The organism is Pseudarthrobacter sp. NIBRBAC000502770, assembly GCF_006517815.1.
GTDB lineage: Bacteria > Actinomycetota > Actinomycetes > Actinomycetales > Micrococcaceae > Arthrobacter > Arthrobacter niigatensis.
Genome location: NZ_CP041198.1, coordinates 3,067,246 through 3,123,311, shown reverse-complemented (window position 1 = coordinate 3,123,311; position 56,066 = coordinate 3,067,246). Strand labels below are relative to the sequence as shown.

At 66.2% G+C, this 56,066-nt stretch carries 50 protein-coding genes, 1 tRNA gene and 1 pseudogene (2 of these 52 only partly in view); 29 read left to right on the top strand and 23 right to left on the bottom strand.

Annotated features, from left to right (window positions below):
- The 3 genes in view from NIBR502770_RS14990 to NIBR502770_RS14980 are tightly spaced (at most 22 nt apart) and all read left to right on the top strand, a layout consistent with a single transcriptional unit that may run on beyond the window.
- Positions 1–1,295, top strand: partial view of an NCS1 family nucleobase:cation symporter-1 gene (locus tag NIBR502770_RS14990; RefSeq protein WP_141182463.1) — the 3' portion only. 274 nt of this gene lie to the left of the window's left edge; 1,295 of the gene's 1,569 nt are visible here — the last part of the coding sequence; its start codon lies beyond the left edge, outside the window; its stop codon occupies positions 1,293–1,295.
- Between the two features lie 22 nt (positions 1,296–1,317).
- Complete coding sequence (locus tag NIBR502770_RS14985) at positions 1,318–2,061, top strand: aspartate/glutamate racemase family protein (protein WP_141182462.1); 744 nt, start codon at positions 1,318–1,320, stop codon at positions 2,059–2,061.
- A gap of 14 nt (positions 2,062–2,075) precedes the next feature.
- A complete protein-coding gene (locus NIBR502770_RS14980) occupies positions 2,076–2,837 on the top strand; it encodes an SDR family oxidoreductase (RefSeq protein ID WP_141182461.1) in 762 nt (253 codons plus the stop codon).
- A gap of 18 nt (positions 2,838–2,855) precedes the next feature.
- On the opposite strand, the gene NIBR502770_RS14975 is transcribed toward NIBR502770_RS14980, so the two are convergent.
- The 3 genes from NIBR502770_RS14975 to NIBR502770_RS14965 are packed head-to-tail and all read right to left on the bottom strand — an operon-like array spanning position 2,856 to position 5,901.
- Positions 2,856–3,233 (bottom strand): sterol carrier family protein, encoded by a 378-nt coding sequence (locus NIBR502770_RS14975; protein ID WP_141182460.1) that lies wholly within the window; start codon positions 3,231–3,233, stop codon positions 2,856–2,858.
- A 40-nt stretch (positions 3,234–3,273) separates the two neighbouring features.
- Complete coding sequence (locus tag NIBR502770_RS14970; RefSeq protein ID WP_141182459.1) at positions 3,274–4,290, bottom strand: asparaginase; 1,017 nt, start codon at positions 4,288–4,290, stop codon at positions 3,274–3,276.
- Between the two features lie 24 nt (positions 4,291–4,314).
- Positions 4,315–5,901 carry a molybdopterin-dependent oxidoreductase gene (locus NIBR502770_RS14965; RefSeq protein ID WP_141182458.1) on the bottom strand — a complete coding sequence of 529 codons (1,587 nt, stop codon included), beginning with the start codon at positions 5,899–5,901 and terminating at the stop codon, positions 4,315–4,317.
- Between the two features lie 99 nt (positions 5,902–6,000).
- On the opposite strand from NIBR502770_RS14965, the gene purD reads away from it, so the two are divergent.
- The gene (gene purD, locus NIBR502770_RS14960) at positions 6,001–7,317 is read left to right on the top strand and encodes a phosphoribosylamine--glycine ligase (RefSeq protein WP_141183459.1); all 1,317 of its coding nucleotides are present in this window, start codon (positions 6,001–6,003) and stop codon (positions 7,315–7,317) included.
- Between the two features lies 1 nt (position 7,318).
- Positions 7,319–8,257: a phosphoribosylaminoimidazolesuccinocarboxamide synthase gene (locus NIBR502770_RS14955; protein WP_141182457.1), complete on the top strand. Its 939-nt coding sequence runs from the start codon at positions 7,319–7,321 to the stop codon at positions 8,255–8,257.
- A 53-nt stretch (positions 8,258–8,310) separates the two neighbouring features.
- Here NIBR502770_RS14955 and NIBR502770_RS14950 read toward each other — a convergent pair whose 3' ends face one another.
- The gene (locus NIBR502770_RS14950) at positions 8,311–9,576 is read right to left on the bottom strand and encodes a helix-turn-helix transcriptional regulator (protein ID WP_141159356.1); all 1,266 of its coding nucleotides are present in this window, start codon (positions 9,574–9,576) and stop codon (positions 8,311–8,313) included.
- A gap of 128 nt (positions 9,577–9,704) precedes the next feature.
- Between NIBR502770_RS14950 and NIBR502770_RS14945 the strand changes: the two genes are divergently transcribed.
- Positions 9,705–9,935, top strand: a complete 231-nt coding sequence (locus tag NIBR502770_RS14945; RefSeq protein WP_141159357.1) for a hypothetical protein — start codon at positions 9,705–9,707, stop codon at positions 9,933–9,935.
- 140 nt (positions 9,936–10,075) lie between these two features.
- Here the strand turns inward: NIBR502770_RS14945 and NIBR502770_RS14940 are convergent.
- From NIBR502770_RS14940 to NIBR502770_RS14920, 5 genes are all read right to left on the bottom strand, one after another.
- A tRNA-Pro gene (locus tag NIBR502770_RS14940) sits at positions 10,076–10,152 on the bottom strand.
- Positions 10,153–10,235: 83 nt separating this feature from the next.
- Entirely contained in the window at positions 10,236–12,062 is a 1,827-nt protein-coding gene (locus NIBR502770_RS14935; protein ID WP_141182456.1) for an ABC transporter ATP-binding protein, read from the bottom strand.
- Positions 12,059–13,867 (bottom strand): ABC transporter ATP-binding protein, encoded by a 1,809-nt coding sequence (locus NIBR502770_RS14930; RefSeq protein WP_141182455.1) that lies wholly within the window; start codon positions 13,865–13,867, stop codon positions 12,059–12,061. The genes NIBR502770_RS14935 and NIBR502770_RS14930 overlap by 4 nt, the downstream gene beginning before the upstream one ends.
- A 195-nt stretch (positions 13,868–14,062) precedes the next feature.
- Entirely contained in the window at positions 14,063–15,007 is a 945-nt protein-coding gene (locus tag NIBR502770_RS14925; RefSeq protein WP_141182454.1) for a metallophosphoesterase, read from the bottom strand.
- A gap of 6 nt (positions 15,008–15,013) precedes the next feature.
- Positions 15,014–17,347 carry a transglycosylase domain-containing protein gene (locus tag NIBR502770_RS14920; RefSeq protein ID WP_141182453.1) on the bottom strand — a complete coding sequence of 778 codons (2,334 nt, stop codon included), beginning with the start codon at positions 17,345–17,347 and terminating at the stop codon, positions 15,014–15,016.
- Positions 17,348–17,384: 37 nt separating this feature from the next.
- Here NIBR502770_RS14920 and NIBR502770_RS14915 point away from each other — a divergent pair, with 37 nt between their 5' ends.
- The 8 genes from NIBR502770_RS14915 to NIBR502770_RS14880 all read left to right on the top strand — a co-directional run bounded on the left by NIBR502770_RS14915 (position 17,385) and on the right by NIBR502770_RS14880 (position 25,113).
- The gene (locus tag NIBR502770_RS14915; RefSeq protein ID WP_009359196.1) at positions 17,385–17,540 is read left to right on the top strand and encodes a DUF4177 domain-containing protein; all 156 of its coding nucleotides are present in this window, start codon (positions 17,385–17,387) and stop codon (positions 17,538–17,540) included.
- A gap of 1 nt (position 17,541) precedes the next feature.
- A complete protein-coding gene (locus tag NIBR502770_RS14910; RefSeq protein ID WP_141182452.1) occupies positions 17,542–18,075 on the top strand; it encodes a RidA family protein in 534 nt (177 codons plus the stop codon).
- 15 nt (positions 18,076–18,090) lie between these two features.
- Positions 18,091–19,002: an NUDIX hydrolase gene (locus NIBR502770_RS14905; protein WP_141182451.1), complete on the top strand. Its 912-nt coding sequence runs from the start codon at positions 18,091–18,093 to the stop codon at positions 19,000–19,002.
- Positions 19,003–19,061: 59 nt separating this feature from the next.
- Positions 19,062–20,063 (top strand): LacI family DNA-binding transcriptional regulator, encoded by a 1,002-nt coding sequence (locus tag NIBR502770_RS14900; RefSeq protein WP_141182450.1) that lies wholly within the window; start codon positions 19,062–19,064, stop codon positions 20,061–20,063.
- A 216-nt stretch (positions 20,064–20,279) separates the two neighbouring features.
- Positions 20,280–21,614, top strand: a complete 1,335-nt coding sequence (locus NIBR502770_RS14895) for an extracellular solute-binding protein (RefSeq protein WP_141182449.1) — start codon at positions 20,280–20,282, stop codon at positions 21,612–21,614.
- Positions 21,615–21,711: 97 nt separating this feature from the next.
- The gene (locus NIBR502770_RS14890) at positions 21,712–22,620 is read left to right on the top strand and encodes a carbohydrate ABC transporter permease (protein ID WP_141183458.1); all 909 of its coding nucleotides are present in this window, start codon (positions 21,712–21,714) and stop codon (positions 22,618–22,620) included.
- Positions 22,621–22,622: 2 nt separating this feature from the next.
- Complete coding sequence (locus NIBR502770_RS14885) at positions 22,623–23,519, top strand: carbohydrate ABC transporter permease (protein ID WP_141182448.1); 897 nt, start codon at positions 22,623–22,625, stop codon at positions 23,517–23,519.
- Positions 23,520–23,574: 55 nt separating this feature from the next.
- Positions 23,575–25,113, top strand: a complete 1,539-nt coding sequence (locus NIBR502770_RS14880) for an alpha-N-arabinofuranosidase (protein WP_141182447.1) — start codon at positions 23,575–23,577, stop codon at positions 25,111–25,113.
- A gap of 53 nt (positions 25,114–25,166) precedes the next feature.
- Here the strand turns inward: NIBR502770_RS14880 and NIBR502770_RS14875 are convergent, their stop codons facing one another.
- Positions 25,167–25,844, bottom strand: coding sequence for a Crp/Fnr family transcriptional regulator (locus NIBR502770_RS14875; RefSeq protein ID WP_011775987.1), 678 nt, complete (start codon positions 25,842–25,844; stop codon positions 25,167–25,169).
- A gap of 196 nt (positions 25,845–26,040) precedes the next feature.
- On the opposite strand from NIBR502770_RS14875, the gene NIBR502770_RS14870 reads away from it, so the two are divergent.
- Entirely contained in the window at positions 26,041–27,225 is a 1,185-nt protein-coding gene (locus NIBR502770_RS14870; protein ID WP_141159368.1) for a MarP family serine protease, read from the top strand.
- A gap of 10 nt (positions 27,226–27,235) precedes the next feature.
- Here the strand turns inward: NIBR502770_RS14870 and aroQ are convergent, their stop codons facing one another.
- The 5 genes from aroQ to NIBR502770_RS14845 all read right to left on the bottom strand — a co-directional run bounded on the left by aroQ (position 27,236) and on the right by NIBR502770_RS14845 (position 33,422).
- The gene (gene aroQ / locus NIBR502770_RS14865; protein ID WP_141182446.1) at positions 27,236–27,700 is read right to left on the bottom strand and encodes a type II 3-dehydroquinate dehydratase; all 465 of its coding nucleotides are present in this window, start codon (positions 27,698–27,700) and stop codon (positions 27,236–27,238) included.
- A gap of 77 nt (positions 27,701–27,777) precedes the next feature.
- Positions 27,778–29,970, bottom strand: coding sequence for an alpha-galactosidase (locus tag NIBR502770_RS14860; protein ID WP_141182445.1), 2,193 nt, complete (start codon positions 29,968–29,970; stop codon positions 27,778–27,780).
- A gap of 151 nt (positions 29,971–30,121) precedes the next feature.
- A complete protein-coding gene (locus tag NIBR502770_RS14855) occupies positions 30,122–31,465 on the bottom strand; it encodes a sugar ABC transporter substrate-binding protein (RefSeq protein ID WP_141182444.1) in 1,344 nt (447 codons plus the stop codon).
- Between the two features lie 90 nt (positions 31,466–31,555).
- Entirely contained in the window at positions 31,556–32,479 is a 924-nt protein-coding gene (locus NIBR502770_RS14850) for a carbohydrate ABC transporter permease (RefSeq protein ID WP_141182443.1), read from the bottom strand.
- 10 nt (positions 32,480–32,489) lie between these two features.
- The gene (locus NIBR502770_RS14845; RefSeq protein WP_141159373.1) at positions 32,490–33,422 is read right to left on the bottom strand and encodes a carbohydrate ABC transporter permease; all 933 of its coding nucleotides are present in this window, start codon (positions 33,420–33,422) and stop codon (positions 32,490–32,492) included.
- A 182-nt stretch (positions 33,423–33,604) separates the two neighbouring features.
- On the opposite strand from NIBR502770_RS14845, the gene NIBR502770_RS14840 reads away from it, so the two are divergent.
- Together NIBR502770_RS14840 and NIBR502770_RS14835 are read left to right on the top strand one after the other, a co-directional pair.
- Positions 33,605–34,810 carry a Gfo/Idh/MocA family protein gene (locus NIBR502770_RS14840; RefSeq protein ID WP_141182442.1) on the top strand — a complete coding sequence of 402 codons (1,206 nt, stop codon included), beginning with the start codon at positions 33,605–33,607 and terminating at the stop codon, positions 34,808–34,810.
- 10 nt (positions 34,811–34,820) lie between these two features.
- A complete protein-coding gene (locus NIBR502770_RS14835) occupies positions 34,821–35,843 on the top strand; it encodes a LacI family DNA-binding transcriptional regulator (protein ID WP_141182441.1) in 1,023 nt (340 codons plus the stop codon).
- A 44-nt stretch (positions 35,844–35,887) separates the two neighbouring features.
- On the opposite strand, the gene NIBR502770_RS14830 is transcribed toward NIBR502770_RS14835, so the two are convergent.
- Positions 35,888–36,649 carry a DeoR/GlpR family DNA-binding transcription regulator gene (locus NIBR502770_RS14830; protein WP_141159376.1) on the bottom strand — a complete coding sequence of 254 codons (762 nt, stop codon included), beginning with the start codon at positions 36,647–36,649 and terminating at the stop codon, positions 35,888–35,890.
- A 94-nt stretch (positions 36,650–36,743) separates the two neighbouring features.
- Positions 36,744–38,762 carry an acetate--CoA ligase gene (gene acs / locus NIBR502770_RS14825; RefSeq protein ID WP_141182440.1) on the bottom strand — a complete coding sequence of 673 codons (2,019 nt, stop codon included), beginning with the start codon at positions 38,760–38,762 and terminating at the stop codon, positions 36,744–36,746.
- Between the two features lie 408 nt (positions 38,763–39,170).
- Between acs and NIBR502770_RS14820 the strand changes: the two genes are divergently transcribed.
- The 3 genes from NIBR502770_RS14820 to NIBR502770_RS14810 are packed head-to-tail and all read left to right on the top strand — an operon-like array spanning position 39,171 to position 42,099.
- Positions 39,171–40,586: a hypothetical protein gene (locus NIBR502770_RS14820; RefSeq protein WP_141182439.1), complete on the top strand. Its 1,416-nt coding sequence runs from the start codon at positions 39,171–39,173 to the stop codon at positions 40,584–40,586.
- A gap of 44 nt (positions 40,587–40,630) precedes the next feature.
- Complete coding sequence (gene nth / locus NIBR502770_RS14815) at positions 40,631–41,425, top strand: endonuclease III (RefSeq protein ID WP_141183457.1); 795 nt, start codon at positions 40,631–40,633, stop codon at positions 41,423–41,425.
- Complete coding sequence (locus tag NIBR502770_RS14810) at positions 41,422–42,099, top strand: CoA pyrophosphatase (RefSeq protein WP_141182438.1); 678 nt, start codon at positions 41,422–41,424, stop codon at positions 42,097–42,099. Before nth ends, NIBR502770_RS14810 begins: the two co-directional genes overlap by 4 nt.
- An 8-nt stretch (positions 42,100–42,107) precedes the next feature.
- On the opposite strand, the gene NIBR502770_RS14805 is transcribed toward NIBR502770_RS14810, so the two are convergent.
- Positions 42,108–42,290: a DUF1508 domain-containing protein gene (locus tag NIBR502770_RS14805; RefSeq protein ID WP_141159380.1), complete on the bottom strand. Its 183-nt coding sequence runs from the start codon at positions 42,288–42,290 to the stop codon at positions 42,108–42,110.
- Positions 42,291–42,449: 159 nt separating this feature from the next.
- Complete coding sequence (locus NIBR502770_RS14800; RefSeq protein ID WP_141182437.1) at positions 42,450–44,186, bottom strand: bifunctional 3'-5' exonuclease/DNA polymerase; 1,737 nt, start codon at positions 44,184–44,186, stop codon at positions 42,450–42,452.
- 281 nt (positions 44,187–44,467) lie between these two features.
- Between NIBR502770_RS14800 and ssd the strand changes: the two genes are divergently transcribed.
- The 7 genes and pseudogenes from ssd (at position 44,468) to NIBR502770_RS14765 (ending at position 49,667) form a co-directional block, all read left to right on the top strand.
- Positions 44,468–45,508: a septum site-determining protein Ssd gene (gene ssd / locus NIBR502770_RS14795; RefSeq protein WP_141161470.1), complete on the top strand. Its 1,041-nt coding sequence runs from the start codon at positions 44,468–44,470 to the stop codon at positions 45,506–45,508.
- Positions 45,505–46,803 (top strand): TadA family conjugal transfer-associated ATPase, encoded by a 1,299-nt coding sequence (locus tag NIBR502770_RS14790; RefSeq protein ID WP_141182436.1) that lies wholly within the window; start codon positions 45,505–45,507, stop codon positions 46,801–46,803. Before ssd ends, NIBR502770_RS14790 begins: the two co-directional genes overlap by 4 nt.
- Positions 46,800–47,614, top strand: a pseudogene (locus tag NIBR502770_RS14785) (type II secretion system F family protein). Before NIBR502770_RS14790 ends, NIBR502770_RS14785 begins: the two are co-directional and overlap by 4 nt.
- A 2-nt stretch (positions 47,615–47,616) precedes the next feature.
- On the top strand, positions 47,617–48,219 hold the full coding sequence (locus NIBR502770_RS14780) for a type II secretion system F family protein (RefSeq protein WP_141183456.1): 603 nt from the start codon (positions 47,617–47,619) through the stop codon (positions 48,217–48,219).
- Positions 48,220–48,370: 151 nt separating this feature from the next.
- A complete protein-coding gene (locus NIBR502770_RS14775; RefSeq protein WP_141182435.1) occupies positions 48,371–48,820 on the top strand; it encodes a DUF4244 domain-containing protein in 450 nt (149 codons plus the stop codon).
- Positions 48,817–49,311: a TadE family type IV pilus minor pilin gene (locus NIBR502770_RS14770; protein ID WP_246857295.1), complete on the top strand. Its 495-nt coding sequence runs from the start codon at positions 48,817–48,819 to the stop codon at positions 49,309–49,311. The genes NIBR502770_RS14775 and NIBR502770_RS14770 overlap by 4 nt, the downstream gene beginning before the upstream one ends.
- On the top strand, positions 49,311–49,667 hold the full coding sequence (locus NIBR502770_RS14765; RefSeq protein WP_141183454.1) for an Rv3654c family TadE-like protein: 357 nt from the start codon (positions 49,311–49,313) through the stop codon (positions 49,665–49,667). Before NIBR502770_RS14770 ends, NIBR502770_RS14765 begins: the two co-directional genes overlap by 1 nt.
- A gap of 24 nt (positions 49,668–49,691) precedes the next feature.
- On the opposite strand, the gene NIBR502770_RS14760 is transcribed toward NIBR502770_RS14765, so the two are convergent.
- Positions 49,692–52,067: a DEAD/DEAH box helicase gene (locus NIBR502770_RS14760; RefSeq protein ID WP_141182434.1), complete on the bottom strand. Its 2,376-nt coding sequence runs from the start codon at positions 52,065–52,067 to the stop codon at positions 49,692–49,694.
- Positions 52,068–52,152: 85 nt separating this feature from the next.
- Positions 52,153–52,845 carry a GNAT family N-acetyltransferase gene (locus tag NIBR502770_RS14755; RefSeq protein ID WP_141182433.1) on the bottom strand — a complete coding sequence of 231 codons (693 nt, stop codon included), beginning with the start codon at positions 52,843–52,845 and terminating at the stop codon, positions 52,153–52,155.
- 134 nt (positions 52,846–52,979) lie between these two features.
- Here NIBR502770_RS14755 and NIBR502770_RS14750 point away from each other — a divergent pair, with 134 nt between their 5' ends.
- A complete protein-coding gene (locus tag NIBR502770_RS14750; protein WP_141182432.1) occupies positions 52,980–53,876 on the top strand; it encodes a rhodanese-related sulfurtransferase in 897 nt (298 codons plus the stop codon).
- Positions 53,877–53,934: 58 nt separating this feature from the next.
- Here the strand turns inward: NIBR502770_RS14750 and NIBR502770_RS14745 are convergent, their stop codons facing one another.
- Together NIBR502770_RS14745 and NIBR502770_RS14740 are read right to left on the bottom strand one after the other, a co-directional pair.
- Positions 53,935–54,498, bottom strand: a complete 564-nt coding sequence (locus NIBR502770_RS14745; protein WP_246857294.1) for a hypothetical protein — start codon at positions 54,496–54,498, stop codon at positions 53,935–53,937.
- A gap of 50 nt (positions 54,499–54,548) precedes the next feature.
- Positions 54,549–55,022 (bottom strand): hypothetical protein, encoded by a 474-nt coding sequence (locus NIBR502770_RS14740; protein ID WP_141182431.1) that lies wholly within the window; start codon positions 55,020–55,022, stop codon positions 54,549–54,551.
- Positions 55,023–55,065: 43 nt separating this feature from the next.
- On the opposite strand from NIBR502770_RS14740, the gene NIBR502770_RS14735 reads away from it, so the two are divergent.
- On the top strand, positions 55,066–56,066 hold the 5' portion of the coding sequence (locus tag NIBR502770_RS14735) for a methyltransferase (protein ID WP_141182430.1). Its footprint extends 649 nt past the window's final position; only the first 1,001 of its 1,650 coding nucleotides appear in the window; its start codon is at positions 55,066–55,068; its stop codon lies off the right edge, out of view.

Below are 56,066 nucleotides of genomic sequence, written 5' to 3'. Positions count from 1 at the left end.
GGCTGGGTGGGTGGCAGATCCTCATGGCGCTCGGCATTGGGGCGGCGCTGCTGTTCGGACTCCTGACGCTTTCCGGATTCATGGGCGTCAAAACCGGTGTTCCCTTTCCGGTCATGAGCCGCATCAGCTTTGGTATCAGGGGAGCGCAGATTGCCAGCCTCCTCCGCGGTGCCGTGGCCGTGGCCTGGTTCGGCATCCAGACGTACCTCGCTTCCGTGGTGTTCCGCGTCATGCTCGTAGCCATGTTGCCTGCGCTGGCAGACTTGGACAAAGACTCCATCCTGGGCCTGTCCACGCTGGGCTGGATGGCATTCGTGACCCTTTGGGTGGTCCAGTTGGTGATCGTCAGCTTCGGGATGGAAATGATCCGCAAGTACGAGGCCTTCGCCGGCCCCGTCATCCTTGCCACCATGGCCGCGATGGCCGTCTGGATCTTTGTGGAAGCAGGAGGAAACATTGCCTGGTCCTCGGACAAGGCCTTGGAAGGCCCGGAAATGTGGCTCACTATATTCGCCGGCGGCGCCCTGTGGGTGTCCATCTACGGCACCTTCGTCCTGAACTTCTGCGACTTCACCCGCTCCGCGGTATCGAAGAAGGCTGTAGTGCGCGGCAATTTTTGGGGCATCCCCATCAACATGCTGCTCTTCGGAGCCATTGTGGTGGTCATGGCCGGTGGCCAGTTCAAGATCAACGGCACCATCATCAAGAGCCCGTCGGACATCGTCCAGACCATCCCCAACACGCTGTTCCTGGTTCTGGCCTGCCTTGCCCTGCTGATCCTCACCATCGCAGTGAACCTGATGGCCAACTTCGTGGCCCCCGTGTACGCGCTGACCAACCTGTTTCCCAAGCGGCTCAACTTCCGCAAGGCTGCGATAGTCTCCGCAACAATCGGCCTTCTCATCCTGCCCTGGAACCTCTACAACAACCCGCTGGTCATTGTGTACTTCCTCGGCGGCCTCGGTGCGCTGCTCGGCCCGCTGTTCGGCGTCGTCATGGCTGACTACTGGCTGATCCGGCGTGGCTTGGTCAACGTGCCGGAACTTTATACGGCGTCCCCGGACGGGGCGTACTTCTACAAGAAGGGCGTCAACCCCAGGGCGATCATCGCCATGGTTCCCGCTGCCGTCCTGGCCCTCCTCATTGCCTTCGTTCCGGGGCTGGCCGCCGCGGCGCCCTTCGCATGGTTCTTTGCCGCCGGTATCGCCGCGGCGCTCTACTTCTTCATCGCCGACCGCAACCAACGACTCGTGGACCACGACGGCGAGGCCATCGCCGTCGCCAACGCCCACTGAGCCGCAGGACAAAGGACTTCCCATGCGCATACTCGTCGCAAACGTCAACACCACCCAGTCGATGACCGACTCGATTGCGGCCTCTGCACGCAGCGTGGCCGCAGCCGGGACGGAAATCGTCGGCCTCACCCCGAGGTTTGGCGCGGACTCGTGCGAAGGGAACTTCGAAAGCTACCTGGCTGCCGTCGCCGTCATGGATGCAGTCACTTCCTACCCGGAGCCGTTCGACGCCGTTGTCCAGGCCGGTTACGGCGAACACGGCCGCGAAGGGCTGCAGGAGCTGCTGGACGTGCCGGTGGTGGACATCACGGAGGCCGCCGCCAGTACGGCCATGTTCCTGGGCCACAAATACTCCGTGGTCACCACCCTGGACCGCGCGGTTCCCCTCATCGAAGACCGGCTGAAGCTGGCCGGGTTGGACGCCAGGTGCGCGTCAGTCCGGGCCAGCGGCATGGCCGTGCTGGAGCTTGAGGAGGAGCCGGACCGCGCCGTGGAAGCCATCGTCAACCAGGCCATGCTGGCGGTCACACAGGACAAGGCCGAGGTCATTGTCCTGGGCTGCGGCGGCATGGCCGGGCTCGATGAACAGATCAGGCAGCGGGCCGGTGTTCCCGTGGTGGATGGAGTGGCTGCCGCGGTGACCATCGCTGAATCCCTGGTCCGGATGCGCCTGTCCACCTCCAAGGTGCGGACCTTCGCTGCGCCAAGGCCCAAGACCGTCATAGGCTGGCCACTGAACACGCCGGCCGTGCCGGCACAGCCCTGAGCCAGGAGAAAACCTTGAGCACCCCTCAGCAGGTCAGAAGAGTAGCCGTGGTCACCGGGGCCGGGTCAGGCATCGGACGGGAAGTCGCACGGCAGATGCTGGCGGACGGCTACCGGGTGGCACTCGCCGGCCGCCGGGAGGCGCAGCTCAAGGAAACCGCTGGCGGCAACCCGGACTCGCTCGTGGTGCCCTGCGACGTCACCCGGCCCGACGACGTCGAACGGCTTTTCGAGACGGCCCGGCAACAGTGGGGACGGATAGACGTGCTGTTCAACAACGCCGGCGTCTTTGGTCCGGCGGCCGGAGTGGACGAAATCAGCCTGGAAGACTGGAACGCCACCCTGGCCGTGAACCTCACCGGATCCATGCTGTGTGCCGCCGCAGCCGTACGGGCCATGAAGGCGCAGGAACCGCAGGGCGGCCGGATCATCAACAACGGCTCCATCTCCGCGCATTCGCCCCGTCCACGGACCGTGGCCTACACCGTCACCAAGCACGCCATGACCGGGCTGACCAAGAGCATCGAACTGGACGGGCGCGGCTACGGCATCACGTGCGGCCAGATCGACATCGGCAACACGGCCACGGAGATCATGGACACCATCGGCGTCGGCTCAGGGGCGCTGCAGGCGGATGGCAGCCGTAGGCTCGAGCCGATGTTCCCGGTGGCGGACGCGGCCCGCGCGGTGCTGATGATGGCCAACATGCCGGCCTCGGCCAGCGTGGGCTCGGTGGTGGTTACGGCCGCGGGCATGCCGTTCATCGGCAGGGGCTGACCGTCCGGAAAGCGCGGGCTAGAAGGGCAGCAGGGCCGACAGGTCCGCACGCAGGCCGGATGCCGCAACCCGGCCGGCCTTGACCGCCTCCGCCCACGCCAGCTGCCCGGTGACCATCTCAAGCCAAGTGGAGGCGTCGCACTCAATGACATTTGGCGGGGTCCCTCGTGTGTGCCGCGGCCCCTCCACGCACTGGGTGACGCCGAACGGCGGCACCCGCACCTCAACCGAATTCCCCGGGGCCCGCGCCGTCAGCTCCTCCAGCGAGTACCGCACGGCAGTGGCCAGGACGCTCCGCGGAGCGTGAGTATCCGACGGCGGTTGCGCGGCTTCGCGCCACGCCTTGAGCGCTGCTTTGCCTTCCTGGACGTCAATACGACGGCGGGCTACGGCCATGCTTTCAGTCTTCCTTTTGCGTCGGCAGGGAAACAGGGATTCAGTCGAGGAGCGCGGACACTGCGGGACCCAACCGGATCTTGCCCACCGGATGGCCGCCGCCAAGCACGGGTTCCACGACTTTCTCCAGGGCGCTGGCGACCCCCGGGATCTCCACTGCCCCGGCGGCAGCGAGCAGGGTCAGGGCCACCAGGGAAGTCGCCCGGATGTTCCCGTCCAGGATCTTAACGGCCACGGAAACCCCTTGGGGCGTGGCCATGGCAAGGACTCCCTCGGCCCCGATTTTGGCGATGATTTCAAGCTCATCCATCACCAGGGTGTTGGCTTCACCGCGGCCTTGGACGGCCCAGGGGTAATCGAGCATCGACGTTGCAATGGTGGCTGCCCGTGCGCTGAAGCTTTGGTCGCCCGGGGCTTTGGCCAGCTGGGAGTATGCCCGGGCAAGGCCTTTGAGGGAAACAGCAGCCACCGGAGCCCCGCAGCCGTCAATCCCCAGATGGGCAATCTTCTCGTCGGTGTATTCCTCGATCACGCTCCGGACCCGCTGCTGCAGGGGGTGGTTCGGCTCCAGGTAGCTGTTGGTGTCCCAGCCGTTTTCCTTGCAGGCCCAAAGGAAAGCGGCGTGCTTCCCGGAACAGTTGAACGCCAGCCGCGATTTCCCCTTCTCAGAGCGGACCAGCCAGTTCCTGGCGGTTTCGTCCTGCGGCCAGGCCTCCGGGCACTGCAGTTGGTCCTCACGGACCCCTGCAGCCTTGAGCATGCCCGCCACCACGTCCATGTGGTCCAGGGATCCGGTGTGGCTTCCGCAGGCGATGGCCACCTGGGCGCCGCGCAGCGGAACCCCTGACTGCATGGACGCCAAGGCCTGGAATGGCTTCAACGTGGACCGGGCAAAGATGGGCGTGTTGATGTCGCCAAGCTCGGTAACCACCGAACCGTCGGCGGACAGGAGGACGGCGGAACCGATGTGCCGCGACTCCACAAAGCCGCTGCGTTCGATCACGGCCAGTTCGACGGCGGAGTCCACGGTAAAGGTTGCGTGCGGATTGTGGGGCATACCGCCAGTCTAGGGGCCAGCCACCTACTGGACAGTGACCATCACCGACTGCCAGCCCGAGGCGCCGTCCGGAACCGGGTCTGCGCGCTGGTCAGTCTGGACCTGCCCGGTGCCGTCGGTGGCGCGCACCTTGATGTAGTGCGGGCCGGGGGCGGCGTCCCATTCGTAGGACCACTGGCGCCAGGTTACGGTGGACGCTTCGGCGGACAGGGTGGCTTCCGCCCAGGCACCGTTGTCGATCTGGACCTCCACTTTGGCGATGCCCCGCGTCTGCGCCCAGGCGGTTCCACCCACGGCCACCTTTCCGGCAGCTACTTTCGCGAAGGACCTGGGCACGTCCACGCGCGCCATCGTTTTGATGGGGCCACGTTCGGACCAGCCACGGTTGGTCCAGTACGCCTTGTTGTCGGCGAACCGGGTGACTTCAAGCTCCACCACCCACTTGGTGGCCGAGACAAACCCGTAAAGCCCTGGAACCACCATCCGCACCGGGTAGCCGTGCTCCAGCGGCAGCGGTTCGCCGTTCATGCCGATGGCCAGCATGGCGTCCCTGCCATCCTGGAGGACCTCCAGGGGAGTGGAGGCACTGAAGCCGTCAATGGACTTTGACAGGACCATGTCTGCGCCACCCTTGGGCCTGGCCCGGGCCAGGACATCGCGGATGGGCAGGCCCAACCATTTGGCGTTGCCGGCGAGGTTGCCGCCTACAGGGTTGGATACGCAGGTGAGGGTCACATGGGATTCGATAAGCCGCGCGTCGAGCAGGTCCTGGAAGGAGAGCGTGACTTCCTGCTCCACGAGGCCGTGAACACGCAGCTGCCAGTCATCAATGTTGATTTCCGGGACGCTCAGGGCAGTATCGATGCGGTAGAAGTCGTTGTTTGGTGTCAGCCACGGGGTCACGCCCGGTACAGGGGACTGTACCCCGGCCGGTACGGGCGATGCCGCCTTTGCCGGCGTGGGCAGCGTGAGTGCTTCGCGCGCCCTGGTGACGTTGCTGCGGGCGGCGCCCAGGAGCCGGCCGCCGGTGGCGGCAATCCCGGCAGCCACCGCGGTAACCCCGGCAGCAGCAAAGAAGCGCCGGCGGTTGGTGCCCGCACCCTGGTGCCGGGCGTCGTCGTCGTCCGCCTGGTCCGCCGGTGCTTCAGGCCACCTCTTCAGCCCCCACAGCTGAACCATGAGCCGGCGCAGCACCACCAGGCCGGCAACCGTTCCCAGCACGGATGGGATGGCGTCTGCTGGGCCCACACCCGCGCGGGTCACCACACTGGCCACGATCACGGCCCCCATGAACAGCACCCCAAGGACGCCCAGCATCCACTTCCGGTAGGCCACCACTCCCAGGACGCACGCCAGCACCGCAATGGTCACGCCCATGCCCACAAAGAGGGCGGCCTTGTCGTTGGTGCCAAACGTGGCGATCGCAAAGTCCTTCATCCACGGCGGGGTGAAATCAATGAAGGTCGAGCCCAGGGCAAACAGCGGCGTTGCCCGGGCGGTAAAGAACGCTCCTATCAGCTCCGCAACGGCAAGCACGACGGCGGCCGCCACCACGCCTGCCAGCGCGGCCATGGGGGCGGGGCCCGTTATCCGGTTTCGAAGCTTTGTCATGTTTATTATTCGGAGCGGCCGGGCGCGCGGATTGACCGGGCGGGCAGGCCAGGACACAGCTTAGGAGCCGAAAGGGTGCACAAAGTACCCTTGGAGACTGTGAAGGTACTCGTCATAGGCCCCGGAGGCCGCGAACACGCCATTGTCCGCTCCCTGCTTGCCGACCCCAACGTGTCCGAAGTCCATGCGGCGCCCGGCAATGCCGGCATCAGCAAGCTGGTCCCCACATACAACATCAACGGCAACGACCCGGATGCGGTTGCGGAACTGGCCACACGGCTCGCCGTGGACCTGGTGGTGGTGGGCCCCGAGGCGCCGCTGGCCGCCGGTGTGTCCGACGCTGTCCGGGAGGCCGGCATCCCGGTCTTCGGACCCAGCAAGGCCGCAGCCCAGCTGGAGGCTTCCAAGGCGTTCGCCAAGGAAGTCATGGCCGAGGCCGGCGTGCCCACTGCCATGGCCCTGGTGGCCACCAACGCAGAGGAAGCGGCATCCGCCCTGGACACCTTTGGCGCCCCCTACGTGGTCAAGGACGATGGACTGGCCGCCGGCAAAGGCGTTGTGGTTACCCGTGACCGCGACGAAGCCCTGGCCCACGCCCAGTCCTGCTTTGACGCCGGCGGCTCCGTGGTCATCGAGGAGTTCCTGGACGGCCCCGAGGTATCCCTTTTTGTCCTCTGCGACGGCCAGAACACCGTGGCGCTCTCGCCCGCCCAGGACTTCAAGCGCATCTTTGACAACGACGAAGGGCCCAACACCGGTGGCATGGGTGCCTACACGCCACTTGAGTGGGCGCCTGAAGGGCTGGTGCAGGAAGTCCTGGACCGCGTAGCCCAGCCCACCGTAAACGAGATGGCCCGCCGCGGCACGCCCTTCGTCGGTGTGCTCTTCGTTGGCCTGGCCCTGACCTCGCGGGGCACCCGGGTCATCGAATTCAACGTCCGCTTCGGCGATCCGGAGACGCAGGCCGTCCTTGCCCGGCTCAAGACGCCCCTGGGTGCGCTGCTCATGGCAGCCGCCAAAGGCGAACTGGACACGGCGGAAGAGCTGCGATGGGCAAAGGAAACCGCCGTCGCCGTCGTCATTGCCTCCGAGAACTATCCGGACAAGCCCCGCACGGGCGACCGAATCCGCGGGCTTAAGAAGGTGGAAGCCCTGGACGGTGTGCACGTCATCCACGCCGGAACCGCCCTGGACGTGGACGGCAAGGTGGTTTCCGCCGGAGGCCGGGTCCTGGCGGTCGTCGCCCTGGGCAGCGACCTGGTGGAGGCGCGCGAACGCGCATATGACGGCGTGGAGCTGGTTCAGCTGGAAGGTTCCCAGTTCCGCAGCGACATTGCCCGCAAAGCCGCCCGCGGCGAAATCAAGGTGCCCTACGGGGCCACGGGATCAATGCCCATCGTGAAAGCAAAGGCCTGACATGACTGAAACTCCGGAGAACCGCGGCTACGCCACCGACACCCTGGACCTGCCCGGCTGGACGCACGTCTATTCAGGCAAGGTCCGCGACCTCTACGAGCCTGCCGACGAAGCCGTCCTCCAGCGCTTTGGGCAGGACTGCGTCCTGGTGGTGGCGAGCGACCGCATCAGCGCCTACGACCATGTGCTGTCCAGTGAAATCCCGGACAAGGGACGCATCCTCACGCAGCTGAGCCTCTGGTGGTTCGACCAGCTGGGTGTTGAGCACCACGTGCTAGGCTACACCGCCGAGGACGGAGTGCCTGCCGAGGTTGAGGGCCGGGCCATGATCTGCAAGAAACTGGACATGTTCCCTGTGGAATGCATCGCACGCGGTTACCTCACCGGCTCCGGGCTGGTGGAGTACAAGGCCTCCGGCACGGTCTGCAACATCCCGCTGCCTGAAGGGCTGGTGGACGGGTCGCGGCTGGAACACGCCATCTTTACGCCGTCGGCCAAGGCCTTGATCGGCGAGCACGACGAGAACATCACCTACGACGCCGTGGTGGCCCTGGTAGGGGACGATATCGCCGGACGCCTCAGCGAACTGACGCTGAAGATCTACACGACGGCGGAAAAGATTGCCCGGGAGCGCGGCATCATCCTGGCCGACACCAAAGTGGAGTTCGGGTACGACGCCGTCTCCGGGTCCATCACCCTGGGCGACGAGGTACTTACCCCGGATTCCTCGCGCTTTTGGGATGCGGCCACCTACAAGCCGGGCCAGGCGCAGCCGTCCTACGACAAGCAGTACGTCCGGGACTGGCTGACGTCCCCCGAGTCCGGATGGGACAAGTCCTCCGACACCCCGCCGCCGGCACTGCCGGCAGATGTGGTTGAGCGTACCCGCAGCCGGTACGTCGAGGCGTACGAGAAAATTACCGGCAAGACCTTTTCCTAAAATTTAACCAAAAGCCGGGCAGCCCATGTGAATGGGTTTGCCCGGCTTTTTGGTCAGCTGGCCTTGGAAGCCGAAGCCGCCCGTTTCTGTGCCAGGTTGATTTCGAGGATTGCATCCAATGCCTGCTGGACCCGGTCCTGCGCGCCGGCAGCGGCGAACGCCTTTCGTGATTCCTCCAGGTGCACCAGAGCCTCTTCGGTTTCCCCCGCAGCCTTCAGCGACTTGCCAAGCAGAAGTGAAACTTCACCGGCGGTGTGCTTGCCCAGGGCGTCGCGTTCGGCATGGATTTCACGGAGCTTTTCGACGGCGGCCACGATGTCCCCGGTCAGGTAGAGCCAGCGCGCGCGAATGAAGGCGACTTCGAGTTCGTCGCTCTTGGTCCCCCCGACAATCGAGAATGCCAGCTCCGCACGTTCAATGGCTGCCAGTGTTTCCGGCTCCACAATTCCAGAGGATAGACGGACGGCTGCGGAAGCCTTGTTGAACCGAGCCCAAAGCTCAATATCGTTAGCGGGGGAGAGCAGTCGTGCTGCCCGCTCGTGGTGCTTGACGCCTTCGGTGTAATCGTGCCGCATGAACGCCACATTGCCAACAACCCAGGCGACTTCGCCAGCGAGCTGGGACATGGAGTGCTCATCCACCTGCTCCAGCAGGGCCTGGCAATACTTCCAGGCTTCATCCAGCCGCCCGCTTTCGGCGAGGGCCCCAATGAGAATCCGGTGCGCGCCAATGAGGACCGTGGACCCCCTGGGAAGGTTGACCGATAGCTTTACGGCCTCAAGCGCATGGTCCACGGCGAGTGCCAGTTGGCCCTGGCCATGGCAAACAGCGGCCAGCATCTGCAGGGCGCGAACGCCCAGGCCAACCGACTCTCTCGCCATGGGGTGTTCCAGAAGGCGTTCGATAATCTTCTGGCACTCCGGCAGGTCGCCCTGCTTCATGAGGCATTCGGCCTGCATGTAGGTCATATTCCACCAGGCGCTGGTGTTTTTACCGTCAAGCGCTATTTGTGCGGCGGTGGCTGCGTGGCTTGCCGCCAACGGATAATCCCGCAGATCCCAGGCTTGGCGGGCATAAAGCCCAGCCAGAACGTATTCGGCGTCACTCACGGAAATGGGTTGGCTCCAAGCCTCCAGTGCCTTGGGTGCCAACTCCAGCCGCCGAGCCAATTCCTCAATTACTTCAGCTGTCGGTTCACGCCGACCGGTCTCGAGCAAAGAGATGTAGCTGGGTGAATACAGGTCCTTGCCCAGCTCGGCCTGTGTCAGTCCACGCTCAAGGCGCTCCGCCCGGAGCTTTTCTCCGAATCCGTTGCCCACGCGTTTCCTCCTTTTGGACAGCTGGGACTGTGAATGCTTGACAGCCCCTGTGGAAAATATTTTACAATGTGTGTCAACAAGGACAGTGCTGGCTTTGTAACGAATCCGACTCGTATTGAGGAACTTATATGTTGAAGAAGATTGCAACCGCGGCCGCCTTGGCTGGGGCCCTGGCTTTTTCCGCGGCGGCTCCGGCCGTTCTGTCTGCAGGTTCCATCGCCGATAACTCGGGTACGTCGGTAGCTATTGGCAACTGGCCTGACCCCGCCTCCACCAAGGCGAAGAAGGACAAGAAGACCACTACTACCACGGACACCTCCATCGTCACCTACATTGGCAACTGGCCTGACCCGGCGTAAATAGCTTCCTCATAACAGGAGGCGAGGGCAGCCCCGGAGCAACAGCTCTGGGGCTGTTCCTTTTAAGCCGGCGGGCAACTGGCGTAACCACATCGAGATGCAAAAAAGAGGGCCTCCGTTTGGAGACCCTCTTTCCGTTATGGTCGGGATGACAGGATTTGAACCTGCGACCTCTTCGTCCCGAACGAAGCGCGCTACCAAGCTGCGCTACATCCCGATCCGCTGCAAAAGCAACTTTACAAGGATAGCCGATTCCGGGTCCCGATGCGAAATCCTGAGGTCGGCCCCCTGCCGGCAGCCTCAGACCAGCGAATCCTTCCACGCGCCGTGGAGGTCAGCGAACCGTCCGCCGCCGCCAATGAGTTCGTCGGGAGTGCCGTCTTCCACGATCCGTCCGTCGTGAACTACCAACACCCGGTCCGCCGTCTCCACTGTGGACAGGCGGTGGGCGATGATCAGCGCTGTCCTCCGTGCTGCCTCCGTCCCGGCCAGCAGCCGGGCCAGCCCTGCCTGCACCAGGCGTTCGGACGGGATGTCCAGCGAAGAGGTGGCCTCATCCAAAATCAGCACCGCAGGCCGCGCCAGGAAGGCCCTGGCAAAGCTGATCAGCTGGCGCTGGCCGGACGAGACCCTGCCGCCGCGCTTGTTGACGTCCGTGTCGTAGCCCTCGGGGAGTTCCAGGATGAACTCGTGCGCCCCCACAGCCTTGGCGGCCTCTTCGATTTCGGCCCGGGACGCTTCCGGACGGCCCAGGGCGATGTTGTCGGCAACGGAGCCACTGAACAGGAAGGCTTCCTGGGTGACCATGACGATGTTGCGGCGGAGGTCGGTGGTGGCCAGGTCGCGGAGATCCACACCGTCCAGGGTGAGTGTTCCGGAGGTGACGTCGTAGAACCGGGCGATGAGCTTGGCCAGGGTGGATTTTCCGGCGCCCGTCTGGCCTACCAGCGCCACGGTCTGTCCGGCCGGGATGTGGAGGTCCAGCGCGGGAACCACTATGGGGCCGTCACCGTAGCGGAACTCGACACCGCTAAAGTCGATCCGCCCCGTGGCCGCAGGCAGGGCAACAGGGTTCTTGGGCGGCCGGACCGTGGGCACCTCTTCGAGGAGCCCGGAAACCTTCTCCAGGGCGGCCTGCGCGCTCTGGAACGAGTTATAGAACATGGCCATCTGGTCCACGGGCTGGAAGAACCGCTTGGTGGACAGAATGAGGGCCAGGAGCACGCCGACTGCGAGGTCGCCGCCCAGCACCCGGAATCCGCCGAAGAGCAGGACCACGGCGACGCAGACGTTGCCGATCAGCACCAGGCCCGGCTGGAAGATGCCGTTGAGATTGATGGAGCGGACAGTGACCAGGCGGTAGTCCTCAGCCAGCTTGCCGTAGCGCTCGGAGTTCTCCCGTTCCTTGCGGAAGGCCTTGACGGCGCGGATGCCGGTCATGGTTTCCACGAAATGCACGATCAGCCGGGCGGAGACCACGCGTGATTCGCGGAAGGCGATCTGCGAGTGTTTCTGGTACCAGCGGGCCAGGAAGAACATGGGTACGCCGGCGGCCAGCACCAGCAGCCCGCTCCGCCAGTCCAGCGCAAAGATGGTGGCGGCGGTGAAAGCCATGAACAGCATGCCTGAGGCCAGGGAGCTGACGCCCGAATCGAGGAGTTCGCGCAGCGCCTCCAGGTCCGAGGTCTGCCGCGCAATGATGCGGCCGGACGTGTACTTCTCGTGGAACTCGAGGCTAAGCCGCTGGGTGTGCCGGAAAACCCGGACGCGGAGATCCAGCAGCATGGCCTGGCTGAGCCGCGCCGTGGAGGTGACGTACAGGGCGGTGAGTCCCGCCGTCGCAATTGCTGCCAGCAGGTAGGCGACGCCGGTGAACACCAGCGGGAGGTTGTCGCCGGCTTGGAGTGCGGGGAGGGCGTGGTCGATGCCGAAGGCGATCAGGGCCGGGCCCGCCACGCGCGCAGCCTGGGAGAGCACCACCATGGCAATAGTGAGCCAGAACCGTACCCGCACCGGACGGATCAGCGACCCCAGCAGGGCCAGCGACCGGCGTCGTACCGCGCGGCTCTCCGCCTTGCTGAGGTGGGCGTTGTCCTCGTTGGCTGTGCCAAAAGCTGCGGCGCTCATCGGGTCACTTCCTCGGCCTGGTCTTCAAGTGCCGACAGTTCGGAGTCCAGGTCCCGCGGCTCCCGGTCCAGGCTGGCGATGACGTAGCGGTAGTGCTGGTTGCGGGCCAGCAGCTCGGTGTGGGTTCCGACGGCGGCGATCCGCCCGTTTTCGAGCAGTGCTACCCGGTCAGCGAGGGCCACGGTGGATGGCCGGTGGGCGACGATAAGGGTGGTGGTGTCCTTGAGGACCTCCCGGAGGCGTGCCTCCACCAATTCCTCGGTGTGGACGTCCAGGGCGGACAGGGGATCATCCAGGACCAGGACACGCGGACGGGCGGCGATGGCGCGCGCCAGGGCAATGCGCTGCCGCTGCCCTCCCGACAGGCTCAGGCCTTCCTCGCCGATCAGAGTGTCCACACCCTGGGGCAGGGAGTAGGCGAAATGGGCCTGGGCAACGTCGAGGGCTTCATCGAGTACCTCATCGGAGCGGACCGGGGCGCCGAGCAGCACATTGTCCCGCACCGAATTCGAAAAGAGCGTGGTGTCCTCGAAAGCCACCCCTACCATGCGGCGCAGTTCCTCCACGTCGAAGTCCCTGATGTCGATGCCGTCAATGCTGATGGCGCCGCTCGTGACGTCATACAGGCGGGGAACCAGCTGGATCAGCGCGCTCTTGCCGCTGCCAGTGATGCCCACCAGGGCCATCGTCTCCCCGGGCCGGACATCGAAGTTGATGTCCTTGAGGATCGGCTTGTCCGGGGCGTCTTCGAAAGCGAAGGTTGCGTTGGTGAAACGGAGCGCCCCGGCGGGCTGCCCTGGGCGCCGTGGTTCCGCCGGGCTGGTAATGGTGTTGCGGGTGTCCATCACCTCGTAATGGCGGTCGACGGCGGTCTTGGCAGTGAGTGCCATGGCCAGCAGCATGCCGGAGAATTCCACGGGGGAGGCGATGACCGCGGCCGTGGCGAAGAAGGCAACCAGCGAGCCGATGCTGAGCTGGCCGCTGGCGCACAACATCACGCCGACCACCAGTCCGGCACCGAGGGCCAGTTCGGGGAGCAGGGTGACCACCATGGTGAAGGTCGCCTGGTGGCGCGCTTTCGCGATCTCCGTCTGGCGAAGCTCCTCCGCCTGCTCGTTGAAGTTTTCCAGGGCTTCGCGGCTGCGTCCGAACGCCTTGAGCACTCGGATGCCGTGGACGGATTCCTCTACGGTGGTGGCGAGGTCGCCGGCCTGGTCCTGGCTGCGCCGGGCAACCTTGCTGAACCGGGTACGGAACCGGAAGCTGTTGATGGTGATGGGGACGGCGGCGGCGAGGAAGATCAGGGCCAGCTGCCAACTCATGGCAAACATGGCAAGGATGCCGATCACCACGGTAAGGGTGGTGACCACCAGCATGATGGCGCCGAACGCCATCCACCGCCGGAGGAAGTTCAGGTCCGTCATGGCCCGGGACAGCAGCTGTCCGGAGCCCCAGCGGTCGTGGAAGGAAACTGTCAGTTCCTGCAGGTGGTCGTAGAGTGAAACCCGCATCCGGGTTTCCACCGTGGTTGCGGGGTTGATGACGAACTGCCTGCGGAGGGCCACCAGTCCTGCTTCGGCGATGCCCAGCACCAGGATGACCCCTGCAGAGGTCCAGACCGCCTCTGTGGTACCCCCTGGCTGAAGGGCGGTATTGACCAGGACACGCAGTACTTGGGGGATGGTCAACGCCACGATGCTGGCCAGCAGGGCACAGAGAAGCCCCAGCACAAGCCTGGGAAGGATGGGCCGGACATGCGGATAAAGACGGCTGATGGATCGGAAAAAGGGAGTCTGCTTGGCCATGCCCGCTTCTCAAGCTCTAAAACGAATGTAGTTTCCTCTAGCAACAACCCTATGCCATTGGCGTGAGGCGGTTCACAGGGATTTGCGGCGCCGTCCGGCTGCTTGCCCAGTTATTGCAGACCGTAATGCGGGATGCCTTACCAGGTATGGTCCCCAAAACCGCATTTTAGGGACCCTATCTCATAGGGCAACGGGTCAGTTGCGGGAGGTCAGGGTCAGCAGGACGGCCTCCGGCTTGCAGGCGATCCTTACCGGGGCGAAGCGCGAGGTGCCGATGCCGCCGGAGACGTTGACCGGCGTCGTCCTCCCGTTGCTTGACCAGTCATTGAGGCCCTTGGCGCGCCACGTGGGAATGTCGCAGTTGGCGATGATGGCCCCGTAACCGGGGATGCACAGCTGGCCGCCATGGGTGTGGCCGGCGAGCAGGAGGTCTGCGCCGCTTTCCGTGAAGTGGTCCAGCACGCGCTGGTACGGCGCGTGGATGACGGCGATCCGGAGGTGGTCATTGGAATCCTGGTTGACCGTTCCCCGGGGCCATCCGGCGTACCGTTCCCGGTTCAGGTGCGGATCATCGACGCCGGAAAAATCGAAGCGCATACCGTGGAGGACCACTGACTGGTTGCGGTTGGTCAGGTCCACCCAGCCGCTCATCCCAAACCCGGAACGGAGGCGCGGCCAGTCCAGGGCGACCGGCTTGGGCTTTACCTTGGACGGACCCAGCAGGTAGGACGCAGGATTCTTGGGGCTGGGGGCGAAGTAGTCATTGGAGCCCGGGACAAAGACTCCGGGGAACTGCAGCAGCGGCTTCAAAGCATCCAGCAGCGGGTCCACCGCCTTGACGTGGCTGAGGTTATCGCCCGTGTTCACCACCAGGTCCGGCTGGAGCTCCGCCAGCGACCCAAGCCACTCAGCTTTCTTCTTCTGCCCGGGGACGAAGTGGATATCGCTCAAGTGCAGAATGCGGAAAGGGTCCCTCCCGGGCGGGAGGATGGCCAGGGTTTCCTCACGGAGGACGAACTGGTTCTTTTCCCACAGCCCATAACCGAAGGCGGCCATCCCGGCCGCGGTTCCGGCTCCTGCAGTGACGGCAAAGCCGCGCCCGATGGAACGGGCGCGGCTTGCCAGGTTATCCATGTCCATGTGCGGTCAGCCGTTTCCCTTGCCGTTGCCGTTGTTGCTGGGGGCGGGGGCTGGGGCAGGAGCCTGGGTGGCGGGGGCCTGCGGTGCTGGAGCCTGGGTAGCCTGCGGGGCGGGAACGGGCGCCTGGGTGGCTTGGGGAGTGGTCCGGCCAGGCGTCGTGTTCGCCGTAGGGCCGCTGACCATGTTGCTCGGAGGCGCGGGGAACGGGTTGGTCCCGTACGCCGGTGCGATCTTGGTCATGAAGTTGGAGAACATCGGTCCGGCAATCATGTAGCCGTCAATGCCCTGGTAAAACTTGCCGTTGATCGTGACATTTTGCCCTGCGCGGCCCTGGTTGCCGAGCGGATCACCAAACCAGGCAGCGGTTGCAAGCCCCGTGGTGTGGCCAACAACCCAGGTGGAACCATTGAGGTTCGACGTACCCGTCTTGGCGCCGATGGGGAAGCTGGTCTTTGTGGAGATCCGGGGCTGGATCAGCGAACCTGAACCGCGGTTCAGGACTTCCTGCAGTGCGTAGTTCACGCCCCTGGCCACCTCGGGCTTGATGGCATCCCGGCAGCTGCTGGACTGGGCCGGAAGCTGCTTGCCCGTAGCGTCGACAACGGAGGTGATGGCGATGGGTTCGCAGTACTTGCCGTCATTCGCGAACGTGGCAAAGGCACTCGCCATGGTCAGCGGCGACGTCTGGGTGGACCCCAGCAGGTTGCCCAGGGTCGACATGTCGATCTTCGGGTGAGGGTCGTCTCCGGAGGGCAGGCCACTGTGCATTCCTGTTGCGTCCACGATTTTCTGGATTCCACACAGATCCAGCTGGGCGGCGGACGCAAACGTCACAGTATTGATGGAGTTGTAGAGGCCTTCGAGGACTGTCAGCGGTCGGTACCACTGCGGCTCAGCATTTTGCAGGTCATCTGCGGCGCCCAAGCCAGCGTTCTTCTGGGCCGTGCTGTAACCGTCCACGACCTTGCCGCAGGTGTCCTTCCACGGGTAGCCGATGGGGTAGACCCGCTGGGCGGCGTTAACCACCGTGTTCATGGTTTTGCCTTCATTCAGCCACTCGGCGAAGGTGAATGGCTTCATGGTCGAACCGGGCTGGAAACCGCCGATTCCGTTGAGGTCGTTGCCGTCCTTGTCCAGCTTGTCCACGTTAAAGTTCAACTGCGAGTCAAACCCCTGGCCCGGCAGGAACGTCGTGTTCTGGGCCATCGAGATGATCTTGCCGGTGCCTGGCTGGACGGAAACCATCGAGGCGCCCCATTTGTCCGGGTTGGCCCCCGTGGCGGCGTTTGCCTGCTCCTGGGCGGTGGCCTGGGCGTTGGGGTCGAGTGTGGTGGTGATGGTCAGGCCGCCGCCGTAGATCAGCCGCTGCCGGTCCTTGACGTCCGCACCGTAGGCGGGGTTGTTCTCCAGCAGGTGGAGGATGTAATCGCAGAAGTACGGGGCGGTGGCCGCATAGGAGCAGCCCTGCTTGGGCTGGGTGACCTTCGGCTCCACCGGCGTGGCCACGGCGGCCTGGTACTCCTCGGGAGTGATCTTCTTCTGGTCCTTCATCAACCCCAGCACCAGGTCGCGGCGCTGCTTGGACTTCTCCGGGTTGGTAATAGGGTCGAAGGCCGACGGGCTGTTCACCAGGCCGGCAAGGAGTGCCGCCTGGGGCAGGGTCAGATCCTTGGCGGTGGTGCTAAAGAAGTAGCGCGAAGCGGCTTCGATGCCGTACGCATCACGGTTGAAGAACACGATGTTCAGGTAGCCCTCAAGGATCTGATCCTTGGTGAAATCCTTCTCCAGGGCGATGGAGAGCTTCATCTCGCGGAGCTTGTCCCCAACGCCCTTGTTGACGCCGTTGAGCTTGATCTGGTCTTCCTCACCGGCGGCGGCGAGGTTCGCGTTGAGGACGTTGTTGACGTACTGCTGCGTAATGGTTGATGCGCCCTGCTTGTTGCCGCGGGCGGTGGCGACCAGCGCACGCAGGATGCCGGTGGTGTCCACACCGCCGTGCTCGTAGAAGCGGCTGTCTTCCACGGCGATGATGGCATTCTTCATGTTCGGGGAAATCTGGTCCAGCGGGACCTTGGTGCGGTTCTCCGTGTAGACGCTGGCGATCTCGCTGCCGTCCGCGGCCAGGATACGGGTGGTCTGGCTCGGGGGATCGACCTTCAGCTCCGCCGGGAGGGAGTCGAAAAAGTCGATGGAACCGCTTGCCGCACTGCCGGAAACGGCCGCGGCGGGGACCAGCAGGCCGGCCACCAGGACACCGCAAATCGCGCTCACACCAAGGAAAAGAAGGATTTTACCCAGTGTGGTGGCAGTGTCGAATAAGGGGTTGTTGCGAGTCGCCATGTTTTCCACTTTACCGGCAACGGCTACGCTTTCTCTCATGACCAAATGGGAGTACGCGACGATTCCGCTCATCATTCACGCCACAAAGCAGATCCTGGACCAGTGGGGAGAGGACGGCTGGGAGCTCGTCCAGGTAGTCCCCGGACCCGACGGTAACGGCCTTGTCGCCTACCTCAAGAGGGAGAAGCAGTAGCATGAGCACCCCCGCAGAAGCCCAGTCCAGCCCGGCGACGGCGCCGGTTTCCGCCGTCGAGCAGCGCCTCGCGGAACTTGGCCTTGCCCTCCCGGAGGTTGCCGCCCCGGTAGCCTCCTACGTTCCTGCTGTCGTCTCCGGCAGCCACGTCTATACCTCGGGCCAGCTGCCGTTTATTAACGGCAAACTCGAAGCTACGGGCAAGGTTTCGGCAGGAACGGAAGGGTTCGCCGACGAGCCCACGGTTTCCCCGGAGGACGCCCAACGCTACGCGGCAGTGTGCGCCGTCAACGCCCTTGCTGCCGTCAAGAGCGTCATCGGTGACCTTGACCGCATCACGCGGATCGTCAAAGTTGTGGGATTCGTCGCCTCGGATCCCTCCTTCACGGGCCAGCCCGCCGTCGTCAACGGCGCCTCGGAACTGCTGGGCCGCGTCCTTGGCGACGCTGGGCAGCACGCGCGGTCCGCCGTCGGCGTTGCCGTACTTCCACTCGACTCTCCCGTAGAGGTCGAGTTGATCGCCGAATTCAGCTAAGACCGGACACTTCCCTTGCCGCACCTCGCACGACGCCTTTTTGCACTGCCCCAGGATCTGGAAGGGGCAGCACAAAGCTGGCTCGAACACGGCGAGCGGACCCCCAGGGCCGCCCGCTACGCATCATCCGTAGTCCTCCTGCGCGATTCACCCACCGGTTTGGAGACGTGGCTGGGTTACCGTCCCGGCTCCTCGCCGCTGGGGGTCCTCGCGTTCCCCGGCGGGTCCCTTGACCCGTCCGACGACGAGCCCATGGGTTGGCTGGGCCCGTCGCCGCAGCATTGGGCTGAGCAAATGGGAACGGACGACGTCGGGCTGGCGCGCCGCCACGTGGTGGGGGCCATCCGGGAACTCTTCGAGGAAACCGGCATCCTGCTGGCTGGTCCGGATATGTCCAATACGGTCGAAGCCACGTCAACGTCCGAATGGATGCGGGCCCGCGTGGCCGTCGCGGACCAGGAAAAGACGCTTGCCCAGGTCCTGGGCAAGCGCGGACTTTCCCTCCGCACCGACCTGCTGAAGTCCCTGGTCAACTGGCGCAGCCCGGACTTTGCGCATCGCCGGTTCGATACCCGGTACTTTGCGGCCACCCAGCCGCTTGGCCAGGAGCCGTCGCTGCTTGAGGGCAAAGGCGTGTGGGGCCGATGGGTCAACGCGGCGCAGGTAGTGCAGGAACGGAACACCAGCAATCTCGGGGACGAGGCAGGCCAGGAGAACACCGTGGGCCGCCCCTTGGGCGAACTGCTCGTGCCGGGCTCGGAAATCATGCTGGAAAAGATGGCGACGGCCAACGGCTGCATCGCTTATTTGAGCTACAAGCGGAAGCACCACGTATACCAGCCAACGCTGGTCGAAGAAGACGGCAGGCTCATGCTTGAAGTCGAGGCGGCCAAGACCGTGGCAGGGGACCACCAGCGCGAACGCTGACGCCCTGCAGAGGCGGGTAAAATCCTCAACAATGCCACACCGGAAGCAAGGGGGCGCCTTTGCGCGCAACGGTCAAGGACGTAGCGCGCCTCGCAGGGGTTTCGCCAAAGACAGTCTCGAACGTCATGAACGGAATTGTCCCGGTCAGCGCTCCCACCCGAACCAGGGTGGAGCAGGCCATGGCCGAGCTGGACTATGTCCCCAACCTCTCCGCCCGGGGGTTGCGCAACGGCAGGTCTGGCGTCATTGCCCTGGCTTTGCCGGACCTGGCCACGCCGTATTCTGCCGAAATTGCGCACAGCGTGGTGGAAGTAGCCCATGAACAGGGCTGGAGCGTGCAGATCGAGGAGACGGGATCCGATCCCACCCGCGAGTACGAATTGATGTCCCGCGCGCGCTCCAACCTGATAGACGGGTTGATCCTCAACCCCGTGGTGCTGGACGAGAGTGCCGTCAAAGTGGGCGTCGCCCTGCCTCCCGTGGTCCTGCTTGGGGAAGTGTCCCAGAAGCTGGCCGACCGTGTGTGGGTGGACAGCGTCGCCGCCGCCCGTGACATGACACTGGCGCTCGGCAGGACGGGCAGGCGGCGTATCGCGGTCCTGGGCGCCGCCGAGGGCAGGGGCTCCGCGGCAGCCGTCCTCCGCACCCGCGGGTACCAGGCCGCGCTTGGCGAACTCGGCATCCCCTGGGACGACTCGTTGATCATCCCTTGCGAAAAGTGGAGCCCGGATACGGCAGCCCATGCTCTTTCCGCCTACCTTGACGCGCACCCGGTGCCCGAGGCGCTGTTCTGTTTCACCGATTCCATGGCGATCGGTGCCCTGAGCGAGCTGTGGAAACGCGGCCTTCGGGTTCCCGACGATGTGGCCGTTGCGGGTTTCGACGACATCGCAGATGCGAAATATGCGGTGCCGTCACTGACAACCGTCTCCTTCGACAAGCGCAGGGTGGCCAGCGAAGCCCTGCGGCTCCTGACCGAACGCATGCAGGACCGCGAGGGCCCGCAGCGCGTGGTGGCCGTCGATTACGAAGTCGTGGAGCGGGAAAGCACCTCTTCCTAGGCCCTGCACGCAGCGCCGGCCACTGGCGTGGTGTCGAAGCGAGACAGCGGGATCACTTTGCGAACGCTAACAATTTTCATTGCGGGGACGCATTACATCGATGTAATGTGAGGCGTGCGTCACACCGGAGCCTGCAGGACTGCGATGAGGGACACCCGGCAGCAACGGTTGTGGCAACGGAATGACTTTCAGCGGACCCATCCAAAGGAGTGACGGGTGAAGCAGTTTGATTTTTTCGACGACAGGCAACTGTCCAGGCGCCGGCTGTTGTCCGGAACCGCAGCGTTGGGAAGCGTGTTCGCCGCGGCGGCCTTGTCCGGGTGCGGCGGAAATGCCTCCGCCGCGGCCCCCAGGGATATCCAGTTCTGGCATCTCCTGTCCGGTGGCGACGGCATCAAGATGCAGAACATGATCAGCAAGGTGAACGACGCCAACCCCGCGTTCAAGGTGCACCCGACAGTTCTTGCCTGGGGGCCGCCGTACTACACCAAGCTGGCCATGGCATCGGCCGGCGGCCGTCCGCCGCAGCTGGCCATCATGCATGCCAGCCGCGTTCCCGGCTATGCGCCCGGCGGCCTGATCGACCCATGGGACCTGGACCTGCTGTCAGAGTTCGGCGTCACCAGCCAGAGCTTCGCGCCCAGGATCTGGGACAAGAGCCGGAACAACGGCAAAGTCTTCTCCATCGCCCTGGATTCGCACCCCTTTGTCATGTTCTATAACCGTGACGTGGCGGGAAAGGCAGGACTGCTTGGCAGCAACGGGCAGTTGCAGGAAGCGAAGTCCCCGCAGGAATTCATCAGCATCGCGCGGGAAATGCAGAAAGTGACCCAGGCGCACGGTCTGTCCTTCGGGTACCTCGGCAGCGGGTCACAGATGTGGCGCCTTTTCTACACCCTCTACCGGCAGCACGGGGCAAGCATGGAACTGACCCCCGGCAAGCCAATGGTGGCCGACAACGAGGCCGCCGTTGAGTCCCTGGAATTCATGACCTCCCTGTTCGATGACACCCTCGCGGCGCAAAGCGGCGACATCAGCACCGGCATCGCGGAATTCGCCCGCGGGGGATCAGGCATGCTCTTCAGCGGGGTCTGGGAGCTTCCCACCTTCAAGAAGGCAAACCTGCCCGTTGACGCCGCCACCATCCCCACGCTGTTCGGAACGCCGGCCGCATACGCTGACTCGCATTCCTTCGTGCTTCCCCGGCAGCTGAACGTCGACGACGCCAAGCGCCGCGACGTCTACAAATTCGTCAGCGACATCCTCAAGGGCTCGCTGTCCTGGGCCGAGGCAGGACATATCCCCGCCTTCCAGCCGGTGGTGCAATCCCAGGCCTACCGCGAACTGACGCCCCAGATACACTACGCCAACGCCGCAGACATCATCGCCTACGACCCGGAGGCCTGGTTCAGCGGATCGGGCTCCGACTGGCAATCGTACTTTGCGGAGACCGTGCAGAACGTGCTCCTCGGCCGCGACAAGGCAACTGATGGCTGGGACGCCTTTGTGCGGCGCACCAACACCCTGCTTTCCCGTCCCAACCCGGTTTGAACCGCCAAGCGACACAGGAGTCCAAATGAGTTCCGTAGCAACATCACACAACAGCGAGGGTCCGGCGGGTTCGCTGCCCGGGCTGTCCCGCCAAAGAATGTCCAAGCAGGCGGGGTCCAGGACCGCCGGGTCCCGTTCCCAGGGAAGCCGGGACAACCTCAACGGCTGGGCCTTTGCCGCGCCGTTCCTGGCATTCTTCCTGGTCTTCCTCGTCTGGCCCCTCCTTTACGGGCTGTACATGAGCCTGACCGGCAAGTCCCTTACCGGGGCCAACGACAGCCTGATTGGGCTGACAAACTACAGCGAAGCCCTCGCCGACTCCGACATGTGGCATTCGCTGGGCAACACCCTTTACTTCACGGTCATCAGCACCGTCCCGCTGGTGGTCGTTGCCTTGGTCATGGCCGCCCTGGTCAATGTCGGACTGCCCGCGCAATGGCTGTGGCGGCTGTCCTACTTTGCCCCGTACCTGCTGGCCTCCACCGTTGTCTCCCTGTTCTTCACCTGGATGTACAACCCCCAGCTGGGCCTGATCAACGACTCACTGGCCAAAATCGGGCTGCCGAAAGTTGCGTGGCTGAACGACCCCGGCGTAGCCATGTGGGCAATCGTCATCGCCACCCTGTGGTGGACGGTGGGCTTCAACTTCCTCCTGTACCTGGCGGCGATGCAGAACATCCCCGCCCAGCACTATGAAGCGGCGTCGCTGGACGGCGCCGGTGCCTGGCGGCAGTTCTTTTCCATCACCCTGCCGCAGCTGGCCCCGACCACCGTGATGATCGTGCTCCTCCAGATCCTGGCGTCGCTGAAGATTTTCGACCAGGTCTACCAAATGACAGCAGGCGGCCCGGGCGGTGCCACCCGGCCCGTGGTGCAGTACATCTTCGAAACCGGCTTCACCGGATACCGGCTGGGCTACTCGGCAGCCATCTCCTACATCTTCTTCGGACTGATCGTGGCCGTTTCGGTCATCCAGTTCCTCATCACCCGCCGCAGGAGTGCATAGCCATGGCAACTGAAACCCTAGCCCGCCCTCTTCCCTCCACGGCCACGCCATCCGCCGGCGGCAGGAACGGCCGCAGGATGAGCCCCGGCCGCGTTGCGGTCCTGGCAGTCGCCGCCCTGCTGGCCGTCCTCTGGATGGTGCCCTTCGCCTGGGCAACCGTCACCGCTTTCAAGAGCGAAACTGATGCCGCCGCTCCGAAGGTCAGCTGGATCCCGCCGTCGGGCTTCACCGCCGATGCCTTCGTCAAGGTGTTCCAGGACGGCAACATCCCGCTCTGGACCTGGAATTCGCTGTACACCTCGGCGGCCATCACAGTGATCACGCTGGTCATTTCCGCGCTGGTGGCCTACGCGCTGTCCCGCATCGACTTCCGGGGCAAGAAGGTCCTGATGACCGTGATCATCGCGTCCATCATCGTTCCCCCGCCGGTCCTGATCATCCCGCTGTTCTACCAAATGGTGGCACTGCACATGATCGATACCTCCTGGGCCATCATCCTGCCGCAGGTCATCCATCCGGCCATGGTGTTCGTGCTCAAGAAGTTCTTCGACCAGATCCCGCGCGAACTCGAAGAAGCCGCGGTCATGGACGGCGCCAGCCGGATGCGGATTTTCCTCCAGGTCATCCTTCCGCTGTCCCGCCCCATCCTCGCGGCCGTGGCAATCTTCGTGTTCATCGGCGCCTGGAACAACTTCCTCTGGCCCTTCATTGCCACCAACGACGGGTCCGTCCTGACCCTCCCCGTGGGGCTGCAGACCATCAAGAGCGCCTACGGCATCCAGTACGCCCAGAACATGGCGTCCGCGTTGCTCGCGGCCCTGCCGCTGATCCTGCTTTTCCTGTTCTTCCAGCGCCAGATCATCAAGGGCGTTGCGACGACGGGACTCGCCGGCACCTGACGCCCACCGTCGCTTTCCACCACCTGCCTGACGTACAACCAAGGAGATCATTCTTATGTCCCGCGCCAGAATCACCCTCGACCGCGACTTCACCATCGGCGAAGTGCCCCGGCGCCTTTTTGGCTCCTTCGTGGAGCACATGGGCCGCTGCGTCTATACCGGCATCTACGAACCGGGCCACCCGGAGGCCGACGAAAACGGCTTCCGCCAAGACGTCCTCAAGCTCGTCAAAGAGCTCGGCGCCACAGTGGTCCGCTATCCCGGCGGCAACTTCGTCTCGGGCTACGACTGGGAAGACGGAATTGGCCCCCGCGAAGACCGGCCGCGCAGGCTTGACGGGGCCTGGCACACCCTGGAAACCAACGCCTTCGGCCTCCACGAATTTGTGGACTGGTCCCGCCAGGCCGGTACCGAAATCATGGAAGCCATCAACCTGGGAACCAGGGGAGTGGACGCCGCCCGCGCCATCGTCGAATACGCCAACCACCCGGGCGGCACCCGCCTTTCGGACCTGCGCGCCAAAAACGGCCACAAGGACCCCTTCAACATCAAGCTCTGGTGCCTGGGCAATGAAATGGACGGCCCCTGGCAGATCGGCCACAAGACGGCAGAGGAGTACGGCCGGCTGGCCCAGGAAGCGGCCAAGGCCATGCGGTTCGTCGACCCGGACATCGAACTGGTGGCCTGCGGAAGCTCCAACTCGGGAATGCCTACTTTCGGGGCCTGGGAGCAGACCGTCCTGACCCACGCCTACGACGAAGTCGACTATGTTTCCCTGCACGCCTACTACCAGGAGCACGACGGGGACGTCGGCAGCTTCCTGGCCAGCGCCGTCGACACCGACTACTTCATCGAGTCGGTCATTGCCACCGCAGACGCGGTCCGCGCCAAGGGCAAGCACAAGAAGCACATCAACCTGTCCTTCGACGAATGGAACGTGTGGTACCAGCGGGGCCTGGACACGGAGGACCAGCCGCACAACGTGTCCAAGGCCGGCTGGCGTGAGCACCCCCGGGTCATCGAGGACAGGTACAACGTGACGGACGCCGTCGTCGTCGGAACTTTGCTTAACTCGCTGCTCCGGCACGGCGACAGGGTCAAGATCGCCAACCAGGCGCAGCTGGTCAACGTCATCGCCCCCATCTTCAGCGAGGAGAACGGTCCGGCCTGGCGGCAAACGATCTTCCACCCGTTCTCCAGGATGGCGGAACTGGCGAAGGGCCAGATCCTGCGGTTGTCCGTCGACTCCGACAAGTACGCCAATACCCGGTTTGGCGATACGGACCTGGTCGATGTCAGCGCCACCTGGAACGAGGAGACGGGCCGGGTGGCCTTGTTCCTTGCCAACCGCGGGCTCGAGGAGGCGGCGGACGTGGAGGTCAGCCTGCGGGGCTTCGACGCACAGCGGGTGGTCAGGGCGGAAGTGCTGGAAATCCCTGACGGCGGTGACCGGTTCACCATCAACAACCAGGACAACCCGGACCGCGTGGGCCTGAAGCAGCTGGAGGGTGCCAAGGCGAACGGCTCTGAGCTTCGGCTCAGCCTGCCCGCGTTGTCGTGGGCGGTGGTCGAACTGGACGTTGTGAAGAACTAGACCTGTTTCGGGAAACAAAAAGGCCGCCCCTCGGGGCGGCCTTTTGCTTGGTCCTAGCGGGAGCGCTGGCGGAGGCGCTGCATGTCCAGGATGACCACGGCGCGGGCCTCGAGCCGGAGCCAGCCGCGCTGGACGAACTCGGCCAAGGCCTTGTTGACGGTTTCGCGGGAAGCACCCACCAGCTGGGCCAGTTCTTCCTGCGTGAGCTCGTGCGCCACCAGGACGCCGTCGGTGGCCGGGCGGCCGAAGCGGTCGGCAAGGTCCAGCAGGGCCTTGGCCACACGGCCCGGGACGTCCGAGAAGACGAGGTCCGAGAGGGAGTCGTTGGTGCGGCGCAGGCGGCGGGCCAGGGCCTGCAGCAGCTGGGCCGAGACCTCGGGGCGGGTGCGCAGCAGTGCGTTCAGGCTCTCGTTCTTGAGCCCGGCGAGCCGGGTTTCGGACACAGCGGTGGCGGTGGCCGTGCGTGGGCTGGGGTCGAACAGGGCCATCTCGCCGAAGAGCTCGCCCGGGCCGAGGATGGCCAGGAGGGACTCGCGGCCGTCCGGGGACGTGCGGCCGAGCTTCACCTTGCCTGAGACGATGAAGTACAGCTGGTCACCCTGGTCGCCTTCGCGGAACACTGAGGCGCCGCGGGAAAGGTCCACCTCGGTGAGCTCGTCCGTCAGCAGCCGGAATGCGTCGTCGTCGAGCGTGGCGAAAAGGGGTGCTCGGCGCAGTACCTCGATGTCCATGAAATCTCCTGAGTAAAAGTATCGGCTGTGGGCGCTTTTGCCATTGTTTCAGAATTTTCAAGGTTCTGTGACGAACTTGGCATGGGAAACACGGGCAGGCCGCCCGCAGCCGGCCTTCCGCAGGCCGCGGCAGCCCACAGAAGATTGTCAGCGTCCGCCACTAGAATGGGGGTTCAACTGTAAATAAGGAGCCTTTGTGGTCGGCCTGACTGTCCTGGACATTGTCCTGATCCTGGCGCTGCTGTCATACCTGATCTACGGCCTCCGCAATGGGTTCCTGGTCACTGTCGGCGGCCTTGTGGGCTTTGCCGCCGGCGCCATCGCCGCGTTCTTTGCCGTCCCCCTGGTCAGCACTTTCGTTGAGGACTCGGGGTGGAGGCTCACCGCCATCATCGCTGCCGCCGTCGTCCTGATGGCGCTGGGGCACGGCCTGGGAACCATGGTGGGGCGCCAGCTTCGCGGCGTGGTGCGGATCCGGCCGCTGCGGGCGGTGGACCGGCTGGTGGGCGGGGCGCTGAACCTTGTGGTCTCCGCCCTGGTGATGTCAATGCTGGCCTTCAGCGTCAGTTCACTCGGCGTGCCCGTTGTGTCCCAGCAGTTGGCCGAATCCAAGGTAATCCGCTTCATCGACGGGTTGACGCCCACGCCGGTCAAGGCCACCATGGCGGAGCTGCGGTCCACGGTGATCGGCAATGGCATCCCCACCTTGCTGGAAGGGCTCGACCAGGGCCAGGCAGTCCAGGTGCCGAACACCAGCACGAACACACCGGCGCTTAACAAGGCTGCCCAGTCCGTCCTGAGGATCGCCGGCACTGCCTATGAGTGCGGTCAGAACCAGACCGGCAGCGGGTTCGTCGTCTCAGAGGACCGCGTGGTCACCAACGCGCACGTGGTGGCCGGCGTGTCGCAGCCGGTGGTGGAAATGCCCGACGGCGGCGCGATGCCCGGCAGGGTGGTCTACTTCGACACGCGTCGCGACCTTGCGGTCCTGGCCGTGGACAACCTGCCCTCGCAGCCGCTGCAGTTGAGCCGCGACCTGCCCGGCGGAAGCCAGGCCGCGTTCGCCGGGTACCCGCACGGCGGCCCGTTCCAGTCCAAGCCGGCCACCGTCCAGGACATTGCCACCGTCCTGGTTCCCGACATCTACGGCAACAATCCCTCCCCGGAGGACATCTACCGCCTTGCCGGTGACGTCCAGCCGGGAAATTCGGGGGGCCCGCTGCTTACCACGGACGGCCAGGTGGCAGGGGTGGTCTTCGCCAAGGCAACCTCGGACGCCGAGGTGGGGTTCGCCATCACCATGGGTGACCTGGACCCGGTAGCCGAGCAGGCGCCGTCGCTGTCCTCGCCGGTTTCCTCGGGGCAGTGCATCAAGAAGTAGCCTGTTCCGGCTACAGGACCTCCGCCAGGTAGTCGATGGCGAGCTTGTAGCCAAACACTCCCGCACCCACAATCACTGCCGCGCAGACCGGGGACAGGTAGGAGTGGTGCCGGAATTCCTCCCGCTGGTGCACGTTGGTGATGTGGACCTCGACGGCGGGAAGCTGCACGGCTGCCAGGGCGTCACGAAGTGCCACGGAGGTGTGCGTGAAGGCGCCCGCGTTCAGGACGATTCCCACGGCGGTGCCGCGTGCTGCGTGGATGGCGTCCAGCAGGACGCCTTCATGGTTGGACTGGACGCACTCCACGGCGAATCCGTGGTCCTGCCCGGTGGCCGCAGCCAGCTGTTCGACGTCGGCAAGGGTGGAGGTGCCGTACTTTTCCGGCTCCCGCGTACCCAGCAGGTTCAGGTTGGGGCCATTCATGACCAGGATGGTGCCGCGGCCGGCTTCGACAGTGGAGGAGGCTTCAGTCATGCCTGCAAATCTATCGGTTGGCGCAGCCCGCCGCGCATTCTTACGTCCGGATGCGCGGCGGGCGGGCCAATGGCTGTTTAGAGGGCCGTCGCCTTCAGCAGCAGGGCATGCTCGGGGTTCAGCACCGGCATCGGCAGCCCTACCTCCGCCAGGAAACGGCCGTTGGCAACGGCTCCGCCGGCAAGCCACGCCGGCGGTTGCGCCTGGGTGAAGGTGTGCGCGTAGTCGGCGTCCTCCTGGACGGGGGCGAGGACCTCAACCCGGTAATTCCGCTCCGGCGCCAGGCCGGGGAGGCCCATGCGTCCGGGCTGCTCCGCGGCAGAGGTGCGCGTGCCCACAACGGCGAACAGGGCCGCCGTCGTGCTGTCCGCGATGGACCCGTCCGCCACCACGCCGTGCAGCAGGAAGGCATCATCGGCGACGTCCGCGTGGACCCGGCGGCCGCTGTGGATCAGGTCCCGGTGTTCCTTGTACAGGCCCACGACGCGCCGAAGTTCGTCGCGCTCCTTGCCCTGGACGCTCCGGACGTCCCACTCCATGCCAAAGTGGCCGAACAGGGCGGTGATGGCCCGGAAGGACAGGTCGTGCGTGCGGGCGGTGGTGTGCGACGTGGTGGGACCGATGTGGCTGCCCACCAGCTCGGGCGGGACCACCGCGCCGGTCCAGCGCTGGATGGCCTGCCGTTCCAGCGCGTCGTTGCAGTCCGAGGCCCAGATCCGGTCCGTCCGCTCCAGGATGCCCAGGTCCACGCGCGCGCCGCCGGAGGAGCAGCTTTCAATCTCGACGCCGGGGTGTGCCTTGCGGAGCTCGTCGAACAACCGGTACGCGGCGAGGGTCTGCGCGTGGACGGAAGGGGCGCCGGCGTGGCCGTGTTCCACGAGGTCGCGGTTCTGGTCCCACTTCAGGTAGCTGATGTTGCTTCCGGACAGGAGCGCGTCGATCCGGTCGTAGATGTACTGCCATGCGTCGGGGTTCACCAGGTCGATGACGTGCTGGTTGCGCCATTCCAGGGGCAGCCGGCCGCCGTCCTTGTGTGCCTTTGCCGACGGGCCCACGATCCAGTCAGGGTGGGCACGGGCGATGTCCGAGTCAAGGTTGACCATCTCCGGTTCCACCCACAGCCCGAACTCCATGCCGCGGGAGGTGACAGCGTCGATGAGGGGGGCCAGGCCGTCGGGCCACAGGGTTTCGTCCACGTACCAGTCGCCCAAACCTGCGTGGTCGTCCCGGCGGCCGCGGAACCAGCCGTCGTCGAGCACGAAGCGCTCCACGCCAAGGTCGGCGGCCGATTCCGCCAGTTCGGTCAGGATGTCCAGGTTGTGGTTGAAGTAGACGGCCTCCCAGACGTTGAGGACGACGGGCCGCGGCTTGCCTGCGGGCAGGCCGGTGGACGCGGCGGGCAGGACGTGGTGGGGCCGGGAGCGGAACCAGCTGTAGAACGCCTCGGTAATGCCGTCCAGGCCGCGGTCGGAGTAGGCGGCGAACAACGCGGGGGTGGTGTAGTGGGCGCCAGGGTCCAGGATGACTTCGGCGGGGCCCAGCAGCTCGGAACCGCCGATCATGGTCCGGCCGTCGCCGATGGTGTCGGCGAACTGTTCATGGTTGCCACTCCAGGCCAGGTGGGTGGCCCACACCCTGCCGCGCCGGTTGCCGAAGCCCTTGGTGCCGGCGGCGAACAGCAGGGAGGAGTCGTGGCCAGTGCGGCCGTGCCGGCCGGTGCGAACCCATGTCCCTTGCTGGATGGGGCGGCGCTGGGGGTGCCGCTCGCGGCACCAGCGACCGGTCAGGTCAAGGAGTTCGACGGCGTCCGGTGCCACGGGCAGGATGGTCGCCAGCTCGTCCACCTGGAAAGGCGTGGTTCCCTCATTGGTGATGGTGTGGCGCAGTTCCAGCAGGCCGCCCGCATGAAGCGCCAGGGACGTTGCGACGCTCAGGCCCGTGTCGCCGTCGGCCTGCACGATGGTGGCGCAGGATCCTTCGGTGCTGACGGAGGTGACGCGGAGGCGGGAGGAGAAGTCAAGGCCGGCGCCGCTGTCCGTGATCCTGTGGCCACGCAGGGCCGGGCGCCCGCGCCAGGCCGAGGAAGCCTGGGGGAGGAGGCCCGCGGGAACGCGGACGTCGATCGACGAGGGCGGCACCGCAGCCGCGAGGATGGCCAGGTCCGGCAGGTCTGCGCCCAGCTCGGCGCCCCAGTGGATGACTTCGGCCTCTCCGCTGTCGAAGCTGATCACCAGGCTGGTGCCGGCGGAACGGAGGTGCAAGGGATCCATAGGGAAATCTCTTTCTTATTCAGGAATTGCGTCGTCGCTAACCCGCAAAAGGAAAATCACGGGAGGGGGAGGCCGGGTGCCGCCGCCGCGAGGAGGGGACGGCGGCACCCGGCCGGGTGGCTGCGACCACATACGCAGCCACGTGCGGGGGTTACTTGAAGAGGGCGTTGACCTGGTCGTTGGCGGCCGTCAGGGAGCTGGCCTTGGATTTGCCGGAGACCACGGAGTCCATGGCCGGCTTCATGATGCCGTCAACCTTCGCGGCGTTGTCAGCGATCGGGTAGAGGAACGTGGTGCCGTCCTTGACCTGCTGGCTGAAGGGGGTGACGTCCACGCCCTTGGCCTTGAAGGCTTCCACGGCCTTGTCTGCGGAGGTCTTGATGGCAGGGAAGACGACCGCCTTGGAAGCCACCACGTCCTGGCAGGCGGCGGAGCCGAGGTATTCGACCCACTTGATGGCGGCCTCGGGCTTCTTGGTGCCGGCGTAGATGGAGTCCGCCAGGCCGTTGTACATGCTGGCGCGCTTGCCGTTGACACCCACCGGGGTGGGGGCGATGCCCACCTTGACGTCCTTGTAGCCGGTGTACTGGCCGATCATCCAGGAGCCGTTGGCGTTGATGACGGACTTGCCGGCGGCGAACGTATCGGCCATGCTGGCGCCCACCGTGGTTTCGAGCTTGGGCATGTAGCCCTTCTCCACCAGCCCGGCGAACCAGTCGATGCTTTCCTGGAACTTGGGGTCGTCGTAGTTGAAGTGCTTGCCCCACGGGTTCTTGTCCGTGTGCGTCCAGCCGGTGGTGCCGGTCAGGTAGCTCCATTCGGTCTGGCCCTGGCCGGAACCGGACCCATTGAGGCCGAGCCCGTAGACGGCAACGTTGTTCTTGTCGAAGCCGGGCTCGTCGCCGCGCTTGCCGTTCTTGTCCACGGTCAGGTGGGCGATGGTCTTTTCGTACGAACCGCCGTCCTGGGGATTCCACGTCAGGTTGGCCATCTGCTCCGGGGTGACGCCGGCGTCCGCGGCAAGTTTGGTGTTGTAGAACAGCGCGATGGTGTCCCAGTCCTTGGGAAGTCCGTAGCGCTTGCCGTCCTGGCCCACCCAGAGGTCCGCCAGGCCGGAGTTGTAGATCCCGGTGTCGATGTTGTCCTTCTTGACCGCGTCATCCAGGGCGAGCAGCTGCTTGTTCTTGATGAATTCCGGGTACTTGCCAAGGTGGTCGGTGAAGACGTCCGGGGCGGTGCCTGCCACGAAACCGTTGGTCAGGGTGCCCCAATAATCGTCCCAGCCGCGCTGGGTGACCTTGACAGTGATGTCCGGGTTGGCCTTATGGAAGTCGTCGGCGCACTGTTTGTAGGCCGGGAGCTGGTTGGCGTCCCAGAGCCAGTAATTGATTTCGCCCTTGCCGGCTTCGGCGGAGCCACCGCTTCCGCAGGCGGAGAGTGCCAGGACGGCGGCCGCGGCTGCAGCGAGGGAACCGAGTGCTTTCTTCTTGTTCATGGGGGTCCTTTCAGGGTGTGCTTCAGGGTGTGCTTCAGGGCACGCCGCCATGGCGCGCGCCGGGAGGGGGGAATTACGAGGGGAGGGGTCCTACTTGATGCCGGAGAAGCCGATGGAGTTGACGATCTTCTTTCCAAAGGCGGCGAACAGGATCAGGACCGGCAGGGCCGAGACCAAGGTTGCGGCCATGAGCCCGGACCAGTCCGGTGCACCTTGGGGCGACTGGGACTTGAAGACGCCCAGGCCGACGGTGAGGACGCGGACGGATTCGTCTTGGCCCACCAGCAGAGGCCAGAAGTATTCATTCCACTGGCCGATGAAGGTGAGCAGCGCCAGGGTGGCGAGCGGGGCTGCGGCGTTAGGCAGGATGATCTGGAAGAAGATCCTCAGGTGCTTGGCGCCGTCGAGCATTGCTGCTTCTTCGACTTCGCGGGACATGTTCAGGAAGAACTGGCGGAGGAAGAAGATGGCGAAGGGGGTCATGAAGATATAGGGCAGCACCAGGCCAACCATCGTGTTCAGCAGGCCCAGGTTCTTGATCAGGAGGAAGTTGGGCAGCGCGGTGAAGATCGGCGGCACCATCATGGTGGCCAGGAAGAGGCTAAAAACGGCGTTCCGTCCCCGCCAGCGAAGCCGGGCGAAAGCGTACGCCGCCATGGCGCTGAAGAACACGGCCCCGGTGGTGGTGATGGAGGCAAAGAGCACGGAGTTGCGCAGGTAGATCCAGAAGTCGATTTGCGCGCCGGATCCGCCCTGGGCCACTGCGTCTTCGGGGGACTGCAGGCCGAAGACGCGCTGGAATGCGCCCAGGCTGAATTCTGCGGGCAGCAGGTTGGTGGCGTTGCCGGCCAAGGCCCCGTTGGTTGACAGTGCCGTCCGGAGGATCCAGTAGAACGGGAGGACCGAGACGGCCACAGCGATGGCCACAAGGAACCAGGCGGCGGTGCGGCGCCAGTTGAACGGGCGACGGCGGGTGGCGGGCCGGGCGGGTGCGGAGACTTTTGCGGTGGTCATGGAAGTGTCCTTAATCCAGGTCTGATTCGTTGCCCTTGAGGAACTTCATCTGGATGAAGGCCACCAGGGCGAGGATGACGAAGAGGATGACCGCCAGGGCGGAGCCGTAGCCGAAGTCCGATTCCGTGAAGGCCTTTTGGTAGATGTAGAACTGCAGCACCCGGCTGGCATTGACGGGTCCGCCCAGGGTGGTGACGGCAACGGTGTCGAACACCTGGAAGGAACCGATGACGGTGACAATCAGGACCAACGCGAGCACCGGCCGCAGCAGCGGCATGGTGATCTTGCGGAATGTTTGCCAGGGCGAGGCGCCGTCCAGGTTGGCCACCTCGTAGACGTGGCTGGGAATGGCCTGCAGGCCGGCGAACAACAGCAGGGCGGTGTAGCCCATGTGCCGCCAGGTGTTGATGAGGGCCTGGGTGGGGATGGCCCATTCCTCGCTGCCGAAGAATGCCACCTTGGGCAGGCCGATGGCATCGATGAAGTAGTTGACGATGCCGATCTGGTAGTCCAGGAGCCAGAACCAGAGGAGGGCGGCGATCACGTTCGCCATCAGGTACGGCAGCAGGAGCGCGCCGCGGATCACGGTTGATTTGGCTACCCGGTGCATCAGCAGCGCAAGACCCAGCGCGAGCGTGGTCTGGAGGAGGATGTTGATCAGGACGTACTGCCCGGTGACTGCCAGCGCATTCCAGAACAGGGGGTCCTTGGCGATGGCCTCGTAGTTGGCGCTGCCGATCCACGTCGGGTCGCCGAGGATGCTGTATTCGGTGAAGCTGAGGTAGATGCCCCGCAGGGTGGGCACCAGGTAGAAAACGATAAATCCGATCATCGCCGGGGCTATGAAGAACAATGCGATCTTCAGGTCGCTCTGTCCCCGGCGCTTCAGCGGCCGGTGCGCTGCGTGCACTGCCGGGCTGGCGTTCCTGGTAAGGGTGGTCATCGTCGACCCTTTCCTGAGTGTGATGGAAGTAACAGGCTGGAAAGAAATCTACACGAGTAGATATTGGACGGCAAGGGCTTATTTCAATGTTTCAAAACCAGGGCAATTACGCCAGTGACTGGATATTGACTCGAGTAGATGCGGGTGAAACACTCGGAGAAACTTCAATCGGAAGGCAAACAATGACGTTCTCCATCGGCATCGTGGGCGCGGGCCAGTTCGGCAGCCAGTTCGCACACCTGTTCAGCCTGCATCCCGGCGTCAGTGCGGTCTATGTTGTGGACGAGCTGCCGGAGCGGGCTGAATCCGTGGTCCGAAGGCTGGATCTTGCCGGCGTCGTGCCCGACTTTGACGCCCTTCTGGCCTCCGACGTCGACGCCGTGGCGGTCTTCACCCAGCGCTGGACGCACGGACCCCTGGTGGAGCGTGCTCTCCGCGCCGGCAAGCACGTCTACTCAGCCGTGCCCATGGCGGTTGCCGAAGAGGAGATCGCCCGCATCATCCAGGCCGTCCGGGACACCGGCAAGGTGTACATGATGGGTGAGACCAGCTACTACAACCCCGCCACCGTGTATGCCCGCGAACAGCAGGCGGCCGGCAGGTTTGGCCGGGTCTTCTACTCCGAAGGCGACTACGTCCACGACATGGACCTCGGCTTTTATGACGCCTACCAGTACAGCGGGGGCGAGCGGTGGAAGGAGACGGCAAGCTACCCGCCAATGCTCTACCCCACCCATGCGATCGGCGGGGTGCTGGGGGCCATCCCGGCGCACGCCGTCAGCGTCAGCTGCGTGGGCGTCAAGGACCAGCGGGACGACGGGGTATTCGACAAGGACGTCAGCATGTTCGGCAATGACTTTTCCAACGCCACGGCGCTCTTTGAACTGAACGACGGCGGCGTGATGCGCACCAACGAGATGCGCCGCGTGGGCTATCCCTCCCACATCCGCGAATCGCGCTTCCGGTTTTTTGGCACGGAGGCAAGCTTTGAACAGCTCGCCAGGGTCACCGTCTGGCAGGACAAACAGAATGTCCACGACATCTCCGAGCAGATGGAAACCCGGCCCAGCATGTCCCTGGACGATCCCTCACTGGCCAACGTGGCCCCGGAACTCCGGGACGCATTCGTGTCGGGACTGGCCCCGGTCCACGACGCCGGACGGTTGCCTGAGGAGTTCCGCGGCGCACCGAACGGGCACGAGGGAAGCCACCATTTCCTGGTGGACGACTTCGTCACGGCGGTCAATGACGGCACACTGCCGCCCGTGAATGCGTGGGTGGCCGCCCGCTTCACCCTCCCGGGCATCGTGGCCCACCAGTCCGCCCTGCAAAACGGCGTACGGCTTCCCATCCGTGACTTTGGGGATGCGCCGGGTATGAGTGGTTAGCATGGACAGCATGACTTCCCCGGCCGCGCAGGCCTCCCGCGGCGGCCCGGTGACCCGCAAGGATGTGGCGCGCTATGCCGGCGTCAGCACCGCCGTCGTCAGTTACGTGGTCAATGGCGGACCCAAGAAAGTGGCGCCGGCAACCGAAGCCAAGGTCCAGGACGCCATCCGCGTCCTGGGCTACCGGCCCAACGCCGCCGCGCGGGCGCTGAAGCTCGGCTCAAGCGAGACCCTGGGGCTTATCGTCCCGGACATCTCGAACCCGTTCTTCTCACTGTTTTCGCACGCCGTGGAGGATGCCGCCGCAGACCTGGGGTACGCGCTGGTGTTGAGCAACTCGGACGGAAACCTGGCCAAGGAACGCCGCAACATCCGGAACCTCGCCGCCCGGCAGGTGGACGGCGTCCTGCTGGCCAGCGTCCTCTTTGAACCCGACCTTGAAGCACTGGAGACTGCGGACATCCCTGCCGTACTGCTGAACCAGGAGCGGGCTGCGCCAGGTTTCAACAGCATCGGCGTTGACCTGGCTGCCGGAGCCCGGATTGCTGTCCAGCACCTCATCAGCCACGGGCACACGAACATTGGACTGGCTATGGGCACCAACGTTTCGGGCAGCATGGACGGTCGTGAGGTGGGCTGGCGACAGGCCCTGCAGGAAGCCGGGCTGCCCGAAGGACCTGTCGTCTACAGCGGCTTCACCTGGCCCGGCGGCTATTCCGCAGGCCAGCGGCTGGTGGCCTCGGTCAACCGGCCAACGGCCATCTTCTCCACGTCGGACACCCAGGCAGTGGGTGTGCTCCGGGCCGTCCACGAGGCAGGGTTGGCAATTCCGGGGGACATCGCCGTGGTGTCCTTCGACGGATCGATTGAGGCAGAATACTCCTGGCCGCCCCTGACCACGGTGGAGCAGCCCGTGGCTGCGATGGCCGAAGCCGCGGTGAATGCCCTGGTGGAAGCCCGGCGCGGAGGAAAACCGAAACACGCCATCTTCCCCACCAAGCTCCACGTCCGGCAGTCCTGCGGCTGCCCATAAGACAGTAGGACCGGCAACATGCGGCGCGGGTCAGCGTAGCCGTGCTATACGGGGACCACGCGCAGCTTCGAGCGTTCGCCCAGGACCCGCCTGGCTTCGGCGCTGAGGCCTTCATCGCTAATGACCTCGTCCACGTCATCAAATGCGGCGATGGAGCTGATACCCAACAGGCCCCACTTGGTATGGTCAGCCAGAACCACTGTCCGGCGGGCGGCTGCCACGAAAGCGCGGTCGGTTTCGGCTTCGAGCAGGTTTGGCGTGGTGAACCCGGCCTGGGCGTCCATGCCGTGAACGCCCAGGAAAAGGACATCCAGGTGCAGCTGCTTGAGGGCTGCCGTAGCGATGGGCCCGACCAGGGCGTCCGACGGCGTGCGCTCGCCGCCGATCAGGATCACGGTGGACCCGCCGGGGTGGAAGAGATCCGCAATCCGCATCGAGTTGGTCACCACGGTAATGCGGGGACCGTCGGCCAGCTCCCGGGCCAGGGCCCACGTAGTGGTGCCGGCGCCTAATCCAACCGCCATGCCCTCGTGGACCAAGCCTGCCGCCTCCACGGCAATGGCCCGTTTCTCCGCGGTCAACTGCGTGGACTTCAGCTCGAAACCCGGTTCATGCGTGCTGGCGTCCCCAGGCAGTTTCGCGCCGCCGTGGATACGCTCCAGCTTCCCGCCCTCTTCGAGCTGCTCAATGTCCCGCCGCACGGTCATCAGGGACACGCCCAGCTGTGCGGCCAGGTCCGAAATCCGGACCACCCGCTCCCGCTGGACAGCGTCCACGATGGCCTGGTGTCGGGCGGCTGCAAGCATGTGAACGGGTTCCTTTACCGGGGATACGGGTTTGCTCCAGCATACGGCGACGGCGCCGCCCGGGGAGGGCGGCGCCGTCGTCAGTCTGATGCCACTACTTCCGGAGTGACGCGGCGATCTGCTGCATGATGGTCGGGTCGGACAGGGTGGTGGCATCGCCCGGGTCGCGGCCTTCGGCAACGTCCTTGAGGAGGCGGCGCATGATCTTGCCGGAACGGGTTTTGGGCAGTTCCGGTACCACCAGGATGTTCTTCGGCTTGGCGATGGGGCCGATTTCCTTGCCCACGTGGTTCCGGAGTTCCTGGACGGTGGCGTCGCCGTTGTTCGCGGCGTCGCCACGGAGGATCACGAACGCGACGACGGCCTGGCCGGTGGTTTCGTCCGTTGCACCCACGACGGCGGCCTCCGCCACGGCGGGGTGGCTCACCAGGGCGGACTCGATCTCGGTGGTGGAGAGCCGGTGCCCGGAAACGTTCATGACGTCGTCCACCCGGCCCAGCAGCCAGATATCGCCGTCTTCGTCCCGCTTGGCACCGTCGCCGGCGAAGTACATGTTCTCGAAACGGGACCAGTAGGTTTCCTTGAAGCGCTCCGGATCACCCCAGATCCCGCGCAGCATGGAGGGCCAGGGCTCGCGGATCACCAGGAAACCGCCGTGCCCGTTCGGGACGGACTCGCCCATCTCGTCGACGACGTCCACGGCGATACCGGGCAGCGGCACCTGGGCCGAACCGGGCTTGGTGGCCGTCACGCCGGGCAGCGGGGCAATCATCTGGGCACCGGTTTCGGTCTGCCACCAGGTGTCAACGATGGGTGCCTTGTCGCCGCCGATGACCTTGCGGTACCACATCCAGGCTTCGGGGTTGATCGGTTCGCCCACCGAGCCGAGCACGCGGAGCGAAGAGAGGTCGTACTTCGCGGGGATCTCCGAGCCCCACTTCATGAAGGTACGGATGGCCGTAGGGGCGGTGTAGAGGATGGAGACCTTGTACTTTTCCACGATCTCCCACCAACGGCCCTGATGGGGGGAGTCCGGGGTGCCCTCGTACATGACCTGGGTGGCGCCGTTGATGAGCGGCGCGTAGGCGACGTACGAGTGCCCGGTGACCCAGCCGACGTCGGCCGTGCACCAGTAGACGTCCGTCTCAGGGTGCAGGTCGAAGACTGCCTTGTGGGTGTAGGCCGCCTGGGTGAGGTAGCCGCCGGTGGTGTGCAGGATGCCCTTGGGCTTCCCGGTGGTCCCGGAGGTGTAGAGGATGTAAAGCGGGTGCTCGGAGTCGTGGCCCACCGCAACGTGCTCGGCGGAGGCGGAGTCGACCGTGTCAGCCCACCAGTGGTCCCTGCCCTCGGCCCAGTCCACATCCTGGCCGTTGCGCTTGACCACCACCACGTTCTGTACCGTATGGCCGTCGTGGGCCAGGGCATCGTCGACGGCGGCCTTGAGCGGGCTGGGCTTGCCCCGCCGGTAGGTGCCGTCGGCGGTGACGACGAGCTTGGCCTCGGCGTCATCGATCCGCGAACGCAGTGCTTCGGCGGAGAAACCGCCGAACACCACCGAATGCACCGCCCCGATCCGGGCGCAGGCCAGCAAGGTGATCACGGCCTCCGGGATCATGGGCAGGTACACGGCCACGCGGTCTCCCTTGGCCACGCCCAGGGATTCGAACGCGTTGGCCGCCTTCTTCACTTCCTCGGTGAGTTGCGCGTACGTGTAGGTCCGCGTGTCGCCGGGTTCGCCCTCGAAGTAAATGGCCACACGGTCCCCGTTGCCGGCCTCGACATGTCGGTCCAGGGCGTTGTAGGCGGCGTTGAGTTCCCCGCCCACAAACCACTTGGCGAAAGGCGGATTGGACCAGTCCAGCGCCTGGGTGAAGTCCTTGTTCCAGGTCAGGAGTTCCCGGGCCTTCTTGGCCCAGAATGCCGGCCGGTCGGCATCCGCTTCCCCGTACTCGGCGGCGGTGACAACGGCGTCGGCCGCGAATTCCGGGGAGGGCGGGAAAGCCCGGGTTTCATGCAGCAGGTTCGCGAAGGCATCGCCCTGATGGCCGTGGCCGGCCGGCTGGGCGGAAGCGGACGGAACGGTGGCCGTGGAGCTTGGGGTGTCCTGGGACATGTGAACCTCATCATTCATCGATCGTCGCCGCGCGGAACGCCACCTCCGCAGGGCCCTCCGTTCGCACGGCACTGGGCGCCAGCCGGGCGGACATACCGCAAAGAGCTGTTCCGCAAACTAGCCTAATGCTTGCCACGCACCCCCTGTGCTCCCCGTCACAAAGACGACCGCGAGCGGCATTTTTTAAGCGGTGAATGGCGTCTTCGTTACTTCCAGTTGTCCCCTCCGGGCCCCCTCCAGCTAGTGATCAGCCAGGCTGTTGACTAGGCTGAGATGGAATTGTGACTTCACTTTGGGCCGCCCCGCCCAGGCATAAACAGTGCCCGGCCGGGGCAGGACCGCATGTCAAGACGGCACAGTTTTTCGGGTCCGGACCGGGCCCGGTGCCGCCACGCTAAGGAGAGCAGAATGAACCAGCAGAGCTTCGGCCAGCGAACGGCCCCGGACGCCGGGACAGGTCCCGGAGGCTCCGGATCCGCCGCCGGCGGACCAGGGCACCCGACCCCCGCCGGTAACGCGGCAACGGGACAGGCTGCAGGACCAAAGGCTGCCTCCGGGAAGATCGACCCCCACGCCCACCAGGCGGTTCTGGGCCCGTTTACAGTGCGGGACCTGGCTGTCTTCGCCGGCACGCTGATCCTGTTCGTCGCGTCCCTGCTGCCCCTCTTTGGCACCCGCTACAACCTGTGGAACCTGAACAATTTGTTCTTCCTGGGACTGGGCATCATCCTGCCGTTGATCGCCAGTGCGCTGTTCGCCGCGCGCAGGCTCGCCCCCGCGACGAAAATCCGGGTGGGTTCGCTCTCAATCGACCAATTCGCCTCCGTGGTGGCCTCCTTCGCCGTGGCTTTCTTCTTCCTGTCCATTGCGGGCGGCTACGTGACCAGCCTGCTGGTCGGCCTGATCGGCTCGCTGGTGCTGTTCGCCGCAACAGTCCTGGGCCGCTTCCTGCCATATCTGTCAGGCGACTTCAAGGACCGGCCAGAGGCGCCGGCGCACGTGGTGGCACGGGAAGCGGCGGTCCCGACGCGCAGGGCACTCAAGGCGCCCAAGCCGGAGCCGGGTCCCAGCCAGTCAAAGGGCGGCGGCATCAAGGGTGCCGGCGTCTTCGGAGGCGCCGGTTCCGGGTCCTCCGCGGTCCAGCCCGGATCCGCCAGCCCAAGCCCTGAACCTGTCCGCTTGGCACATGCGCCCGCCACCGCGGCCGTTCCGGTGGCTGCCGCCGGGACATCAAACGCGGGAACTGCCGGAGCTGCAGGAGCCGGTGCCGCGGCTGCCGTTTCCGGTGCCCACGGGCCTGCCGGGTCCGCACCGACCGCGCCCGCCCCCGAAACATCCGAACAGACCCCCGAAGTGGAGGCCGGGCCGCCCACCCAGGCAGCCGACGTCGTCCGCCCTGCCCCCGATGTGGAGGCCGGGCCGCCCACCCAGGCAGCCGACGTCGTCCGCCCTGCCCCTGTTCCGGATGCCGGCGAGACACGGCACGGGGACATCCCGGCAACCAATGCTCCACAGGCCGCGTGGGAGCCGCCCGCAGCCACCGCGGTGCACCAGCAGGTCCGTGCCGAACAGCCCATCGGGGCTACGGTGGACCCGGCAAGCCGCCACGATGAAACAGACGGGCAGCCGGTCCACGAGGCTTTTTGGTTTGCCGTGGCCCAGCACCGCACTGCCTTCGACCCCCGCACCGGTGCGCCCGCCTTCGTGATCGAGCCCGGCGGCTGGGTGCTGGCGCTCGAGGACCGCGGCCACGAGTTCCTGGTCCAGCACACTGACGGACGGCTGGGCGTCCTGCGCGACCTCAGCAACATCGAGCGCGGCTGACTCAGGTGGCCGGGGCCCGCACCAAGACCGGCCAGGCCACGGGGATGCCCGTGGTCTCGTCCGAATCAGTCCTCGCCCTGAAGCGGAGGGCGCGGCGCATCCACCGGGCCCTGGCCGAGAAATACCCGTACGCCCACGCGGAACTGGACTTCCGGAACCCGTTCGAACTGCTCGTGGCCACCGTACTGTCCGCCCAGACCACCGACGTCACGGTCAACCAGGTCACCAAGGTGCTGTTCGCGCGCTGGCCTGACGCACGGGCACTGGCAGAGGCGGACCCCACGAAACTTGAGGCCATCCTCAAGCCCACCGGGTTCTTCCGTGCCAAGGCGAAGAACGTCCAGGCACTGTGCACGCGGCTGGTGGACGAGTTCGACGGCGAAGTACCCGGCCGGATGGAGGAACTGGTCACGCTGCCCGGTGTAGGGCGCAAAACGGCCAACGTGGTGCTTGCCAACGCTTTCGGCGTCCCCGGCATCTCGGTGGACACCCACTTTGCCCGGCTGGCCAAGCGGTTTGGCTGGACGCAGTCGGAGGATCCCGTGCAGATCGAACAGGACGTGGCGGAGCTGTTCGAACGGAGGGATTGGACCATGCTGTCCCACCGGGTGATTTTCCATGGCCGCCGCGTCTGCCACGCCCGGAAACCCGCCTGCGGAGCCTGTCCCGTGGCCACCTGGTGTCCCAGTTACGGGCTGGGCGAAACCGACCCCACCAAGGCAGCCAAGCTCCTTAAGTACGAACTGGCCCCCGGCAGCGAGGGGCTGCTGGAGCAGTACCTGGCAGAGCAGCACCGCGCCGCGGAAATCCGGATGGCGTCCCAAAAGAGGACCCCGTGAGCGCACGCGAAGACCTCGCCGAGCTGGTGCGGCGCGCCGAAACCGGAACGGCCGGGCCCCCGGATCCGCGCTGGGCGGCGCTGACGGTTGACGCGGCACGGGCCCGCAGGGCTGCCATCCTGATGCTCTTCGGCGTCCTTGACGACGTCCCCGCCGCGTCCGGTAAGCCGCTCGCCCCGGCGGACCTCGACGTCCTGCTCCTGGAACGCGCCCACACCCTGGGCTCCCACCCGGGCCAGGTGGCATTTCCCGGCGGCGGTATTGACACGGGCGAAACTCCGGTAGCGGCTGCCCTGCGGGAAGCCGAAGAGGAAACAGGGCTTGATGCCGGCGGGGTTGAAGTTCTCGGAGCGCTCCAGGAACTGGGCCTGGCGCACAGCAACTTCCTGGTGACGCCCGTCCTCGGCTGGTGGCAGGCCCCCTCACCGGTCCGGGTGGTGGATTACGGCGAATCCGCACAGGTGTTCCGCGTACCGGTCCGGGACCTGCTGGACCCGGACAACCGGGTGATGGCCACCGTCCACCGCGCAGGCCGCACCTTCGACAGTCCCGCGTTCACCGTCAACGGCGTGGTGGTGTGGGGTTTCACCGGCATCGTGCTGAGCGGCCTCTTCGACCAGTTGGGCTGGTCGGTTCCCTGGGACCGGAACCGGCTCCACCCCATGGGGATCTAGGTTTCGACCTACTGGCGCAGGTCCACCACGATGGCAGTGGCGGCGTTTTCGCGCATGGCCTTGATGCCGTCCCGGAGCATGGGCAGGGACCTGAAGGTTGGCGAAACGGCAACCGTGTTGCCCTCGGCGTCAGTGAGCCGCAGCCGGTACGACTCGTCGCCTGTGCGGTGTATTTCAAATCTTCCCGCCATGGACGGGGACCTCCCTGTTATGCGTCGTTGCATCAGCGTGTGGACCGGTCTGTTTCAGTCACCGCTTTTGACTGTAACCTCCGCCACCACAACCGTCGAACTACTGCCGGGTAGGTTACCTTGCATCTCGATGGCGGGTATTGACGCCCTCCGAGGCAGCTACTTGGCGAGGTCGTAGGAGTCGACGACGGCGAGGCTTACCGGGAACTCGACCGGGACCGGACCGAACAGCAATTCCTTGGCGGCCTTGGCCGAATCCTCGATCGCCGCGATGCAGGCGCCAACCCCGTCCGCGGGTGCATGCACCATCACCTCATCGTGCAGGAAGAAGACCAACTCGGCCCCGACAGGGCTGCCGCCACCGGCGGTTCCCGGCCTTCGCAGGGTACGCAGCCGGCGTCGTAATTCCGCAAGCCAGCACGCCGCCCAGTCCGCTGCGGAGCCCTGGACCACGAAATTCCGGGTGAAGCGCCCGCGGGACCGGGCGATGGACTCAGCCCGCCGTTGTTCCTCCGCCGAGGTGGAGCGCTGGCTCAGGAACCACCGCTCCGAAGGCGGCGGGCTGCTGCGGCCCAGCCGGGTGGTCACCGTCCCGCCGGACTCACCCGCCCGCGCCGCCTGCTCCACAAAGTCGACGGCGCGTGGATAGGTGCGCGCCAGCTGCGGCATTAGACGCCCCGCCTCGCCGGAGGTGGCCCCGTACATGGCGCCCAGCAGGGCCATTTTTGCCTTGGCACGGTCCCCGCCGAAGCCCTTCGCGGCGATACCGGCATACAAGTCCTGGTCCCGGGCTGCCTCAGCCATGGAGGAATCCTGCGCCAGGGCCACCAGGACACGCGGTTCCAGCTGCGAGGCATCGGCAACGATCAGTTTGTAACCCGGGTCTGCGTGCACCGCACCACGGACCTGCCTGGGAATCTGCAGGGCGCCGCCCCCGCGGGATGCCCAGCGACCCGAGACAACTCCTCCCACCACATATTCGGGACGGAACCGTCCGCCGTCCACCCAGGCGTCCAGCCAGGACCAGCCGTTGGCCGTGTGGAGCCTGGAGAGCTTCTTGTATTCCAGCAACGGCTCGATGACGGGGTGGCTGGACTCCCGGAGCTCCCATTTCCGGGTGCTCTTGACCTCGATGCCGTTGCGGTGCAGAGCCCGCATCAGGTCCTGCGGCGAATCCGGGTTGAGTCCTGGTGAGCTGAGCAGGGCGCGCAGCTCCGCAGCCAACGCCTCCAGCCGTTGCGGACGCTGGCCGGCGGGCGGGCGGGGTCCCAGGTGGTCCACCAGGATCTGTTCGTGCAGGTCCTCCCGCCACGGGACGCCGGCGTGCTGCATCTCCGCGGCCACCATGGCGGCTGCGGACTCCGCCGCGAGCAGCAACTGCAGGCGGTTCCTGCGGTTCTCCGCTGTCCCCACGGCGGCCAAGGCGCCCTGCTGGGCAGCGTACTCGGCGCGGAGTTCATCCAGTGCCCACCCCGGCGCCGGCCCGGCAGCTGGTTCGTCGAACAGCGCGCCCTGGTCGGCAGGGGGACGCGGGGGCAGCAGGGCTTTTGGTGGAAGCAAGGGATCCTCCACCGGGACCCTGTCGGTGTTCCTGGCGTAGTCGGTGTGGGCGCTGAACTGCGAAAACGCCAGGATGTTGCCGCACAGCGTGATGTCGTAACAGCGCTCCACCTCCACGCCTGCGGCGAGCAGTGCGGGGTACCAGTCCTGGGTCCGGTGCCAGATCCAGCGGGGCGGCTGGCCGCCCGGGCGCCGGGCTTCGAATTCGCTGACGACGCCGGCAAGCTCGCCGGGTGCCACCACCCGCGGTTCGGGGTTGGCCTGCTGGGGGTGGCCGGCTTGTGTCAGTTCCTGCAGTGCCGCGCCGCGGGCGTGGGCGGCAAGCAGCAGGTACATGCTCCCATTGTGCCCTGCCGGGAGCGGTGGCTTGGTTGTCCACATAGGGGAGCTGCCCCCTTAACTGGCTTTGGCTGCCGCGGCAGAGTGGCTGCATGAGCAGGCACCAGCTGAATGCACCGCACCCCGGGCCGGACCAGGCCACGGATTCTTTCCGGCGCCCACCAGGCCGGGGAGCACCAGCCCGTGCTCCGTCGACGGACAACCCGGCGTCCGGCGCCCCTTGGCTGCCGGACAGTTCCCATCCGGACGGATCAGCGCCGGACGGTGCGGGGGAGGTGCTGTTGGTTACCTCCTCCGCCGTCCTCCGCTCCGAAGTGGAACGCATCGTAGCGGCCGCCGGCTCCCGATTGCGGGCTGTTCCGGACGCGGTGGAGGGCGGACGCTACTGGGACGCTGCCTCAGCCGTCCTGGTGGGAAGCGACGTGCGGGAACTCCCACCACGGCGGCGGACGCCCGCAGTCCTTGTGGGCCTTGACGGCGAGGGGGACAGCCTCTGGCACCTCGCCGCCGCCCTGGGGGCCGAACGGGTTGCCGTGCTGCCCGATGCCGCTGCCTGGCTGGCGGACCACCTCAGCCGGTCGCGCTCACCGGGCCCCGGCGGCCTGGTCCTCGGCATCACGGGTGGCTGCGGCGGGGCCGGCGCCACCACTGCCGCAATTTGGATAGCCCAGGCCGCGGCTGGGCTGGGGGTGCGCGTACTGCTGGTTGATGGCGACCCTTGGGGCGGGGGCCTTGAACTGGCGCTCGCCGCCGAGGAAACCCCCGGACTGCGCTGGCCGGACCTCGCTGAGGCCAGGGGCAGCATCGACCCCCTCCAATTGGCTGATTCCCTGCCCGTCGCAGGAGGCTTCTCCTTCCTGTCCTGGCCCGCAACCCGGGAACAGCCGTCCCCCGTCGCTGCTGCGGCCTCTGCCGGGGTGCTTGACGCTGCCCGCCGGGGCTATGAGCTGGTGGTCGTGGATGTGGGCAGGGGTGCGGAGCCACTCCGGACTGTGGCCTGGGACTGCGACCGGATCATGGTGGTGGTGCCCGCGCAGCTGAAGGCAGCGGTGGCGGCGGTGCGGCTGCTCCAGGAAATCCCGCCGGTGGAAGCAGCCCTGCTGGTGCGTGGCCGGACCGGCGCGGCGCTGGACAGTTCCCTGATCGCTGATGCCGTCGGCCTGCCGGTGCAGGGCCGGATGCCGGAGCTCCGGGCTGTCCCCGGCGCCATGGAGTCGGGCCGGCTGCTGGAATTCGGGAAGCGGCGGGCAATCCGGCATTTCGGCGCCACGGTGCTCGACTGGCTTGGCGAGGACCTGCAGGCGGGGGATGTCGCATGAGCGCGACCGGTGCCCCATCGAGTCCTGCCCCGGAGACTGCCAGCCCTGCTGGTCCCACAGGCCTGGGCGCACGGCGCAGCGCCCGGATCCTGGAGGCGAGCCAGGCCGTCCGCCCGGAGCGCGGAAGGGATGGTGCCGGACGTGGCCGCATCGATTCAGGGCTGCTGGAATCTGTCCGCGAAACGATGATGGCCGAGGCAGGGGCAGTAACACCCTCCCGCGTTGCCGCGGCTGTCCAGGCCACCGGCAAGCTGCTGGGCACTGCAGGGGCGCTTGCTGCAGTGGAACGGATCAGCGCGGAGCTCAACGGCCTTGGCCCGCTGCAGGAACTCACGCGGGACCCCGCCGTGACAGACATCTTCGTCAACGCCCCCGATTCCGTGTGGGTGGACCGCGGCGCCGGCATCGAACGCGTCCCGGTCGCGTTCGATGGCGAGTCCCAGCTGCGCGCGCTTGCCTGCCGGCTGGTGGCCGCTGGCGGCCGCCGTTTGGATGATGGTTCACCGTGTGTCGATGTCAGGCTTGCCGGCGGCTACCGTGTCCATGCCGTGTTGCCGCCGGTTTCCACGTCCGGGACGCTGCTGAGCGTCCGGATCCGCAGGGAGCGGGTCTTCGCCATGGGGGAGCTGCGGACGGGCGGCATGTTCACCCAGCGGGTGCAGGACGTGCTGGAACGGATTCTGGAGAGGCGGTTGAGCTTCCTGGTCAGTGGAGCCACAGGTTCCGGGAAAACCACGCTGCTCTCCACCCTGTTGGGCCTGTGTTCCCCGGACGAGCGGCTGGTCCTGATCGAGGACGCGGCGGAACTCAACCCGGTCCACCCCCACGTGGTGGCCCTCGAATCACGCCATGGCAACCTCGAAGGCGGCGGCGCCGTTGACCTGGGCGAACTGGTCCGCCAGGCACTGCGCATGCGCCCGGACAGGCTGGTTGTGGGGGAGTGCCGGGGCGCCGAGGTCCGGGAGCTCCTGACCGCAATGAACACCGGGCACAGCGGCGGCGGCGGAACCATCCACGCGAACACGGCCGCCGCGGTCCCCGCCCGGCTCAACGCGCTGGGCGCACTCGCCGGGCTCGGTCCGGAAGCGGTCCGCCTCCAGGCTGCCAGCGCCCTTGACGTCGTTATCCACGTTGGCAGGACGCCGAGGGGCAGGGAAATCCAGTGCATCGGACTCATTGCCGATGGACCGCAGGGACTGGCCGTGCTGCCGGCAGTGGGAGAATCGGGCACCCCCGGTCCGGCCTGGCCGGCGCTCGCTGCCCGGCTGGGAATGGACGCCGGGAGTGCCCTGTGACGCTCCTCCTCATCATGCTCCTGTCCTGCGCTGCGCTGGTGCTCCTCAAGCCTCCCCTGGACGCCGCCTCCAGGCTGCGCGCGGCAACCGGCAACAGGGCCATTGTGTCCGGGCCCGGGAAGGGGCGGGCGTTACCGTGGCGCAGGGCTGCAGGCGGCCGCCCGCCGCAGGCACGGAGCCCGGGCCTGACCCTCATAGTGCAGCAGTTGGCGGCGCTGCTGCGGGGCGGGCGGACGCCCGCACGCCTGTGGGATGAGCTGTGGACGGTGTATGGCACGGGTAACGTTGCCAGCCGGCGCCCGGGGGCCGCACCCCTGCCCGGTGCGGTGCCGTCCGGGTCGGTCATGACGGGGGTTCTGCTGCCGTCCTGGCTTCCGCGAGGGCCGCTGCCGCCACGGGGGCACCCGTTTCGGAAACCATTCGCCGGGCGGTATCCACGGCACTCCCTCCCCGGGACAGGGAAGCAAGGACCTGGCTGGAGCTTGCCGCTTGCTTTGACATCGCCGAGGCCAGCGGTTGTCCACTCGCCGACGTACTGACCCGGTTCGCGGCCCAGCTGGAAGCGGAAGATGATGCAGACGCGGCCCGGCAAACGGCTCTCGCCGGTCCCAAGGCAACGGTCCGGCTCCTGACCTGGCTTCCTTTGATGGGCCTTGGACTCGGTGCCGCCCTGGGCGTGGATCCGCTGGCCACCCTGCTGGGGACACCCCTCGGACAAGCCGCGCTGTTTGGCGGGATTGTCCTCACCGCTGCGGGAAGGGCCTGGTCCGCCAGGCTGGTTTCTGCCGCTGCCGGGGCAGGGATGCCGTGAGCATGGGTTGGGCGCCGGGACTGGCCTTGTTCCTCCTGCTCGCGGCCGGGGCCTGGCTTGCCTGTTCCAGCCATGCCGTGCCGCTCCGGCGGCTGCACCGGCTGTTTCCTGCTGCTGCCAGGACCCAGCAGGCAATGGGTACAAAGAAGGCGTCAGCCCGTGAGGACAGCGGGCTGAAGGACACCGCCATGATGCTCGAACTTGTGGCCGCGATGCTGGACGCGGGCGCCGGAATTGGCCGGTCCCTCGACCTGGTGGCCGCCGCGGCAGCACCCCAGTACCGGGACTCGCTGCGGCCGGTGGTTTCGGCGCTCGCCATCGGCGCCGACTGGCACACTGCCTGGCGCAGCTCCGCCGTCCGGCTCCCCGAAATCCTGGAGCTGAGGGACGCCCTCGGCTTCGCTGCACTGACAGGTGCGCCGTCCTCGGCGATTTTGTATGCCCAGGCCGCAAGGCTTCGCCGGGAACGCTTCCGGGAGGCCGAAAAGCGGGCTGCTTCACTCGGTGTGAAGCTGGTAATACCCCTGGGCCTTTGCTCGCTGCCGGCCTTCATCTGCCTTGGCGTCGTTCCGGTTCTGCTGGCCCTGGTGCCGTCCGGGTCCTAGCCGTCCCCTGGCGGCTGCACGTCCCCTCCTCCACAGCGGCGGAAGGGCACGGCTTATCCACTTAGCCCACCCCCTCACTTACCGGCAACTGCTGCGCCGGGAAGAGTCAGGAGCGCCGGAACACTGCCGGCATCATCGGAAAGGAAACCAGATGTCCATCAACTACTACCGCCGCAACTACTCCGCCGGAACATCCGCTGTGGCCGCTTCCCGGCGCGTTCCATCGGGACGGACCGGCAGCCGTGGCCGCGCTTCCGGGACGCCTTCCCCCTACGCCGCCGCATTCCCGGCAGACGCATCCGTTCCCGGCGTATTCGATCCGCAGGTCAGGGGAACGGGTTTGCCCTCACCAGCAGCGACGTTGGCACGGCCCGGCAACGTGGTGGAGCTCTATCCCGGGGCCGGAGCCGGAGTTGCCGCCACCAGGGTCCGGCGCAGCGTTCGGCTGTTGGGCTCCGAAGCCGGCATGGCCACGGCCGAATACGCCATCGCTACGCTGGCCGCCGTGGGATTCGCCGGGCTGTTGGTGTTCATCCTCCGGAGCGACGAAGTGCGTGGTTTCCTCCTAAACCTCATCCGCACCGCCTTGGCGCTGCCATGACACGTTCCGCCGGAGTGCTGACGCCGCGGAAGCCACCTGGAGTGGTGGCCGCCACGGCGGCCCGCATCAAAGGGGACCCGGAACCGGTGGACAGGACGGTGAACGCCCGGGGCACAGTAACAGCCGAGTTCGCCGTGGCGCTGCCTGCCGTGCTTGGACTGCTGGCCATGCTGCTCGCCGGGGCAGCCGCGGGCATGACACAGCTTCGGATCGAAGAGGGAGCCCGGGCCGGCGCCAGGGCCCTGGCCCGGGGCGAGGATCCCGCAACGGTGCAACGGACGGTCAGGACGCTCGCCGGCGCTTCGGCATCCGCGTCAGTCTCGGCCGACGCCGGGTGGTTCAATGTCACTGTTACCGACCGGGTCCCGGGCCCTCTCGGTTCTTCGATTCCGTGGACCCTCACCGCCCGCGCTTCCACGCGCAGCGAGATTGCAGGGACCGGCGGTGCCGGCGCCGGCGAAAGCCCGAGCGACGCCGGGGGCTTCAGGTGATGCAAACCCTTGCGGATGGCCGTGAACGCGGCTCAGGAACGGTCCTTGCGGCGGGGCTGGCCCTGGTGGTCATCACGGCCATGGCTGTCATGCTGCTGCTTGCCCAGGCCGCGGTGCTCGCCGGGAGGGCCGCAACGGCAGCGGACCTCGCAGCCCTCGCCGGGGCGGATGCCCTCCGCGGCATCACCACGGGGGACCCCTGCACGGTCGCCGCCGACGTGGCTGCCCGCCATGATGCGACGGTACTGAGCTGCTCCGAGGGTTCGGGACAGACTGTTGAAGTGCTGGCTGAGCTCGGCGAACGGCCGCTGCTGGGTGCCGCGACCGGTCGGGCACGGGCAGGTCCTCCGCCCTAGGGGAAACAGTTCCCCGGGGCGGTGTCAGCTCCGGGCTTCCAGATCCACCGGAGCCGGTTCGGTAGCGTCCTTGAGCAGCACGCCCAGCAAGGTGACCGCCGCCGCCTTGTCCAACGGGTTGTTCTTGTTGCCGCATTTAGGAGACTGGACACAGGATGGGCAACCTGCTTCGCATTCGCAGGCCTTGATGGCATCGCGGGTCGCCGCCAGCCAGACCATGGCTTTGTCGAATCCCCGTTCGGCAAAGCCGGCTCCGCCGGGGTGCCCGTCATAGACGAATATGGTGGGCACCCCGGTGTCGGCATGCAAGGCAGTGGACACCCCGCCGATGTCCCACCGGTCGCTGGACGCCACCAGCGGCAGGAGTCCTATGGCGGCGTGCTCTGCGGCATGCAGGGCGCCCGGGAACTGCGCTTCGATGAGGCCGGCCCCGGTCAACGAACGGTTGTCCACCACGAACCACACCGCCTTCGTAAAGAGGTCGCGGGCGCCCAATTCCAGCGGCTCCTCGCCCAGGACTTCATTGGAGATCAGGGCCTTGCGCTGGAAGGAGACAACCTGGGTGGTCACCTTCACATCGCCGAAGTGAACGGTGACGTCCCCCCACTGCATGGTCCGCAGGGTCTCCAGGACCTCGATCTGGGTTACGTCCCGGGCGGTGGTGTAGTAGTCCGGGTTGGCCCGACGGACCATGACGCAGTGGTCGTCCTCGTTCAGGTCCTCCACCACGTAGGTGTCGCCCTGGTGGACATACACGGCACCGGTGTGGGCCTGGTAGTGGGTCTGCGGCGAGTCCATGGTGCCCAGCAGGGAACCGGTCTCGGCGTCGACGATGCTCACCGGGCCGCCGCCGTCCGCCCGGAGGTTGACCATCGCCGCCGCACTTTGCGAGTGGGTCCAGAACCAGCCCGCAGGCCGCCGCCGGAGGTAGCCCTGGGCTACCAGCCGGTCCAAGAGCATTTCAGCGGTAGGCCCAAAGAGGTCCAGCTCGGCCGGCCCCAGCGGAAGCTCAGCCGCCGCCGCGCACAGGTGCGGTCCCAGAACGTAGGGGTTGGAGGGGTCAAAGACGGTTGCCTCCACGGACACGTCGAAGATGGCCTCGGGATGGTTGACCAGGAAAGTGTCCAGCGGGTCATCGCTGGCCACAAATGCCGCAATGGCATCCTGGCCTGCCCTCCCGGCCCTGCCGATCTGCTGGAACAGCGATGCCCGCGTGCCGGGCCAGCCGGCCACCAGGACGGCATCCAGGCCCGAGATGTCGATCCCGAGTTCCAACGCAGACGTGCTGGAAACACCCAGCAACTGGCCCGAACGCAGGGATTTCTCCACTGCCCGGCGTTCCTCCGGCAGGTACCCCGACCGGTAGGCGGCAACCCGTTGCGGCAGGCTCGGATCCACCTCGTCAAGGAGGCGCTTGGTGATCGCTGAGATGGTCTCCGCGCCGCGGCGGGACTTGATGAAGGCGATGGTGCGGACCCGGGCGGACACCAGGTTGGCCAGCAGGTCAGCCGTTTCGGCCACGGCCGTCCGCCGCTCCTTCGCGCCGTTCTCGCCCCTGACATCGGTCAGCGCCGGTTCCCACAGCGCCACGGTGGTGGCCCCGTGCGGCGAGCAGTCGCGGGACACCGCCTTGACGGGCGCCCCGATGAGGCGCGAGAAGGACACATCGGGCTCGGACGCGGTGGCGGAGGCAGCGATGAACACGGGCTCGGGGAACGCCGTTCCGGCACCGTAGTAGGCGCAGATCCGGCGGAGGCGGCGCATCAGGTTGGCTACGTGTGACCCGAACACGCCCCGGTAGCTGTGCGCTTCGTCCACCATGACGTAGCGAAGCCGGCGGAAGAAACCCGCCCACCACGCGTGGTTGGGGAGGATGCCAAAGTGCAGCATGTCGGGGTTGGCAAGGATGAAGTTGGCGTGGTCCCTGATCCACCGGCGGGCGGAGGGGTCGGTGTCGCCGTCGTAGGTTTCCGCCCTGACCGTGGGCAGCTTCAGGGCGCGGATGGCATTCAGCTGATCCGCCGCCAGCGCCTTGGTGGGGGAGAGGTAAAGGGTGACGGCGCCGTCGTCGTGGATCTTGCCCGGGTCCGCGAGCACGCGGAGCTCGGACCGGTGGATCGCATCCAGCGCCGGCAGCTGATACGCCAGGGACTTTCCGGACGCAGTGCCGGTAGCCACAACAACGTGCTGGCCCGAATGCGCTGCATCGGCCGCATCGACCTGGTGCCGGTACGGCTCACGGATGCCCAGCGTCCCGTACGCGGCAGCAATGTCCGGATGAACCCATGCAGGCCACGGCGCGTGGACTGCCTCCCGCGCCGGTATGGTGCGCACATGACGGAGCTGTTCCGGGTCCGGGCCGCGGCCCAGCAACGGAAGCAGGGAGTCATGGGGGTTCACCCCACCATTCTTCCACCCGTAACTGTGCCGCCCGCCCGCGGTTCGCCAACGGGGAAAACAATCGGGATGCCCCGGCTGAACCCCTTCAGCTCAGGGAGAGGTCCGCTCCATCGTGGGACGCCGAGAGCATCAGGACCCGGGCCACCGTGGTCCAGCCAAGATGGGAGTAGAGCTTCTGCCCGTCCAGGGAAGCCAACAGCAAACCGGCGCGGACATCATGCCCGAAGGCCTGGGCCGCCAGCGCACGCATGATGAAACTGCCCAGGCCCCTGCGCTGGAAGGCAGGCTCGGTGATGATCTTGTCGAACACTGCGGTGTCACCGACCACGAACACCCGGCCACTGGCCGCGAGGGCGTCTCCGGAGCGGACCTCCGCGTAATGCACGCCGTCCTGCTCGTAAGTGGACAGACTCAGGTCGTCGTCGGACAACCAGGGGTCCTCGGCGTCCTGCGTCTCCATGTCCACGATCATCATCGTCTGCGAATCAGACGTGACGTTCAGCCCCTGACGGGCTGCCAGGGCGGCGTACCGTGAGGGGTCATTGGTGAGAATGGTCAGTACCCGCGCCGGGGATTCCGCAGTCCTGGACGCGAGGGTGGCGAACTCGTCATCCGTGGGCTCGGACGCGAAAATTTCCCACTCGCCGCTAGTGTCAGAGCGGAGCGCAGCGGGGAAACGGCCCTCCTTGGAGGTCCGGTAGCCGCGACATCCGGCCCAGCCGGCAACCCACACTTCGAGCAGGCCAGTGATGTCTTCAACCAGGGTTTCCGGGCTCATGGCAAGAAGACTATTCCAGCCCGATCGGAAGCAACAGAGGGGGCCGCAGTGCTTATGCAATTGTGATCAGTGCCGGGCCCGATCAGCCGGTGCCACGCCGGGGAGGGGCAAACCCAGCCGGTACCCTTAAATACGTGGCTTTGAACAAGATTGTGCTCTTTTACGGTTTTACCCCCCTTCCAGACCCGGAGGCTGTCCGCCTTTGGCAGCGTGCCCTGTGCGAAAAGCTGGGACTGACCGGCCGCATCATCATTTCCAGGGACGGGATCAACGCCACCGTGGGCGGGGAAATCGGTGCAGTTAAGCAGTACGTCAAGACCACCCGGGAGTACGCCGGGTTCCGGGACATCGACGTCAAATGGTCCGATGGCGGCGCGGCAGACTTCCCGCGGCTCAGCGTGAAGGTCCGGGACGAGATCGTCTCCTTCGGCGCGCCGGGGGAACTCAAGGTTGACGCCGGGGGCGTGGTGGGCGGCGGGAAGCACCTGAAGCCGGAGCAGCTCCACGAGCTCGTTGACTCCAGGAAGAGGGACGGCGAGGACGTGGTCTTCTTCGACGGCCGGAACGCCTTCGAAGCCCAGATCGGCAGGTTCAAGGACGCCGTGGTGCCGGACGTCGCCACCACGCACGACTTCATCAAGGAACTCGACTCGGGCAAGTACGACTCCCTGAAGGACAAGCCGGTGGTGACCTACTGCACCGGGGGCATCCGCTGCGAGGTCCTGTCCAGCCTCATGGTGAACCGCGGCTTCAAAGAGGTTTACCAGCTGGACGGCGGGATTGTCCGCTACGGCGAGGCGTTCAAGGACCAGGGCCTCTGGGAGGGGTCGCTGTACGTTTTTGACAAGCGCATGCACCTGGAATTCAGCGATGACGCCAAGACCATTGGCCAGTGCGCCCGGTGTTCGGCGCCCACCAGCAAATTCGAGAACTGTTCCAACCCGAGCTGCCGCACTTTAACGCTGTACTGCGCCGATTGCGCCGCGAGCCCGGAGACGCTCCGCTGCCCGGACGGGTGCGCCGCGGCCTGACCCCGGCAACGGACAGCGCCGGTAAGGTTACCGCGCCTGTCCCTGTAACGGCAGGGCGTCAGAGCCGTTGCACACGGAACGCGTAGTTCGCTGCGGTCCGGGCTTCCACCCTGACCGTTAGCACGCTGTCCGTCGATACATAAATGACGTTTTGGCGGTTGATGCCGCACCGCAGGCCCAGGTCCACCAGGGTGAGGGTCTCCGTACTGACCGTGAAGGTCACCCGGCGCTGGCTGCGGCACGCGATGGCCAGCATGTAGGTCCCGGTTTCCAGCACCGGCGACCGGACCGTCCGGACTTCACCGGCAGCGAGCAGTCCTGCCTCCGCCTGGACCACGGGACCCGTGGTGCCCGGAAGCGCCCGTGATTCCCAGTCCCCCAGATCGGCCTCGCCAACCGGATCCTGCTGCAGCGGGTCGCGCGTGAACGCCGGCGCCGGGGCAGCAGTCGTGGTGCCCTGCGCGCTGGAGGCCCGGCCGTCGTCGTACGAATATTCACAGCCGGACAGGGCACCTGCCGCAAGCACAAGTCCAAGGGCGACGGCGGCGGCCGCCTTCGGTGCCAGCGGCGCCCGTGCTGTCCCTTCCGGAAGGGACGCGGAGATTCCCCGCACGCTGGGCATAGTCCGACTTTAAGCCCCCGCCGGGCGGCAGGCCAGAGCCGGAACGGGCGTTATTGCGCCGGTGCCAGCTGGTAGGCGTACAGCAGCGGAGCGTCCACGCTGGAGCTGCTGATTTCGACCCGGCCCGCGGCGGGCAGGCTGATCCTGGTGGTCTCTTGCCGGCCGTTGCAGGCGGCTCCGGCTTCCGTTAAGGCCTTGCCGTCCAGGGACACGGCGAAGAAGGCTTTGCCGGTGCCGTCGCACACCGCAGTGAGCGTGTAGCTGCCCGCGGGAACCCTGGCGGCCTCCTGCACAATGCGGTCCCGGTTGAGGATCTTGCCGGAATCCTGCAGCACAACACCCGCCGGGGAGGATGGCATCGCGGTGGCCCGCCACGCCGATACATCTGCGTTCTCCACCGGATTCGACGGTGAACACCCTGCCACGGCAAGGCAGAGGCCGGCGGCAGCCACTGCCCCCGGCAGCGAACGGCGAACAGCGGCCGCCGTGCGGGCGTGCGGAAGGAAGGCGGGGCGGGAAGGCATGGGACCACCGTACCCCGCACCCACCCCGGACTAAACTTGAGCGGTGCCTGCATCCCCTTATGAGTTCACCGCCGGAAACACTCCCGACGCTCCCCGCAGCGACCTCCCCGCATTGCTGTCCGCGCTCGCCGCCGACCTGCGCGGGCTGGACTACACGCTCGATGGCGTGGCGCAGCTGCTCGGCCCTGAGGCCTCGTCGGCGCTGAACAGGGACCAGATCATCCCCGCGGTGCTCGCTGTTGAACAGGCAGTGCGGGCCGACGCCGGCACTGTGCCGCTCGCCGCCGTCGTCCGCCTGTGGCTCCTCGCAGAGCCGCAGGAAAAGGAAGCGCTCGACGCCGCGCTGCCGGGCACCGGCGCCGACGGACTCGTTGAGCTGGGGCTGGTGCAGCCCGTCCCCCGCTCCGGGCTGCTCACGGCAAAAGCCGACCTGCGGCCGTACGGCTGGGACAGGAACGGCGACGGCAGCGGCGGTGCGGAGCTGTGGGTCGCCAGCGACCTTGCTGCCCACCAGCAGGCCGGCGTGCTCCGGCACGACCACGTCATGGGCATCGGCCAAGCATCAACCACCCTGGTGCAGACCACCATCCGCCGCCACACCGAGCGCGCCCTGGACCTCGGGACGGGCTGCGGCATCCAGGCCTTCCACCTGCTGCACCACTGCCAGCACGTCACGGCCACCGACATCTCCGCGCGTGCGCTGGCCTACGCCAGGTTCAACATCCTGCTCAATGCCGAGGCGCTCTCGGTGGACCCTGCGCGCCTCGAAGACAGGGTGAGCCTGCGCCTGGGTTCACTCCTGGAGCCGGTGGCCGGTGAAGAATTCGGCCTGGTGGTCTCCAACCCGCCGTTCGTGATCACCCCGCGCAGTGCCGGCGAGGACGCGGCGGACCAGTTCACCTACCGCGACGGCGGCCTGCCCGGTGACGGGATCGTGGCCTCCCTGGTGGCCGGCCTGCCAGGCGTTTTGGCACCCGGCGGGTGGGCCCAGATGCTTGGCAACTGGGAAGTCGCCGCCGGCAGCAGCTGGGAAGAACGGCCACA

What these genes read in the sequence shown, in the direction of transcription:
- NIBR502770_RS14885 (WP_141182448.1), top strand. Translation starts at nt 22,623, where the DNA reads ATGGCAACTGAAACCCTAGCCCGCCCTCTTCCCTCCACGGCCACGCCA.
- NIBR502770_RS14975 (WP_141182460.1), bottom strand. Translation starts at nt 3,233, where the DNA reads ATGGCCGTAGCCCGCCGTCGTATTGACGTCCAGGAAGGCAAAGCAGCG.
- NIBR502770_RS14890 (WP_141183458.1), top strand. Translation starts at nt 21,712, where the DNA reads ATGTCCAAGCAGGCGGGGTCCAGGACCGCCGGGTCCCGTTCCCAGGGA.
- NIBR502770_RS14920 (WP_141182453.1), bottom strand. Translation starts at nt 17,347, where the DNA reads ATGGCGACTCGCAACAACCCCTTATTCGACACTGCCACCACACTGGGT.
- NIBR502770_RS14985 (WP_141182462.1), top strand. Translation starts at nt 1,318, where the DNA reads ATGCGCATACTCGTCGCAAACGTCAACACCACCCAGTCGATGACCGAC.
- NIBR502770_RS14800 (WP_141182437.1), bottom strand. Translation starts at nt 44,186, where the DNA reads ATGTACCTGCTGCTTGCCGCCCACGCCCGCGGCGCGGCACTGCAGGAA.
- NIBR502770_RS14845 (WP_141159373.1), bottom strand. Translation starts at nt 33,422, where the DNA reads ATGACCACCCTTACCAGGAACGCCAGCCCGGCAGTGCACGCAGCGCAC.
- NIBR502770_RS14965 (WP_141182458.1), bottom strand. Translation starts at nt 5,901, where the DNA reads ATGACAAAGCTTCGAAACCGGATAACGGGCCCCGCCCCCATGGCCGCG.
- NIBR502770_RS14765 (WP_141183454.1), top strand. Translation starts at nt 49,311, where the DNA reads ATGCAAACCCTTGCGGATGGCCGTGAACGCGGCTCAGGAACGGTCCTT.
- NIBR502770_RS14755 (WP_141182433.1), bottom strand. Translation starts at nt 52,845, where the DNA reads ATGAGCCCGGAAACCCTGGTTGAAGACATCACTGGCCTGCTCGAAGTG.
- NIBR502770_RS14835 (WP_141182441.1), top strand. Translation starts at nt 34,821, where the DNA reads ATGACTTCCCCGGCCGCGCAGGCCTCCCGCGGCGGCCCGGTGACCCGC.
- aroQ (WP_141182446.1), bottom strand. Translation starts at nt 27,700, where the DNA reads ATGACTGAAGCCTCCTCCACTGTCGAAGCCGGCCGCGGCACCATCCTG.
- NIBR502770_RS14935 (WP_141182456.1), bottom strand. Translation starts at nt 12,062, where the DNA reads ATGAGCGCCGCAGCTTTTGGCACAGCCAACGAGGACAACGCCCACCTC.
- NIBR502770_RS14840 (WP_141182442.1), top strand. Translation starts at nt 33,605, where the DNA reads ATGACGTTCTCCATCGGCATCGTGGGCGCGGGCCAGTTCGGCAGCCAG.
- NIBR502770_RS14875 (WP_011775987.1), bottom strand. Translation starts at nt 25,844, where the DNA reads ATGGACATCGAGGTACTGCGCCGAGCACCCCTTTTCGCCACGCTCGAC.
- NIBR502770_RS14850 (WP_141182443.1), bottom strand. Translation starts at nt 32,479, where the DNA reads ATGACCACCGCAAAAGTCTCCGCACCCGCCCGGCCCGCCACCCGCCGT.
- NIBR502770_RS14780 (WP_141183456.1), top strand. Translation starts at nt 47,617, where the DNA reads ATGGGTTGGGCGCCGGGACTGGCCTTGTTCCTCCTGCTCGCGGCCGGG.
- NIBR502770_RS14955 (WP_141182457.1), top strand. Translation starts at nt 7,319, where the DNA reads ATGACTGAAACTCCGGAGAACCGCGGCTACGCCACCGACACCCTGGAC.
- NIBR502770_RS14820 (WP_141182439.1), top strand. Translation starts at nt 39,171, where the DNA reads ATGAACCAGCAGAGCTTCGGCCAGCGAACGGCCCCGGACGCCGGGACA.
- NIBR502770_RS14790 (WP_141182436.1), top strand. Translation starts at nt 45,505, where the DNA reads ATGAGCGCGACCGGTGCCCCATCGAGTCCTGCCCCGGAGACTGCCAGC.
- NIBR502770_RS14910 (WP_141182452.1), top strand. Translation starts at nt 17,542, where the DNA reads ATGAGCACCCCCGCAGAAGCCCAGTCCAGCCCGGCGACGGCGCCGGTT.
- NIBR502770_RS14915 (WP_009359196.1), top strand. Translation starts at nt 17,385, where the DNA reads ATGACCAAATGGGAGTACGCGACGATTCCGCTCATCATTCACGCCACA.
- NIBR502770_RS14830 (WP_141159376.1), bottom strand. Translation starts at nt 36,649, where the DNA reads ATGCTTGCAGCCGCCCGACACCAGGCCATCGTGGACGCTGTCCAGCGG.
- NIBR502770_RS14970 (WP_141182459.1), bottom strand. Translation starts at nt 4,290, where the DNA reads ATGCCCCACAATCCGCACGCAACCTTTACCGTGGACTCCGCCGTCGAA.
- NIBR502770_RS14855 (WP_141182444.1), bottom strand. Translation starts at nt 31,465, where the DNA reads ATGAACAAGAAGAAAGCACTCGGTTCCCTCGCTGCAGCCGCGGCCGCC.
- NIBR502770_RS14880 (WP_141182447.1), top strand. Translation starts at nt 23,575, where the DNA reads ATGTCCCGCGCCAGAATCACCCTCGACCGCGACTTCACCATCGGCGAA.
- NIBR502770_RS14945 (WP_141159357.1), top strand. Translation starts at nt 9,705, where the DNA reads ATGTTGAAGAAGATTGCAACCGCGGCCGCCTTGGCTGGGGCCCTGGCT.
- acs (WP_141182440.1), bottom strand. Translation starts at nt 38,762, where the DNA reads ATGTCCCAGGACACCCCAAGCTCCACGGCCACCGTTCCGTCCGCTTCC.
- NIBR502770_RS14775 (WP_141182435.1), top strand. Translation starts at nt 48,371, where the DNA reads ATGTCCATCAACTACTACCGCCGCAACTACTCCGCCGGAACATCCGCT.
- NIBR502770_RS14925 (WP_141182454.1), bottom strand. Translation starts at nt 15,007, where the DNA reads ATGGACATGGATAACCTGGCAAGCCGCGCCCGTTCCATCGGGCGCGGC.
- NIBR502770_RS14770 (WP_246857295.1), top strand. Translation starts at nt 48,817, where the DNA reads ATGACACGTTCCGCCGGAGTGCTGACGCCGCGGAAGCCACCTGGAGTG.
- NIBR502770_RS14740 (WP_141182431.1), bottom strand. Translation starts at nt 55,022, where the DNA reads ATGCCTTCCCGCCCCGCCTTCCTTCCGCACGCCCGCACGGCGGCCGCT.
- NIBR502770_RS14805 (WP_141159380.1), bottom strand. Translation starts at nt 42,290, where the DNA reads ATGGCGGGAAGATTTGAAATACACCGCACAGGCGACGAGTCGTACCGG.
- NIBR502770_RS14860 (WP_141182445.1), bottom strand. Translation starts at nt 29,970, where the DNA reads ATGGATCCCTTGCACCTCCGTTCCGCCGGCACCAGCCTGGTGATCAGC.
- NIBR502770_RS14930 (WP_141182455.1), bottom strand. Translation starts at nt 13,867, where the DNA reads ATGGCCAAGCAGACTCCCTTTTTCCGATCCATCAGCCGTCTTTATCCG.
- nth (WP_141183457.1), top strand. Translation starts at nt 40,631, where the DNA reads ATGCCCGTGGTCTCGTCCGAATCAGTCCTCGCCCTGAAGCGGAGGGCG.
- NIBR502770_RS14745 (WP_246857294.1), bottom strand. Translation starts at nt 54,498, where the DNA reads ATGCCCAGCGTGCGGGGAATCTCCGCGTCCCTTCCGGAAGGGACAGCA.